This is a genomic window from Janthinobacterium sp. UMAB-60 (assembly GCF_900095235.1).
In the GTDB taxonomy this organism is placed as follows: Bacteria; Pseudomonadota; Gammaproteobacteria; order Burkholderiales; family Burkholderiaceae_D; genus Janthinobacterium.
In genome coordinates, this window is sequence record NZ_LT607489.1 from 171554 (window position 1) to 218414 (window position 46861).

The window sequence follows — 46861 nt, forward strand, 5'->3', positions numbered from 1 at the left end:
CCTCAGCGCGCCGCCACCGTTGATGCCGCCGCCCCTGTGAACGCTGGAATGACGTTGGAATGAAGGATTAGTTTTGGATATCTGCATCAAATGCAAGGGCGGCCTGTTCAGTGCTGTCAGCCATTGCCCGTACTGCGGTCACGCCGTGACTGGCGCTGCCCGGCCAGCTGCGGCCGTGCCGCCAACGCTGCCGCCCATGCCCGCGCCTATGCCAGTAGCGCCGCCCGTGGCGCCCAAGCCGCCGCCCCAGCCGGTAGCTCCGGCGCCTGCGCCGAAACCACCGCCGAAACCGGCCCAGCCGCAGCCGCAAGCCGCGCCGAAGCCTGTACCGGCGCCAGCCCCGGCCGCACCGCTGCCGCCGTCACCGCCGCGCAAGTGGCTGCGCTGGCTGGGCGGCGCCGTCGTGCTGGCGGCGGTCATCGTCTACATGAATGGCAAGCCTGGCGGCAAGAGTGAATCGGCCTGCAACGACGCCATCGACAGCGGCCTCAAACTGGTAGCGAATGGCAGCCTGGACGGCGCCCGCCAGAAGCTGGCGACGGCGAAAAATGTGTGCACGGGCAAGTCCAGCGCCAAGGCCGACGATTTGCAGGCGGCGATCGGCAAGGCGGGCGCCGCATCGGGCAGTTGCCAGCGCGGCGTGCGCGCCATCGAGCGCAGTATTGATGGCCATCAATTGCAAAGCGCGGCCAGCGGCATCGCCGCGCTCGACGCCGATTGCGCGGGCGCATCCAGCGTGGATTCCTTGCGCAAGCAGCTGGCGCGCCAGCAGGCGGCAGCCGCGTCCGTGCTGGTGGGAGTGCGCCAGGCGCTCGATGGCAAGGATGCGGCGGCGGCACGCAATGGTATCGCCCGGCTGGAAGCGATCGACCGCGAAGCCCTGGAATTGCCGCAGTTGCAGGTCGATGTGCAAGCGTTGTCGGCGCCTGCGCCCGTTTCAGCACCGGCACCGCTGGAAACGGCACCGGCCCGCAGCGTGTCGACGGAACCGGCGCCCGCGCGCGCGGTCGAACGTCCAGCGGTGACGGAACGCCGTCCGCTGGAAACGTCGCCCGTCGATAGCGGCGCGGCCATGCGCAGCGAGATGGCGCAATCGTTCCTGCGCGACGCCGAGCGTTCTTTGTTGGAAGGCAAGTTCGATGCGGCCAAGACGTATCTGGAAAGCGCGCGCCGCGTCGATCCGGGCAATGCGCGCATCGACAATCTGTCGCGCCGCATCCGCGAACGCGAGCGGCAAGTGCTGCAGACGGAAACAACGATCAATTAGTCCTCGGGAGCACCATGCTGTATCACGCCACCTCGCGCGCCACCGCCGCACTGACCATCGCCGCCATGCTGGCCGGCTGCGCCACGGCGCCGATGAATCCGAACGGCGTGCGCCAGGATAATTCCTATCCGCAAGGCGCCACCCAGGCGGCCACGGATGAAGATCCGTGCAGCGTGGGCACGTCGGCGGCGGCCGGCGCGGCCGTGGGGGCGCTGCTGGGCGCGCTGGCGGGTGGCAAGAATGGCGCGCTGAAGGGCGCGGCCATCGGCGGCGGCCTGGCGGCGGCCGGTTGCCTGGCGATCAATGTCAATTCGCGCCAGACCAAGACGGCGGCGCAGGCGGACCGCGACTACATCCGCGCACGCGGCGCGCTGCCGCGCGAACCGCAAGTGGTGGCGTACACGCCGCAGCTGAGCGCGTCGACCGTCAAGCGCGGCCAGCCGTTCAAGGTGCATTCGGTGGTGGAACTGGTCAATGGCAGCGCGCAAAGCGTCAACGACGTGCGCGAAGAACTGGTGGTGCTCGATCCGCAAGGCCAGCCATTCAAGTCCGGCTCGAAGGCCTTGGCCAGCAGCAATAAATCGGGCGGGCGCTTCGAGAACTCGTTCGAGCTGACCTTGCCGGCCGGCGTGTCGCAGGGCATCTATGGCGTCAAGACGAATTTATATGTCAACGGCAAGCTGGCCGCCACGCGCGACCTGCACACGCAGCTGGTGATGCTGGATGTGGATACGGGCGTTGACGCGCAGCTGGCGCTGCGCTGATTGCCGTATGCAAACGCGTGGGTCGGATTAACGGGGTAAAGCCCCGCGTAGTCCGACAACACCACTAACGCCAACAATGTTGTCGGATTACGGCCCCTTGGGCCTAATCCGACCTACGCGCCGCCTTGGTACCCGTGCTGGCGCCAGGCCTCGTAGACGACGACGGCCACCGTGTTCGATAAATTCAAACTGCGGTTGTCCGGGCGCATCGGCAGGCGGATGCGTTGCTCGGCAGGAAAGCCGTCGCGCAGGGCGGGATCCAGGCCTTTTGTCTCCGAGCCGAACACGAACACGTCGCCCGGCAGGAAGGCCACGTCGCCAAACGGGCGCGAGCCGCGCGTGGTCATGGCGAACATGCGGGATGGGTCCGGCTGGGTGTCGGCCAGGAACGCTGCCCAATTCTTGTGCACCTTCATCTTGGCGTAATCGTGGTAATCGAGGCCGGCGCGCTTCATCTTGGCATCGTCGAGCGGAAAGCCCAGCGGTTCGACCAGGTGCAGCTGCGCGCCCGTGTTGGCGCACAGGCGGATGACGTTGCCCGTGTTGGGCGGGATTTCAGGTTCTACCAAAACAACGTGAAACAAAATGCTCTCCTCATATATGTAGCGAATTCAATGCGGCGGCGTGCGCGCCGCCACCAATATGCTGACCCTGGCCGCGCCTGCGTGCTTGCAGGCGGCGGCCAGCGCGTTGACGGTATGCCCGCTGCTCATCACGTCGTCGACGATGCCCACATGGCATCCTTGCAACAACGCCGCATGTTCGGGCGCGATGGCGAACGCCTGCGCCAGGTTGGCTCGCCGTTCCTGCGGCGCCACGCCGCTTTGCGCCCGCGTTTCGCGCACGCGCAGCGCCAGGCGGGACTGCAAAGGGACGTCCAGCAGGCGCGCCAGCGGACGCGCAATTTCCAGCGCCTGGTTAAAGCCCCGCTGGGCCAGCCGGGCCGGGCCCAGCGGCACGGGGCACAGCAGTTGCGGCGCGTCCCAGTCAGATTGTTGCTGAATGGCAACGTGCATCAGTTCTGCCAACAGGGGCGCCAGTGCCAGGCGCGCGCCGAATTTCAGCTGCAGCAGCAACTGGTCGACGGGCGCCGCATAGTCGAACGCCGTGACGGTGGCGTCATACGCGGGCCGCTGGCGCAAACAGCGTCCGCACAGCAGCGCCACCTCGATGTCCGCGAGCGGATTGGCGCACTGGCGGCAGCGGGGACGACTGTGTCCAAGATACTGCGCGCGGCAGGGCGAACACAGCATCTCCGGGCAGCCGATGCCGCACAGCGCGCATTGCGCCGGCAGCACCGTGGCGCCCAGCCACTGGCGCAGCGCCTGCCAGGTGGCATCAAGGCGGGGCTGGGTGGCGGTCCGCATCGCGATGGTGTCGTTCCATGTACACTGCCGACATTATCTCACCTCACCGGTTTCAACATGCCAGTTCCCGCCAATCCACCCAAAATGAGTGCGCCCATCGATGCGGTGCAAGTACGCGATTTCTTTTCCCGTCCCGCGCGCGTCGCGGCGTCGGATTTCCTGCGCCGCGAAGTGTCGGCACGCATGCACGAGCGCCTGGAGCTGGTGAAAATCACCCCCCTGCGCGTGCTCGACGCCGGCTGCGGCCCGGGCGCGGACCTGGCGCAGTTGCACAAGGATTATCCCGCCGCGCAGATTATCGGTCTCGATGCAGCGCAAGCGATGATGCAGGCGGCGCGCGCGCCCGCCTCGAAACTGGCCAGCCTGAACCAGTTCCTCAGCAAATTGCTGCCGGCCAAGGCGGGCGTGGATTTGCTGTGCGGCGACCTCGGCGACCTGCCGCTGGCCGCCGGTAGCGTCGACCTGGTCTGGTCCAACCTGGCGCTGCACTGGCATGCCCAGCCCGACCGCGTGTTTGCCGAATGGCGGCGCGCGTTGCGCCTCGCTGGCTTGCTGATGTTTTCCTGTTTCGGTCCCGACACCTTCCGCGAAGTGCGCGACGCGTTTGCCGAGGCGGATTTATATCCGCACGCCTTGCCTTTTGTCGACATGCACGACTTTGGCGACATGCTGGTCGAGACGGGTTTTTCCACGCCCGTGCTGGACATGGAAATCATTACGGTGACCTACGACACGGCGGAAAAGCTGCTGGCGGACGTGCGCGCCTTTGGCGGCAACCCGCTCACCACGCGCCGGCGCGGCCTGATGGGCAAGGCGGCCTGGCAGCGCATGCTGGACGCGCTGGAAAAGATGCGCCGTCCCGACGGCAAGCTGGGCCTGAGTTTCGAGGTCATCTATGGCCACGCCTTCCGTCCCGCGCCGCGCGTGACGCGCAATGGCGAAGCCATCATCCGCTTTGATTTGCCGAGAAAACCCAAATAAAAGGGCAAAGAAACCGATACTTGGTCGCATTTGCGCGCGATGTGGCAGCTTGGCGTTGCAAAGCGCGCGGCGACCGGGAGAAGGGCGCGCACAAAGCCGATTATTGCTTGATGGATTCAAGTTTACTTGACTATAATCGTTGACTGTTTGTCAGCTTGTTAAGTACAAAAAACAAGGGCTGCATACAAAATAAAAAAAACAAAGCAAGACTAATTCGAAGTTACTGCATTAGTATAGTAACCATCTTCCACACGAGGCCATTTCAAGGTGGGGAAGAAAAACAGGGTTCCAGCATGGTTGTGCGCCGCCGTTTTTGCTGCCGCAGCCAGCATGGAATTCGCTGGTGCTTGACGCACATGGCCGTATTCCGGCCGTGTTGCTTTCATGGAGGAGCGGCAGCGGTCCAGTACGGAGAAATCCGCAGCCGTTTAAAATATCATTATTTTTGGGTGGTTGGGGAAAACATGACACATGCAAAGCGACTTCAATCGTTGCTGCTCGGGCTGTCTTTGACAGCGTTTGGCATCGGGCGATGGGCCACGGCAGCACCGGCTGCCGGCACCTATCCCGGCACCGGCGGTCCCGTGCCGTTCGAAATGAATCTGCAACCGCCGGCGACGCAGATCGCCCATGAAATCTACGATTTGCACACCCTGATGATGATCATCTGCCTGGTGATCTTCGTGGCCGTGTTCGGCGTCATGTTCTATTCCATCTTCAAGCACCGCAAGTCCCTGGGCCACAAGCCGGCCACTTTCCACGAAAGCACCACCGTCGAGATCGCCTGGACCGTCGTGCCTTTCCTGATCGTCATTGGCATGGCCCTGCCTGCCACGCGCACGGTGGTGGGCATGAAGGACACCTCGAACGCCGACATCACCATCAAGGCCACCGGCATGCAGTGGAAATGGGGCTATGACTACCTGAAAGGCGAGGGCGAAGGTATTTCCTTCCTTTCCAACCTGGCCACGCCGCGCTCGCAAGTGGGCGCGCCTGGCGTGCCGCCGACGGAAAAACGGGGCGAAAACTACCTGATCGAAGTCGACAACGAAGTCGTCGTGCCGGTCAACAAGAAGATCCGCGTGGTGCTGACGGCCAACGACGTCATCCACGCCTGGTCCGTGCCCGCCTTTGGCGTGAAGCAAGATGCGATTCCCGGTTTCGTGCGCGACACCTGGTTCAAGGCCGACCATATCGGCACCTTCCGCGGCAATTGCGCCGAGCTGTGCGGCAAGGAGCACGCCTTCATGCCCATCGTCGTCAAGGTCGTCTCAGCCGATGACTACAAGGCCTGGGTTGATGTAAAACAAAAGGAAATGGCGGCATTGGCTGATGATCCAAGCAAGGTGTGGACCATCGATGAATTGAAGGTCAAGGGCGAGAAAGTGTATACGGCCAACTGCGTGGTCTGCCACCAGGCGACCGGCAAGGGCGTGCCAGGGGCATTTGCGCCGCTGGACGGCTCGGCCGTGGTGAACGGCCCGAAAGCCGATCAGATCCACGTCTTGCTGAACGGGCAAAAGAGCGGCAAGTATCCCGCTGAAATGCCAGCATGGAAACAGCTGTCCGACACGGAAATCGCCGCAGTGATCACTTACACGCGCAATTCCTGGTCGAACAAGGCCGCAGAGAACATCGTTCAACCAGCCGAAGTCGTGGCTGCACGCAAGTAATTAGGAGCCGCATATGAGTACGAGCACGAGCACCTTGGACCACGCCGGTCACGACCACGACCATGCCCACGACCACCCGACCGGCTACCGCCGCTGGCTGTTTGCCACCAACCACAAGGATATCGGTACCCTGTACCTGTGGTTCTCGTTCATCATGCTGCTGTCGGGCGGCGTGCTGGCCCTGATGATCCGTACGGAACTGTTTCATCCAGGCTTGCAATTCTTCCACCCTGAATTCTTCAATCAACTGACCACCATGCACGGCCTGGTGATGGTGTTTGGCGCCATCATGCCGGCCTTCGTCGGCTACGCCAACTGGATGATCCCGCTACAAGTGGGCGCTTCCGACATGGCGTTCGCCCGCATGAACAACTTCTCGTTCTGGCTGCTGCCGCCGGCCGCGCTGCTGCTGGCCACGTCCTTCCTCGTGCCGGGCGGCGCCACGGCTGCCGGCTGGACCCTGTATGCGCCGCTGTCGACGCAGATGGGCCCCGGCATGGACATGGCGATTTTTGCCATGCACCTGATGGGCGCTTCGTCCATCATGGGTTCGATCAACATCATCGTCACCATCCTGAACATGCGCGCACCGGGCATGACCCTGATGAAAATGCCGATGTTCTGCTGGACCTGGCTCATTACCGCGTATCTGCTGATCGCCGTCATGCCCGTGCTGGCCGGCGCCATCACCATGACCCTGACGGACCGCCATTTCGGCACGTCCTTCTTTAACGCGGCAGGCGGCGGCGACCCCGTCATGTACCAGCACATCTTCTGGTTCTTCGGCCACCCCGAGGTCTACATCATGATCTTGCCGGCCTTCGGCATCGTCTCGCAGATCCTGCCCGCGTTTGCCCGCAAGCCCCTGTTCGGCTACGCCTCGATGGTCTACGCTACCGCTTCTATCGCGATCCTGTCCTTCATCGTCTGGGCGCACCACATGTTTACCACCGGCATGCCGGTGACCAGCCAGCTGTTCTTCATGTACGCGACCATGCTGATCGCCGTGCCGACGGGCGTGAAAGTGTTCAACTGGATCGCCACCATGTGGAAGGGCTCGATGACGTTCGAAACGCCGATGCTGTTCTCGGTGGGCTTCATCTTCGTCTTCACCATGGGCGGTTTCACGGGTCTGATCCTGGCCGTGACGCCGATCGACATCCAGCTGCAGGATACCTATTATGTGGTGGCGCACTTCCACTACGTGCTGGTGGCCGGTTCGCTGTTCGCCCTGTTCGCCGGCTTCTACTACTGGTCGCCGAAATGGACGGGCCATATGTACAACGAGACGCGCGGCAAGATCCACTTCTGGCTGTCGCTGATCACGTTCAACGTGACCTTCTTCCCGATGCACTTCCTGGGCCTGGCCGGCATGCCGCGCCGCTACGCCGACTATCCGGCGCAGTTCACGGACTTCAATATGATCGCCTCGATCGGCGGCTTCGGTTTTGGCCTGATGCAGGTGTACTTCCTGTTCTTCGTGGTCTTGCCGACCATCCGCGGCGGCAAGGCTGCGCCAGCGAAACCATGGGAAGGCGCGGAAGGCCTGGAATGGACCGTGCCGAGCCCGGCGCCATTCCACACGTTTGAAACGCCGCCGACCGTCAAATAATGTCAGTGTCACGGGCCGGCGTGTTGCGCGGCCCGTCTTGAATAAAGTGCCTGCCATGACCGAAGTGAAAACTGAGCGTAAAAAACCGAACAACCTGCGTACCGGGCTGATCTTGGCCGCCCTGGCGGCCTTCTTCTTCCTGTCCGTATTCGTCAAGCGCATGTGGCTCTGACGTGATGACGCCCCACCAACAGGAAACACGCGGCCTGAACCGCAAGATGCTGGGCAAGCTGCTGGTCATTGCCGTGCTGATGTTCGGCTTTGGCTATGCCCTGATTCCCGTCTACAAGCAGATTTGCGAAGTGATGGGCATCAACGTGCTGACGCAAAAAGATGGCACGGTGGCCTACGACAACAATACGCAGGTCGACACCACGCGCAGCATCACCGTCGAGTTCGACGGCAATGCGCAGGGACCATGGCGCTTCCGCCCGACCGTCTCGAGCATGCAGGTGCATCCGGGCGAGCTGGTGACCGTCTTGTATGAAGTGGTCAATACGCAAAACCGCGTCGTCAACGCGCAAGCGATTCCCAGCTACGCGCCGCAGAGCGCCACGCCGCATTTCAAGAAGGTCGAGTGCTTCTGCTTCAAGCAGCAGACCTTGAAACCGCACGAAGCGCGGCAGATGCCGGTGGTGTTCTTCCTCGATCCGGCCCTGCCGAAAGAGGTGAAGACCATCACCCTGTCGTACACGTTTTTCGAGATTGCCGGTCTGAGCAAGGCTCAGACGCCGGCCGTCCAATAGGAGAGTGCCATGGGCGAATCCAAGCAGCCGGAAAAAGCGTCGTTCCTGTATTCCTTGCGCGCCGTCGTGTGGTCGTTCACGGGACTGCGCCGCAAGAGCGATTTCGACACGGATTCGGCCAAGATCAATCCCGTGCACATCGTCATCGCCGGCTTCCTGGTGGTGGCTTGCCTGATCGGCATCCTGATTTCAATTGTTAAATTCGTCGTTTTATAAATTATAAAAAAACCACCCTACAAGTTTTTGAGGAGATGATGATGAGTTCCAACCACGCCGCCGTACCTTATTATTTCGTGCCCGGCCCGTCGCGCTGGCCCATGCTGGGCGGCGCCAGCCTGCTGCTGACCATGATCGGCGCCTCGGCCTGGGTCAACGACGTCTCCTGGGGGCCGTATGTGAATTACCTGGGCATCGCCGGCATCCTGCTGGTGCTGTATTTCTGGTTCGGCGACGCCATCAGCGAATCGGAGCAGGGCCTGTACAGCGAGCGCATCGACCACTCCTTCCGCTGGAGCATGAGCTGGTTCATCTTTTCGGAAGTCATGTTCTTCGCCGCCTTCTTCGGCGCCCTGTTCTATGCGCGCAGCATCTCGATGCCGTGGCTGGCCGACCTCGACCACAAGGTGATCTGGCCCGATTTCGCCGCCCACTGGGGCAATACGGGCCCGGCCGGCACGGTGCAGGAATTTACCACCATGACGCCGTTCTGGATTCCGACCATCAATACGGCCTTGCTGCTGCTGTCGGGCGTCACGTTGACCATCTCGCACCACGCGCTGCGCGCCGGCCACCGCGGCATGACGGCATTGTTCCTGTTTGCCACGATTTTGCTGGGCGCCATCTTCATGGGCTTCCAGGTGTATGAATACGTGCACGCCTACAGCGAACTGAACTTGAAACTGACGTCCGGCATCTACGGCGCCACCTTCTTCATGCTGACGGGTTTCCACGGCTTCCACGTGACCCTGGGCGCCATCATGCTGTCCGTCATCCTGTACCGCGTGCTGAAAGGCCACTTTACGCCCGACCACCACTTCGGCTTCGAAGGCGCCGCCTGGTACTGGCACTTTGTCGACGTCGTCTGGCTGGGCCTGTACGTGGTCGTGTATTGGTTATAATGGCGGGGCAGGGCACGCGCCGTTGTTAGGCGGCCTGCACCATAAAAAAAGCCGTACCGGGAGATCCTGGGTACGGCTTTTTTCTTAGTGTGAAGAATTTGCCAATCAGGCAAGAACGGGCTTAATGAATTCCCGTCGGCTGGATGTAGCCCAGATGATGCGCCAGCAGGATCAGCAGGAACAGGGTGATCGACAGCCCCACGCGCAGGGCCAGCGCCTGCACGGTGCGGTTGCTCTTGCCCTTGTCGCGCATGAGGAAGAACAGGGCCGAGCCCAGGCTGCCCAGGATCAGGATGAAGGCGATGGCAACGAGGATTTTCATGGATGGTAGCGCCAGGCTTGAGGAGGTTTCATTGTAATGCGTATCCACTTCCATTTTAGATGGATTCCATTTATTGTAATGCTGCTACTGGTGGCGTTGGGCGTGTCGCTGGCGCAATGGCAGCAGCGCCGTGGCGATGAAAAAGTCGCCCGCGCCGCCCGGCTGGAAGCGGGCAACCAGGCCGCGCCGCTGGCATTGACGGCCGCGCCCCTGCTGCCGGCCGACGCGCAAGCGATCGAGTACCGCCGCGTTACCGTCACGGGCCATTTTGTGCCCGCCTGGACGGTCTACCTGGACAACCGCCCTTACAAAGGCCAGGCCGGTTTCCACGTGCTCACGCCATTTCAAATAGACGGTTCCCCCATGCACGTGCTGGTGGCGCAAGGCTGGCTGCCGCGCAACAATGCCGAGCGCACGCGCATTCCCGATTACGCCACGCCGGCCGGCACGGTGACGATTACCGGCATCGCGCGCCTGAACGCGGGCCATGTGATGGAACTGGGCACGGCGCCCGCCCTGGCGCCGCACGCCATCGTGCAAAATGCCGATATCGGCCAGCTGGCCAGGGCCAGCGGCCTGGCCTTGCAGCCATTTATTCTCGAACAAACGGTCGACCCAGTTGATCCGCCAGCATCTGGCCAGCTTCCCGTGCGCGACTGGCCGGCGCCCGACCTGGGCGTGGACAAGCACCGCGGCTATGCCTTCCAGTGGTATGCCCTGGCACTGATGGCTTTTTTATTTTTTGTCTTTACAGGATTTCGACGTGCAAACAAACAGCCCTGAAGCAACGCAAGACAGCCCCGAGAAACAGACGCAGAACAACGGACGCTGGAAACTGCTGGCCGTGGTGGCCGTGTGCGCCTTTCCCATCATCGCTTCGTATTTCACGTATTACATCATCAAGCCCACGGGCCGCAACAACTACGGCGCCCTGATCGATCCCCGTTTGCACCCGATTCCCGAAGAACAATTGCACGTGACGCAACTCGATGGCAAGGCGTCGCCGCTGGCGCAATTCAAGGGCAAGTGGGTGCTGCTGCAAACGGGGCCATCCGACTGCCAGGAAGCATGCAAGAAGCAATTGTTTGACATGCAACAACTGCGCCTCATGCAAGGCAAGGAACGCGAACGCCTGGAACGGGTGTGGCTGGTGACGGATGCCCAGCCGCTCGACACGCTGGTGATGCGCGAATTCGACGGTACCAGCATGCTGCGTGTGAATAACGACGCCCTGAAAGCGTGGCTGCCCGTGGAGCCGGGCGGCAAGACCAGCGACCATTTGTATTTGATCGATCCGCTGGGCAATCTGATGATGCGCTTCCCGAAAGACGCGGACCCGAACAAGATCAAGAAAGACATCGCCAAGCTGCTCAAAGCTTCGGCGATCGGTTGAGGAGTCTGCATGCCGACGATGCATCTCTCCGCGCTGGCCCAGCTGGGCTTGACGGGTCTGCTGGTGGCGCTGCTGCCGCTGACCATGGTCTGGGTGTCCGCGGACGCCAATAAATACCGCAAGCTGGTGTGGATCGCCGTCTTTTTGACGGTCGACCTGATCATGTTTGGCGGCTTTACGCGGCTGTCCGATTCCGGCCTCGGTTGTCCTGACTGGCCAGGCTGTTATGGCTCGGCCAATCCATTCCTCGCGCACGAGCATATCGTGGCGGCGGAAACCCTGATGCCGACGGGACCCGTCACGGTGGTGAAAGCGTGGATCGAAATGACGCACCGCTACCTGGCCATGGCCATTGGCGTCTTGATCGTGGCGATGATGGTGCAGGCGTGGCGCCAGTGGCGCAAAAGCCGCCGGGCGGAATTCGCCCCGGCGCTGCCGACGGCGCTGTTTTTGTTCGTCTGCCTGCAGGGCGCGTTCGGCGCCTGGACCGTCACCTTGAAACTGCAGCCGGTGATCGTCACCATCCACTTGTTGCTGGGCATGGGGCTGCTGGCCATGCTGACGTGGCTGGGCGGGCGCCAGGATCATGCGGTGAAACCCTTGCTGCGCGCCGATGCGGATGCGTCCGTGCTGCGCCCCGTGCGCGCGCTGGCCGTCATGTCGCTCGTGCTGCTGACGGTGCAGATCGCGCTGGGCGGCTGGGTGAGCACCAACTACGCCACCCTGGCCTGCACGGATTTCCCCCTGTGCGGCGGCAAGGTCATTCCGGAGATGGATTTTGAACATGGTTTTCATTTGTGGCGCGAGCTGGGCAAGACGGCCGCCGGCCACTATTTGCCGTTTGCCGCGCTGACGGCCATCCACTGGGTGCACCGCAATTTCGCCTTCATCGTGCTGGCCGGTGTCGGCTATACGGTGTTGCGCGCGTGGAAACTGCCGTCCCTGCGCGGCACGGCACGCTGGGTGGCGTTGGTGCTGGCCCTGCAGGCGGCCACGGGCCTGGCGACGATTTACCTGAGCTGGCCCTTGTCGATCGCCGTGCTGCATAACGGCGGGGCGGCGCTGCTCGTGTTGTTGCTGACCATGTTAAACTACAAGGCTAAATTCCAACTCGATGTTGCGCGCACTGTTCAGCGCGCTTGCGCCTCCGCGCCAGTGCCCACGGCACCAGCCAGTCCTTCCCGTACCGCATAAATGACTACTCAGACCATCAGCCGTAAACCATCCCCCCGCATCGCCCAGTACTGGGCGCTGACCAAGCCCCGCGTGACGCAACTGGCCGTGTTTTGCGCCGTCATCGGCATGTTCCTGGCCAGCGAGGAGTTGCCTGACTGGCGCGCGGTGGTGTTCGGCACCATCGGCATCTGGCTGCTGGCCGGCGCCGCGTTTGCCGTCAATTGCCTGGCCGAGCGCGAAATCGATGCGCGCATGGCCCGCACGGCGCGCCGCCCCATGGCCATGGGCGACATCACGGTGAAACAGACGGTGGTGTTCGCGCTGGTGATCGGCGGCCTGGGCATGGCGATTTTGTACAACCTCGTCAATCCGCTGACCATGTGGCTGACGTTCGTCACCTTTGTCGGCTATGCCTTGATCTACACCATGGTGCTCAAACCGGCCACGCCGCAAAACATCGTCATCGGCGGCCTGTCCGGCGCCATGCCGCCCGCACTGGGCTGGGCCGCCGTGGCCAACGACGTGCCGATGCAGGCGTGGCTGCTGGTCCTGATCATCTTTGTCTGGACGCCGCCGCACTTCTGGGCGCTGGCCATGTATCGCCGCGACGACTACGCGCGCTCGGGCTTGCCCATGCTGCCCGTCACGCACGGCATGCAATTCACGCAATTTCACGTCTGGCTGTACTCGATCGCGCTGGCCGCCACCACCTTGCTGCCCTTTGCCGTGCGCATGAGCGGCCTGATCTACCTGGCCTCCGCCGTGCTGCTCAATGCCGGCTTCCTGTATTACTCATGGAAAATGTACCGCCACTACACGGACTTGATCGCGCGCAAAGCGTTTACTTTTTCCATCATTTACCTGGCATTGCTGTTCGCGGCCTTGCTGGTCGACCACTATATTCCCCTCGGAACATGAAAAAAACCCTGACCCTGTTGTTGGCGGCCACCCTGGTCGCCGTCCTCGCCGGCTGCGGCAAGCCTGCCGCACCGAAGCTGGAATTCAAGAATACGGACGTGACTGGCCTCGGCTACGCGCGCGAGTTCGCGCTGACGGACCACACGGGCCACCCGCGCACCCTGGCCGACTACAAGGGCAAGCTGGTGCTGATGTTCTTCGGCTACACGCAATGCCCGGATGTGTGCCCCACCACCATGGCAGACATGGCGCAAGTGATGCGGGAAATGGGTCCGCAGGCGGACCAGGTACAAGTGCTGTTCGTCACCGTCGACCCCGAGCGCGACACGCAAGCCTTGCTGGCGCAGTACGTGCCCGCCTTCGACAAGCGCTTCGTCGGCCTGTATGGCGATGCGGCCGCGACGGCCAAGGTAGCCAAGGAATTCAAGGTGTATTACGCCAAGGTCGAAGGCGAAACGGATAGCAGCTACACGGTCGACCACACGGCCGGCACCTATGTGTTCGACCGCGAAGGCAAGATCCGCCTGTTCGTGCGCCACGGCGAAAAACCTGCCGCCATCGCGCACGATCTTAAACTTCTGCTATCCTGACCCGGTCGCGCCACCAGGCGCCATCTTCAGGATTTGCAGTACATGGACAAACGTTTCGAGCCGCACGCCCGCCTGGCAGCCATCATCTTCTTGCTGATCGGCTGCTTTTTCGTCTTGCGGCCCTTCCTGGCCGCCATGCTGTTTGCCGCCTGCGTGGGCATTTCCAGCTGGCCCCTGTATATCCTGCTGCTGGAACGCCTGAAAGGCCGCCGCAACTGGGCCGCCGCCATCATGACGGTGTCGCTGATCCTCGTCATCGTGCTGCCGCTGGCTCTCGTCACCTACAACCTGGCCGACAATGTCTCGCGCATCTATGACCAGATCCGCGCCGCGCTGGAATCGGGCGGCCTGCATCCACCTGCCTGGCTGGCCAGCATTCCCGTGGTGGGCGAAACCATCGCCGGCTACGTGGAGCGCCTGCTGGCCGACCGCGAGGAATTACTGAATTTGGGCAAGACCATGCTGGAGCCGGCGCGCCATTTCCTCGCTTCCGGCGGCATTTTGCTGGGCACGGGCCTGGCGCAGACCAGCCTGGCCGTGTTCGTCAGCTTCTTCCTCTACCGCGACGGCCAGCAACTGAGCCGTGCCCTGATGACGGGTGCGGGCCGCATCATCGGCGACAGCGCGCCCGGCGTGGGCCTGACCATCAGCCGCACCGTGCGCGGCGTCATGTACGGCTTGCTGGGCACGGCGCTGGCGCAAGCGCTGGTGGCCGTGATCGGCTTTCTGATCGCCGGCGTGCCCGCCGTGGCGCTCTTGGGCGTGGCCACCTTCATCTTTTCGCTGATCCCCGTCGGCCCGCCCCTGATCTGGGGCGGCGCCGCCATCTGGCTGTTTTCCGACGGCCAGACGGGCTGGGGCATCTTCATGCTGGTGTGGGGCGCGCTGCTGATCAGCGGCGTGGATAACGTGGTCAAACCCATGCTGATCAGCCGCGGCAGCAGCCTGCCGTTCCTGCTGGTGCTGCTTGGCGTGCTGGGCGGCGTGCTGGCCTTCGGCTTCGTCGGCATCTTTATCGGGCCGACCCTGCTGGCGGTGCTGTACAGCTTGCTCCAGACGTGGACGGTGGGCGAGACCACCGTGCCGCAGGGCAAAGATTCGCTGACGTTGAAGAAGTAATCAGTCGCGCAAGTCTGCGTCGAGGTCGCGTTCCTGCTTCGGAATCACTTTGATCAGCACGATGCGGGGTCCGTTCATCTTCTTGACGACGATGTCGAAGTCGACAAAGGTGATGCGCTGGCCCTGCTTCGGAATATCCCCCAGCTTGACCATGATTAAGCCGCCCACCGATTCCACATCGTCCAGCCCCAGTTCCTCGTTTTCGATATCGATGCCGAGGATGCGTTCGAGCGAGAAGATCGGCAGGCTGGCCTTGCCGATCAGGGTGCCGTCGCTTTGCTTGAGCCAGTCGTTTTCATTGCGGCGGAATTCGTCGCGGATTTCGCCCACCATGGCGCCGAGCAAGTTATCCAGGGTGATGAAACCCAGCGGGCGTTTGCCCTTCTCTCCGATCAGGGCGAAGTGCGGCGCGCCGTCGCGGAAGCGGCGGAAAAGTTCGAGTGCCGGCGTGCGCGCGGAAATGATGTCCACGGGACGCAAAAACGGCGTGAGCGAGGTGATTGGTTTACCCGCCTGCTGGGCAAAGAACAGATCCTTCAAGTGCACCACGCCCAGTACGTCGTCTTCATTCGTGTCGAAATACGGGTAGCGGCTGAAGCGGTTGCGCAGCACCGTGTCGAGGTTTTCTTCCAGCGTATTCGAGGCGTACAGGGCGATCACTTCATTGATCGGGCGCATCAGGTCAGACACCGTCATTTGTTCGAAGTCGAGCGACTGCGCCAGGATGTTGCGCTCGTCGCGCGTAAATTTCTCGCCCGGCTGGCTGGTGCGCAGGATCAGTTTCAATTCTTCGGACGAGTAATGCGCATCGTGGCCGCCCTTGCCGGACAGGCCCGCCATGCGCAGCACCCAGTTGGCGCTGGCGTTGAGCAGGTAGATGGCCGGATACATGGCCCAGTAGAAACCATACAGGGGAATCGCGCTCCACAGGCCGACGGCTTCCGGATTGCGGATGGCCATCGATTTGGGGGCCAGTTCACCCACCACAATGTGCAGGAAGGAAATGACGCTGAAGGCGAGGACGAAGGAAATGCCGTGGATCAGCTCTTGCGAGGTGACGCCGATGGCGCCGAACACGGGTTCGAGCAAGCCGGCGAACGCCGGTTCGCCGACCCAGCCCAGGCCCAGCGACGCCAGCGTGATGCCCAGCTGGCAGGCGGACAGGTAGGCGTCCAGCTGGCCATGCACCTTGGCCAGGATGCGGCCCCGCAGTCCCTGTGTCCTGGCGATGGCGCGGATGCGCGTGCGCCGCAAGGTGACGATGCCAAATTCGGCGGCAACAAAAAAACCGTTCAGCGCGACCAGGAAGAGGGCGAGCAGGACTAGCAAGACATTGTGCATGGGGGCGCAAAAAGATGGGCTGTAAAAACGTCATCTTAAACGACGAAGGCCGGCATAGCCTAATTTAGCCGCGCACGCCGCCCGTGCAGGCGGGCGCGCGCGGCGTTTTTTTCACGCTTTATCAGCTGTTTTCAGCCCTTGGCCGCCGTTTGCGGCCCACCGCGCATGGCAAACACCATGACGGCCGAGACGATGGCGGGGATGGCGACGACGAGGAAAATCGTGCTGTTGGGCCAGTTCAGGCGGATCAGCTCGCCACCGAGCACGGGGCCGATGATGGAGCCGATGCGCCCGATGCCCAGGCTCCAGCCGATGCCCGTCGAGCGCAAGGTGGTCGGGTAGTAGCTGGCCGCCAGGGCGTTGACGGCCGGCTGGCCGCCCACCACGCAAAAGCCGGCGATGAAGATCGTGATGAACAGGAAGGCCAGCGACACGTCGGGACGGCCGATCAGGGCAATGGCGACGGCGGCGACCAAAAAGCATGGCAGCAGGATGCGGCGGAAGCTGGAACGGTCGATCAGCTGGCCCATGACGAGGGTGCCGATGGTGCCGCCCACTTGCAGGGCCGTGCCGGCAAGCACGGCGTTGGCCGTGGACAGGCCCGCTTCCTTGGCGATCGTCGGCAGCCAGTTCGACAGGAAATACAAGTTCAGCAAGTTCATGAAGTTGATGACCCACAACAAAATCGTCATCTTGGCGCGGCCGCCCGTAAACAATTGCAGCACGGGCGCGCCCTTGTGGGCCTTCTCATGCACGACATACTGGGTCTCGGCCGTGATCGTTACTGTCGGGTCGATGCGTTTGAGCCACTTGGCGACTTTATCCAGCTTGCGTTGCTTGAGCACCAGGAATTGCATCGATTCCGGCAGCAGGAAGAACATCAGCACGCCGATCACCAGCGGCACCACGCCGCCCACGTAAAACACGGATTGCCAGCCGAAGGCGGGAATCAGCGCGGCGGACAATAATCCGCCCAGCACGGCGCCCAGCGTAAAGCCGCACGAGACCAGCATCATCAGCGTGACTTTCTTGCGCAGGGGGCTGTATTCGCCGGCCAGCGCCATGGCGTTCGGCATCACGGCGCCCAGGCCCAGTCCGGTAATAAAACGGATCAGCTGCAATTGCTCGATGGTCGTCGCCAGCGGCGTGACCAGCATGCACAGCGAAAAGAAGATGGTCGAGCCGATCAGCACGGGACGGCGGCCGAACTTGTCGGCCGTGATGCTGAAGACGAGCGAGCCGACCAGCATGCCCAGCAAGCCCGCGCCAAACACGGGGCCCAGGTTAGCCTTGCTCACATGCCAGTCGGCAATGATGGCGGGTGCCACATAACCCATCGCCTGTACATCGAAGCCATCCATGATGACGCACAGCCCGCACAGGATCAGCATGCCGATCTGGAAGGAGCCGATCTTGTTGTTATTGATGAGATCGGGAATATCGATCGTCTTGCCTGCCGTGGACATGGTGCCGCTCCTGTTTTTTTATGGTGGTCGCGCCCTTCCGGCGAGGGACAGGCGCGTGTTTGTCTCAGGCTTCATTACAATCGCTTTTGATTGATTATTCAAACGTTATTTTCGAATGGATTTATCAGGTTTCCTTGTGAATCTTCGGGTGACTCTGGATGGCGGCCAGGATCACGTCCAGCGCCGGGTGCATGATCTTGCGCTCGTTCGAAATCACATAAAACTGTTCGCGCAGGGACGAGGCGTCGCCCACCAGCACGGCGCCGAATTGCTCCTCGATCTCGTCGGCCAGGCTGGCCGAAGCGAAGAACAGGCCCAGGCCCTTGCGGCCAAACGCGTTGAGCATGGCGTTGTCCTCGAATTCGCCGACCACGTCGGGGCGCACGCCCTGCTGCACCATCCATTCGTCGATGCGCCCGCGCAGCGCGTTATTGCGCGCGGGCAGTAAAAATGGCGCGCCGTGCAGGCTGTGCGGGAAATTGTCGCGGTATTGTTCCGCCAGCGCGGGGATGGCGAACAGCTTCATCGCGCTCTCTCCCCACAGGTGGCTGGAGACGCGCAAGCTGGCGCCGGCCGGCACGGCGCGGTCCGTCAGCACCAGGTCCAGCTTGTGCAGGGCCAGGTCGGCCAGCAGGGACTCGAATTCATCTTCCAGGCAGACGAGCTTGACGGGCTTGTTCAGGCTGCGCGTGGCGTCGAGCATGCGATACGCCATCAGTTTCGGCAGGGAATCGGAAATGCCCACCGTCAGGCGCATCTTTTCCGCGTCCGTGTCGGCCAGCGCTTCCTGCATCTGTTCACCCAGCAAAAAAATCTGGTCGGCATAGCCGAGCGCCAGCCGGCCCGCTTCCGTCGGCACCAAACGCCGTCCCTGCGGCTGCAGCAGCGACTTGCCCAGTTCCTTTTCCAGCAGGGCCAGCTGGGTGCTGATGGTTTGCACGGCCAGTCCCAGCCGCTCGGCCGCGCGCGTCACGCCGCCTTCCTTGGCGACCACCCAAAAGAAGTACAAATGGCGGTAATTGAAACCGGTCGTTTTCATCGCATGGTCCTATCTTCTGTTTTTACGAAGTAATGCTTCCATTATCTTCTATTTTTAAATGTGTCACATGTCCTTATACTACGTTCCATTGAATTTGGATAAAGGGGAACTATCGATGAAACATTTCAGAGTGTCATTTCTAGTGACATTTATCTGCCTGGGTATTTCCGCCTGGTGGGGTTACACGCACGGTGGCGTGTCGACCATGCTGTCGGCATTGGGCATAGCGGTGATTCTGAGCGTGATGGAAGTCTCGCTGTCGTTCGATAACGCGGTGGTCAACGCCTCGGTGCTGAAGAACTGGGACAAGTTCTGGCAGAACCTGTTCCTCGGCGTGGGCATCATCATCGCCGTGTTCGGCATGCGTCTGCTGTTCCCGCTGGTCATCGTGGCGCAAGCGGCGGACCTGGGCTTGCTGGAAGTATGGAATCTGGCCCTGAGCAATCCGGAACAGTATTCGATGCACCTGACGAATCACCACGCGGAAGTGGCGGCTTTCGGCGGCATTTTCCTGCTGCTGGTGTTCCTGAACTTCCTGCTGGACTCGGAGAAAGAAACGCACTGGCTGGGCCGTATTGAAGAAAAACTGGGCGCGCTGGGCAAGATCTCGTCGATTTCCGTGATGATCGCGCTGGGTACCCTGATGGCCAGCCTGTCGATGATCGACGAAGGCCAGAAACTGGTGGTCCTGACGGCCGGTCTGTGGGGTATTTTGACCTACGTGGGCGTCGATGTGATCAGCGGCTTGCTGGAAGGCGATAACGGCGACGGCAACATGGGCGACATCATCAAGCGCGGCGGTATCGGCGGCTTCCTGTACCTGGAAGTGCTCGATGCATCGTTCAGCTTTGACGGCGTGATCGGCGCGTTTGCCATCACCAAGGATGTCGTGATCATCATGCTGGGCCTGGCAATCGGCGCGATGTTTGTGCGTTCGATGACGGTGTTCCTGGTGCGCAAGGGCACGCTCGACGAGTTCGTTTATCTGGAGCACGGCGCGCACTATGCGATCGGTATCCTGGCCGTGATCATGTTGGTCAGCATGAAGTTCCACATTCCCGAGATCTTCACGGGTCTGATCGGCGTGGCCTTCATTCTCGCCTCGCTGTGGTCGTCGATCCGCCACAAGCGCAGGATGGCCCTCGAAGAAGGCCAGACGCAAGCGCTGGAGCCGGTCAAGGCAGTGTAAAGAATGCGCGACAAACGACTACACCCGTTTGTCGGCAAGTTGTAGCAAGCGTCGCCGCCGGCCTGGGGAGTCAGGCCGGTGGAGGGCGCCAGGTGTTTGGTCATACACAACCCACATAGGAGAAATACATCATGGCAATCAGTCTGCAAAAAGGCGGCAACGTCAACCTGAGCAAGGAAGCCCCCGGCATTTCGAAGATGATCATCGGCCTGGGCTGGGATGCCCGCGCCACCGACGGCGCCGCATTCGACATCGACGGTTCGATCTTCCTGCTGAAGGCCGACGGCAAGGTTCGCGCCGACGTCGACATGATTTTTTACAACAACCTGAAGTCGAGCGACGGTTCCGTCACCCACTCGGGCGACAACACCACCGGCGCCGGCGATGGCGATGATGAAACCGTCATCGTCGACCTGGCCACGGTGCCAGCCGAGATCGACAAGATCGCCGTCTGCGTCACGATTCACGATGCCGAAGCGCGCAAGCAAAACTTTGGTATGGTGTCGAAGGCCTACGTGCGTTGCGTGAACGCCAACGGCAACACGGAAATCGCCCGCTTCGACCTGTCGGAAGACGGTTCGGCGGAAACGGCGATGGTCTTCGGTGAAATCTACCGCAATGGCGCCGATTGGAAATTCAAGGCCATCGGCCAGGGTTACAAGGGCGGTTTAGGTCCTTTGGCTGCCTCGTTCGGCGTCGGCGTCTAAGTCGTCAATAGCAAAGGCGGTCCGCGGTGCGGGCCGCCGCCATCAGCATCATCGTCAAGGAAGGAACAGTTGAATGCCAGTTTTTACTATTACCGGGGATGTCGACCCGTTCCTGCATGTGTCGCTGGCCAAGGGCGAGAAGATTTATTGCGAATCCAACGCGATGGTGATGATGGAAACCAATCTTGAGCTGAAAGGCAAGATGACTGGCGGCATAGGCGCGGCGCTGATGCGCACCTTTGCCAACGGGGAATCGTTCTTTCAGCAGCATATCGAGGCCATGCGGGGCGACGGCGATTGTCTGCTGTCGCCGACCTTGCCCGGCGCGATGCGGGTGCTGGATGTGGGCAATGAGATTGGCGCCCAGCAATACATGATCAGCGACGGCGCCTTCGTGGCGGCCAGTGCTGGCGTGGAATTGAAGGTGCGCACGCAAAGCCTTGGCAATGCGCTGTTTGCCCAGAGCGGTGGGTTTTTCATCACCGAGACGGCAGGCAGCGGCCAGTTGGCGGTCTCCGGTTTTGGCGCGATGTCGATACTGGAAGTGACGCCTGGCAAGGACGTGGTGATCGATAACTCGCACGTCGTGTGCTGGGATAACCGCCTGCAATACGAAATTTCCATGACGACCGGCGGCAGCAGCGGCTTTCTGGGTAATCTGATTAATAGCCAGACCAGCGGCGAGGGCGTAGTGCTGAAATTTTCAGGCACGGGAAAAATCCTCGTGTGCTCGCGCAACCGCGCAGCCTTCCTCGCCTGGACGCAAAGCAAGCCGGCGTAAGAGCAGTTAATGCAACCAACCAAACAGGAGCAATGCGTATGTCTGTCAATTTGAGCAAAGGCCAGAAGATTTCTCTGGACAAAGAAGCTGGTACCACCCTGACCCGTATCACCATGGGCCTGGGCTGGGATGCGGCCAAGACCAAGGGTTTCCTCGGTTTCGGTTCGAAGACGGAAGCCGTCGACCTGGACGCCTCGTGCGTCATGTTCGATGAAAACAAGAGCACGTCCGACATCGTCTGGTTCCGCCAGCTGAAAAGCAAGGACGGCAGCATCGTTCACACGGGCGACAACCGTACGGGCGCGGGCGATGGCGACGACGAACAGATCAATGTCGATCTGTCGAAAGTGCCGGCGAACGTGAAAAGCCTGGTCTTCACCGTCAACAGCTTTACAGGCCAGAACTTCTCGCAGGTGGAAAACGCCTATTGCCGCATCTTGAATGCCAGCAATAACCAGGAAGTCGCGCGTTTCAACCTGTCTGTGCAAGGTACCCACACGGCACAGATCATGGCCAAGCTGTACCGCCATAACGGCGAATGGAAGATGCACGCCATCGGAGAAAACGGCAACGGTCGCACGTTTGACGACTTGATGCCGCAGATTGCCGTGCATCTATAAATTGTAGTTGTAAGGAGCAGTACGCAGCGGGCGGGGGACGGACCGGATACCGGCCCTTGTCCGCTGCTCTATTTTGAAGGAGAGTATGTCGTGATGCGATTGCTGATAGCCTTGCTACTTCCGTGTCTCACGTTTTTCATGCTGGGGCGCCCGCTGGCCGGTGCCGCCGCCTTGATCTTGCAGTGCACTGTGATCGGCTGGGCGCCGGCGGCCCTGTGGGCCCTGTACACGGTGAACCAGCATAAAACGGAGCAGGAACTGGAAGGTGCGTTAAGCCGCAGCTACATGCGCAGGCGTAGTCGGTTGATTTAAATCAACCGGGCGCCAGGAATCCTTGCGCTAAAGCCCGCACGAGCGATCATGCGGGCTTTTTTGTGCGCGTGCGAGGCGCTACTCATCGCTTTCGACGGGGCATATTGCCGCTTGTGCGGCCTCTTGCGAGGACGTTTCCGCTGCCGCCAGGAGGGTGTCGACGGTGCTGGCGTCAACGCGCTTCATGTCTTTCGACCACGATACGAGTAAGGCGAAAGACAGCAACAGGCTGATCACGCCGATGACAAGCGAAAGACCGATGCCCCATTGCGACCACTTTCGTTGTACCAGGTTGAAGTGTTCAACACTTTGCCATTTTCCATTTTTCCAGGCCATCTCACGGCCTTTGATGCCCAGCCAGATGGCAACCCCGATGCCAACGTAGGGGATCAGTGCGAGTAAGCCTATCCACGTGCGGTTGCCGATCGCCCATATCCCCAGTTCAGCAGGAAGGCGCCCCAACTCCAGCCAGCCACACCGGCAGGCAGTGCCTCGGCGGCGTCACTGCGCGCGCCACAGTTGGCGCAAAAGTGCGTCTTGCCTTCCGCTTGCTGCGTCCCGCATGCCGTGCAAAACATGGGCTATCCTTCACGATGAATGGAATGGTGGCCAGGCGGCTGCGGTGCATGGGTTTATTCACCGCAACAGCCGTACAGTGCATTCTTCTTCTTCGACGTCATGGCTGTCTTGATTACAATCAAGAGTTACCCTTGTCGTGACAGGCAGCTCACTTCTTGCAACGTATCGGCACGTTCACGGAATTGCCGTCCGAACTCAGGTTGCGGTACTGCAAGTCTTCGCTTTCGATGGCGAAGCGGGGCACGGCGTGCACGTAGCGCTGCTTGCAGACAGTGTCGTCATTGATCAGCTGGCCCGCCAGCATGTAGTCGCACAGGGCGAAGCGCGATTCCTCGTCGTCAAGGATCAGCACGCGCGCGGCGCTGTACAGCGCCGATTGCAGGACGTCCGGGCTGCAATTTTCCGGGCCCGTCAGCTTCAGATGGGTTTTCGTCTGCGTGGCCAGGCGCTGCAGCTTGACGAGGGCGGCGCGCTCTTCCTTGCGCGCGCCATCGATTTGCGCATCGCCGCTGGACAGGCGCAGCGCCAGCGAGGCGATCTGGTCGATGGAAATATGCCAGGCAAAGCCTTCCAGCCGCGTGCGGATCTGGCCCGGCAGGGGATCGGCCGCATCGACTTCGCAGCGGTACTGGCCCAGATGGGGCCGGCACAGCACGGGAATGGCAAAGGCCGACGTGCGCTTGCCCTTGACGAATTTCTGGCTCAGGTCGCCAAAGTTTTCATGCGTGATGGTATCGAAGCGGGCTTGCCCAAAGCCCATCTTGACGAGGTTTTCCTTGCGCTGGCGCGAAAACAGGGCGTCGACGGCATCGTAGATATTCTTGTTGAAGATGCGGTCCAGCGGCTGGCGCTCGTCCGACATCTTTTCGAACACGGCGCTGGAATTGGGCGCGTTGGCATCGATGGCAATGAGGATGAAGGGCTTGCTGTTCAGGCGCGGCGGCACGACGGCCATGTCGTTGCCGTACAGCTGAGTCAAGGCCACGTCCCACAGGGTTTCCACGCCCAGGTTGTCGGCCGCGCCGCCGTCGAACAGGTGCACGTAGGACGGCGATTCGCGCGATTCGGAACCGAGTTCCGGCACAAAACTGTTTTTCGGGCGGAAACGCTCGAAGGTGACGGAATCGAACACGCCGGGAAAGGCGGCCGAGGTGGCCACGGCCGTGGCCAGGCGGATATCCTGGATCGGCGAATGCAGGGTGTTATAAAAATACTCATAGGAAAACACCACGCGCTTGCCGCCATCGGTGGCGTCCGTCGCGTTGGCCAGGAAAATGGGGCCGTCGTGCGGCAAGTCCTGGTAGGTTTTTTTGTCGTACAGCACATCGTCCAGCACGTCGGACAGGAACGAGGTGCGCGTCTTATTCGTCAGCAACATCGTCGTCAGGTTGGCGGGTTTCAGAATGGTCTGGCCGAAGAAATCCGTTTTGAGTTTGCTGCGCAGCAAGGGCCAGTCCGTCTGCTTGCCATGCAGCGCATAGTAGCCGCCCGCGATGGCGCCGCCCGAGACGCCGGAGATGGCAGAGGCGCCGCTGACGAGACCGAACTCTTCCAGCTGCTCCAGCGAGGCGGCCGAGAAATTGGCGGCGCGGCTGCCACCGCCGGACAGGGCGATGCCGATGAAGTGGTCGCTGGGCATGGGATTCTGGATGCGCGCCTTGGGCGCGTCGATGCGCAGGCGCGGGGTTTCCTGCACGGCAAACGTACGGTTTTCGACGCCGCTGTTGGGGCGCAGGGCGAGTACCGTGCAGCCGCTCAGCAGTGCAACGAGGACAAAGGGTGCGAACAAGCGTGGATGCATGCGGGATCTGTGCGTAGTCAGGGGTTGGGATACGGACGGAAACGTGTGCGATTCTAACAAACTTGCCCATGCTCATGCATAGAGTTGCACCGCGAGGATGGCCGCGTTGTAGAGCGCGTGCGTGAGCATGGGCGCCAGCAGCGAACGGCTGCGTTCATAGGCGGCGCCCGCACACAGGCCCAGCACGAAGACGGGCAGCATGGAGACAGGCGGATGCACGATGGCAAAGATGGCCGCGCCGATGCCGATCGCCTGCCAGGCGGGCAGCGAGCGGCGCAGGCCGCCCTGGATCAGGCCACGGAAAATGAATTCCTCGCACAGAGGCGCGGCCAGCAGCATCAGTCCTGCCAGCCAGACTCCGTCCCAGCCCGCCCCGGCCGCCAGCGGCGCGCGCGCGGGTGACCAGCCGCAGGCTTGCACGATGGCCAGGTAGCCGATGCCGAAGAGGGCCGCCAGCAGCGCGGCTGCCGCGCCCCGACGCCACGCTTGCCGGCCCGGCCCGATGCGCGGCACGCCTGCCGTCTTGCTGCGCCAGTAGACGAGGCGCACCAGCACATACGTAAGCGCGCCGGCCGCGCCGAAGGCGATGGCCACATGCGCCAGCGTTGCACCGGCCGTATCCTTGAGCAGGATCAAGGCCAGTGTCTGCAGGATGAAAAACAACATGGCGGCGATCAAGCCGTCCGCCGCCGAGACCCTGGCCGGCGGCGAGGCGGCCGGATCGAGCAGGTACGGCAGCTCGTCGCGCGCCTTTTGCCACAGGGCCAGGGCCAGCGCACCCGTGAGCACGACAAACACCAGTTGCTGCGCCACGCCGCCGGCCGCCAGCGCGGCGAGGTACAAGCCGGTCAGCAGCAAATACAGGTACATATAGGTGGGGCGTATCTTCGCCGTCGCTTCGGTGGCCAGCGGATCGCTGGCAAACACGCCCAGCGCCACGGCGATCATCGAATACAGGGGAATGCCGGCCAGGGCCAGCAGCATCAGTCCCGCCATGTCCCAGCGCCATGCGGGCAGCCAGGCCAGCGCCGCACCAAACAGGATGAGCGGATACAGCAGGGCCAGCACGGCCCACAATTGCGCCTTTTGCCGCAGCGCCTGCTCAACGGAAACGGGAAACGTGTAGAGCAGCCACAGCGCGCCGCCTTCCTTGTTCAGGGTCTGGAAGGCCGACATCATCAGCACATAGCTGCCGAGGAAAAAGCCGGTCGATGCCAGCAGGGCGGGGCTGGCCAGCAGCGCGTGCAGGTCGCGCGCCTGGCCCGAAAAGAGCGCCTGGCCGCCGAGGATCAGCAGCGGCATCAGCAGCGTTTGCACCATGAAATTACGGTCGCGCATCAGCAGGGTCAATTCGCGGCGCTGGATCACCGTGCCGATGCGGGCGCGCCACCGGCCAGCGGGCAGCGCCGCCGGGGAACGCTTGCGGCTCGCTTCGCGCTGGCCCGCGCCCACCACGCCGTGGCGCAACTGGCGGCGCAGCATCGCCATGCCCAGCCACATCAACAGCAGCACTTGCGCCAGCAGCAGGCCGGCCGGCAGCAGCGCGGCCGCCGGGCTGGCGGCATTGAGCACGCGCACCAGCAGGCCGGGCGGCGTCCAGCTGCTCCAGGCGGGCATGGCCGCGGCCCAGCCATGGGCAAAGCCGCCCGCGCCCATGCCGAAGGACATGCCCATATACATGGGAAACACCCCGGCCACCGACAGCAGCGCCTGCAGGTTGCCCAGTCGGGCCGGACTGAGCGACAGGCGCAAGCCCGTATCGACCAGGGTGCGCAGCATGGCGGCCAGGGCCAGCAGGAGCAGGCTGGCCGCCAGCCCGGACAGCGGAGAAAGCCAGCCCTGGCCCGAATACCAGGCGATCATGGTGGTGCTGGGCCACAAGGCCAGCAGGCCGGCCGGATTGACGACCGTGCGTTCGAGCACGCGCGCCCACAGCAGCGTGGCTTTGTCGACCGGCAAGGTGACCAGCCATTCCAGGTCCCAGTCCGGTTTCGACAGCTCGCCCATGCCTAGTGGCAACAACACGCTGACCAGCCACAGCAGCATCAATTGCAGGGCCAGGCCGCCTGCCAGCGCCGTACTGAACGGGTGCCCGATCAATTCGGCGATGACGGGCGCCAGCAGGCGTTCTCCCGCCTGCATGCTGCCTTGCGCCTGGCAGGCCGCCACCTGGTCGAGCAGGCAGTGCATGTTGAGTACGCCATGGCGCGCGATAGTGCCGAAGGAAAACAACATGGGCAGGAACAGCAGCAAGCCCAGCAGCCAGCGGCCCCGTTTCTTGCCCGGCGTGGCGGGGCGGCCCTGCCGGGTCTTCTTGAAGGCCAGTCCGCGGCCGCTGACGTTGAGCAGGCGTTGCAGACGCAAGCGGGTCAGCAGCCAGATGGCGCGCCAGGCGGTGAGCGGCGCCGGCGTCATGCGGCGGCCGTTTCATCGGTAAGCTGCAGGAAGAGTTCTTCCAGGCTGCCGTCGCTGGACAGCTGCCGGCGAATCTCGTCCAGGCTGCCCGTGGCCGCCAGCGCGCCGCGGTGGATGATGGCCACGCGGCTGCACAGCTTTTGCGCCATGTCGAGCAAATGCGTGGAAACGAAGATGGTGGTGCCGGCGGCGGCGATGCGCAGCAGCCGTTCCTGTACTTCGCGCGAGGCGCGCGGGTCCAGGCCGTTGATCGGTTCATCGAGGACCAGCACGGCCGGATCGTGGATCAGCGCGCAGGCCAGGCCCAGTTTTTTCTTCATGCCCAGCGAGTAATTGACGGCGAAATCCTCGCCCGCTTCGTCCAGGCCGAATTCCGTCAACAGACGCGCGGCGCGGTCGGCCGCTTCCGCGCGCGAATAGCCATGCATTTCGGCGACGAATTGCAGGATTTCGCGGCCCCGCAAATAATCGTAAAAGATCGGGGTGTCGGGCAGGTAGCCCACTTTGCGCTTGACGGCGGCGCCATCACGGTGGCAATCGAGGCCATCGACCAGCACGCGGCCGCTGCTGGGAACCAGGATGCCCATCAGCATGCGGATGGTGGTGGTCTTGCCAGCGCCATTCGGCCCCAGGAAGCCGAAGACTTCCCCCTTCCCCACCTGCAAGGTGAGCGGGTGGACGGCGTCGAAGGTGCCGTAGCGTTTGGACAAACCCTGGAATGCGATCATCGTGTGCCCTGCAAGAATGTAAACAATGGCAAGATGATAGCGTGCTGCCCGGGTCTCGTCGATTTATTGGCGTTCCAGCGGGCCCTGCGTAATCTTGACCTTGACCCGGTAGGCGGGCGCGGCCGCGTTGAGGGCGGGTGGCGTGGCCGGGTCGACGTCGAGCAGGGTGAATGTCAGGTGGTTGACGCTGACGGAACTGGCGGCGCCGGGCATGGACTCGGACAGGACGATGTCGGTGGCGCCTGCGCTGTTGAGCAAACTGAAACTGTAGCTGACGTAGCCTTTCCACACGCACACGGCGCCCTTGCGGCAGCGGCTGTCGTTGACACGCTCCAGTTTCAGGGTATCGGTGGCCGTGATGGCGACCTGTTCGCCCGGCGACAGCACGTGGGTGACGCTGCGCGGCGTGTTTTCCGCGTCGCCGGCGCTGCCGGCCGCGCCGCAGCCAGCCAGCACGGCCAGGCAGGCGATGAGCAGGGGCAACAGCAGGGTACGATAAGAGTGGTTCAGAGTAGACATGTTTTTCCTTTCAGGTAGAACGTCCCGGGCGTGCTTGTTCGTGCGTGGGATAAAATGATGGTAACAAAATGATATTTTCTCGGCGCACTATTGGCGCGCTGCCGATGAATTGATGCGCCGGTCACGCGGCGCGCCGATTACTGCGTAGAATGGCTGTTTTGAAAATCAGGAAACAACCATGAAAAAAACTGCCCTGGCGAAAAGCGATGCCAAGAAACTGATGGGAAAGATGAATGTTCCCGGCGCCGGTGCATTCGGTAAGGAAGCGGTGGTCGTCGACCGCCGCGAGCAGCGCAAGCGCGATCAGGCGCTGGGCCTGGTGCCATTCGCCGTCAAGCTGAACAGCGATCTGGTGTTGCAATTGCAGACCCTGGCCAAGGAGCGCGATGCGGATCTGAATGAATTGGTCGCCGAGCTGATCACCAAGGGTTTGGCTGCAGCATAAGGGCTGACAATGTTTATCTGTTGATAAATATCACTGTAAAACTAAAAGGCGCCTTGCGGCGCCTTTTGCATTGCGGCATTGTTTTCGATTACACCCAGGCGGCCAGCGCGCCCTTCATTTTTTTCAGCGCCGCCACTTCGATCTGGCGGATGCGTTCGGCCGATACGCCGAACTCTTCTGCCAAAGCGTGCAGGGTGGCGCCGGAACCGTCGTCGTTGGCCAGCCAGCGCGCTTCGATGATGCGGCGCGAACGGGCGTCCAGCTTGCTCAAGGCCGTTTCCAGGCCTTCCGATTGCAGGCGCGTCACTTGTTCCGCTTCCAGCACCTTGGTCGGTTCGCTTTGCTCGGACGACAGGTAGGCGATCGGCGAAAACTTGTCGTCTTCATCATCGGTCGGCGATTCCAGTGCAATGTCGCGGCCGCTCAAACGCGTTTCCATTTCGATCACTTCTTCGCGTTTCACGTCGAGCAGCTTGGCCAGCGCATCGATCTGCTTCGGCGTCATTGCATCGAGGCCCGTCTTGTGGCTGCGCAGGTTGAAGAACAGCTTGCGCTGTGCCTTCGTCGTCGCGACTTTGACCAGGCGCCAGTTTTTCAGGATGTACTCATGCATCTCGGCTTTCACCCAGTGCATGGCGTACGACACCAGGCGCACGCCCTGGTCCGGATCGAAGCGTTTCACGGCTTTCATCAAGCCGATATTGCCTTCCTGAATCAGATCGGCATGCGGCAAGCCATAGCCCAGGTAGCCGCGGGCAATCGAGACCACCAGGCGCAGGTGCGACAGCACCAGTTCTTGCGCGGCGGCCAGGTCATTTTTTTCACGCAGGCGTTTCGCCAGCGAAATTTCTTCATCGTGGGTCAACATGGGCAGGCGGTTCACGGCCGAGATATAGGCGTCGATATTGCCCAGATTGCCAGTGAATCCGAGGCCCAGCGCATTACTTTTGGTCGGAACCAATGCGGATGTAGCGGACATCATAGTCATGTTTTCTCCCTCGTAGTCTTGCTTTGTTCCAGTTGGCCATGTCACGCGACGTGGCCCGATTGTCTGTTCGTTTTGCGTATGCGGTCTTGCACTTGCAGATCGCGGCACCATCTTCATCTGGCGTCCATGGCGGTTCTGCTGTTGGTATGTCCCTATATTAGCACTCTCTGCTTGAGAGTGCCAATCAGCACATTTAATCGTCCTGATAGCCTAAATACTATGATGATTTAATGCTTGATATATATCGATATAGCGCTTCACGACAACGTAGCCAGTCTACGGCCTCTGGCTGAAGCGAGCCTTAAGAATACTTGCTAAATATCAAGATAACAGCATTGTGGGGACGCATGGCGGCGCCTGGGGCGCCGCCATGGGAGGCAGGCAAGGTCAGTTCAGGCGCGCCAGGTGGCGCTGTACGCAGAGGAAGGCGCCGATCAGGCCCAGGCCGGCGCTGACGGCCAGCAAGCCGGCCATCGGCAGCGGCGCCAGCGGCACCAGCTGGAATTCGGACGCATACAGGCGGGCAAACTCGGCAATCGCGGTATTGAGCGGCTGCAAGGCCAGCGCCACGGCACCCAGGGCCAGCGCACCCGCGCACAGGCCCAGCAGGGCGCCCGTGTAATAGAAGGGGCGGTGGATGAAGGTGTCGGTGGCGCCGATCAGTTTCGAGATGCTGATTTCATCGCGCTGCTGCATCACCTGCAGGCGGATGGTATTGAAGACCACGGCGATGACGGCCACGCCCAGGGTGATGGCCAGCAGCAGCAGCACCAGGCGCAGCACGCCCAGCAGGGCCGCCAGGCGCTTGACCCAGGCCGAATCGACTTGCGCCGATTCCACGCCTGGCAGGTGGCGCAGCTGCTCCGCCACCGCATCGACATCCTGCGCTTCGCTGGCGCTGCTGAAGGCGTCGAGTTTCAGCACATAGCTGTCGGGCAGGGGATTGTCGCCCAGGGTACTGAGCACGTCGGCCAGGCCGTTCTTGTTTTTCAGGGTGTCGAGCGCCTGTTCGCGCGGAATGAAGACGATCTTCGCCTTTTGCGCGCCGACGATGTTGCGCATGGCGCTCGCCAGGGCCACGGCTTGCTCGCGCGGCGTGTCGATCTTCAGGAAGACGCTGATTTCCGGGTCGACCGACATCTGTTCCGACATGGGGCGCACATTGTCGAGCATGGTCAAGCCGGCGAACGGCAGCGACAGGGCGATGGCGACGACGAGCACGTTCAGTAAAAAGCCGCCGGGCGACTTGCGTAAATGAATCAGCGCCGAGCCCAGCGCGAAGCGGTGTTGACGGAACCAGCCTCTCATGCCTGTTCTCCCTGCGCGTCGTCCGGGTCGGGGGCGGGCGCAAAATCGGGGTCGGGCGGCGCGAAGACGGGCGCCTGCGTGGCCTTGTCGATGGCGACCAGCTGGCCGTTCTTCAGGTGGATCACGCGGGCGGCGGCGTCGAGCATCTGTTCGTCATGGCTGGAAATGAGGCAGGTCACGCCCACCGAATGGAATGCTTTGAGGGCATCGAGCACCTTGTTGGCGCTGGCGCGGTCCAGGTTGGCCGTCGGTTCGTCGGCCAGGATGATCTGCGGCCGGTTGACGATGGCGCGCGCGATCGACACGCGCTGCTGTTCGCCGCCCGACAGCGACAGCGGACGCGCCATGGCGCGGTCCAGCAGACCGACTTTGTCGAGGGCGGCGCGCGCGCGCTGCTCCGCCGCAACTTTATGCGCGCCGACGACGAGCAGCGGCAGCATGACGTTGGCCAGGATGGAGCGGTCGTTCAGTAATTTTTGCTGCTGGAAGATCAGGCCCATGTTACGGCGCAAAAACGGCACGCCGGCCGGCTTGATCTTTGCCATGTCCTGCCCATTGACGATCAGCTTGCCCGAGCTGGGGCGTTCCATGGCGGCGATCATTTTCAGCAGGGTGGACTTGCCGGCGCCGGACGGGCCGGCCAGAAAGACCAGCTCGCCTTTGGCAATGCTCAGCGAAATGTCGCTGAGGGCCACGGCATCGGAGGAGTATTGCTTGGAGACGTGCTGAAATTCAATCATGTATAGGCTTATCCGAGCAGCGCTTCGACAAATTCGGCAGCCACGAAAGGCTGCAAGTCTTCAATTTTCTCACCGATGCCGATGAAATACACGGGCACGGGGCGTACGCGGGCAATCGCCGCCAGCACGCCGCCCTTGGCGGTACCATCGAGCTTGGTGATCACCAGGCCGCTCAGCTGCAGGGCATCGTCAAACGCTTTCACTTGCGTGAGGGCATTCTGGCCCGTGTTGCCGTCGATGACGAGCAGGGTTTCATGCGGCGCGCCCTCCATGCCCTTGCCGATCACGCGCTTGATTTTCTTCAATTCTTCCATCAGGTGCAACTGCGTCGGCAAGCGGCCCGCCGTGTCGACCATCACCACGTCGATGCCGCGCGCTTTTGCCGATTGCACCGAGTCGTAGGCCACGGCGGCCGGGTCGCCCGATTCCTGTGAAATCACGCTGACGTTGTTGCGCTCGCCCCAGACCATCAGTTGCTCGCGCGCGGCGGCGCGGAAGGTGTCGCCCGCGGCCAGCAGCACGGACTGGTTGTTCGACTGCATGTGCTTGGCCAGCTTGCCGATGGTGGTGGTCTTGCCGGCGCCATTCACGCCGGAAATCATCATCACCAGCGGCTTGTGGCGGCCCAGCTCGAAGCGCTTTTCCAGCGGCGAGAGCAGGTCGATCAGCAGTACCTTCAGCGCGGCCTTGACGGCGGCGGCGTCGAGCAGCTTGTCTTCCTTGACCTTTTTCTTCAATTCCGTGAGCAGGAATTCCGTGGCGTCGATGCCCGCGTCGGACATCAGCAGCGCCGCCTCCAGCTCTTCGTACAGGGCGTCGTCGATCTTCGCGCCGACGAACAGCACGGACAAGGTATTCGAGGTTTTCGACAGGCCCGCCTTCAGGCGCGTCATCCACGATTTTTTCTCGGGTTCGGCGGCCACGATGACGGGCACGAGCTCGGCCGGCGCGCCGCTCAGGGGCGTAGCGGCAGGCTGCGGTGCGGGCGGCGTGGCGGCGGGAAGGACGAGGGGCTCGGCTGGCGCAGCCTCGGGAGCGATGGGTTTTTTCTTGAAGAAACTAAACATGGATGTGTGGTGGCGGGTGCTGACCTAAGGCCCGGCGGCGCCGGACACTGTGTTACGGGCTATTCTACCAGAGCGCGCCCGGCCCTTCATGCTTTACTGTTCGATTGGCAACATTGCGCGGCTATCCACGGAGATCGCCGCAGTTGCCGCGCTTTCCAGCCGGTTCAGTGGGTTTGCAGGGCCAGCGCCTGATGGCGGCGGCGCCAGTCGGCGATGCTTTCCTCGACTTGCCGCAAGTCCAGCACATGCACGAACGCCGGCGGCTGCTTGTACAGCACGGGACTGCGTCCGCCAGCCCACAATTCCATGTCTGGCGGCAAGCTTGCATGCAACTGCTGCAGGCTGTCGCGCGTCTGCCGTTGCTTGCTGGCGCTGGAAAACGACAGCGCCACGATATCGGCCCGCTGCGCGCGGGCGGCCGCGACGATGTCCGCCAGCGGCGTTTCCACCCCCAGCGACATGCAATGGGCGCCGGCCGCCGCGCATAGCGCCTCGGCCATCAGCAGCCCCAGGCCATGCCGCTCCTGCGGCAAGGTACTGAGGACGATACGCGGCGTGCGCGTGGACGGGCTGCTTGCCTGCGGCAGGGAAAAAATGGCATGGCGCATCACCGTTTGCAAGGTTTCGCTATACAGATGCTCTTCATACACGGCCAGGTCGCCGCAGGCCCACGCTTCGCCGACCAGGCCCGTCAGGGGCGCGATGACGTCGATGGTGAACGCTTTCAAGCCCAGCACGGCCAGCGCCTGGCGCAGCGCGTCGCCCAATTCCGCCATCTGGTGGCTGCGGCACAGGGCCAGGTAGTGTTCGAGTTGGGGGGGCGGCGTGGATGGCGCCGCACTGCCGGCGCTGGCCAGCTGCTGCAGTTGCAAGGTGCTGTGTTGCATGATTTTGCCCGGACGAAATCCGAGGTCCAGCAGGCGCTTGACCATGCGCAACTTCTGCACTTGCTCGGCCGGATAGCTGCGCTCGCCAAAGGCGTCGCGCTGGGGCTGGGGAAAGGCGTAGCGGCGCTCCCACACACGCAAGGTTTCCTTGGCCAGCCCCGTATCGCGCTCGACGTCGCTGATGCTGAAAGCGGAAGGGGGTTGCAGGTCAGTATCCATACACGGGCTTGCTCGCATGCCAAAAGAACGTGGGATGCATTTTACGCCTTCCGCCGCTCCGGACCAAATAGCTGAATCCGATTGGAAATTGCCTGCGTATAAGTTTCTGAGCGGCTCGCGTCCTCATTGACATAAATCAATATTTAATCGATTATTTGATTTGTCCTGGACAAACTTGATACGGATACTGTTATGAAAATTGCTGTCGTCGGAGCGGGAATTGCCGGTTTGTCGTGTGCCTATGGCCTGGCGCAAGCGGGCCAGGACGTCACCTTGTACGAGGCGGGCGACTATTTTGGCGGCCACAGCCATACGGTGGATGTCACGCTCGATGGCGTCACGCATGGCGTCGACACGGGTTTTCTCGTGTTTAACCATGCCACCTACCCGAACCTGGTGCAACTGTTTGACGAACTCGGTGTCGAGGCAGCCGACAGCGATATGTCGTTTTCCGTGAAGATGCCGCTGGGCACTGCCGCGAATGACCGCGTGCTGGAATGGGCGGGCGCCAATTTCGATACCGTGTTCACCCAGCGCAGCAATCTGCTGCGCCCCGCCTTCCTGCGCATGCTGCGCGATATCGTGCGTTTCAACCGGCAAGCCAGCGCCCTGGCCACGGCCAGCTTGCCGGCGCCGGCCATGTCGCTGGGCGAGTTTCTCGACCTGCACGGCTACGGCGCCGAATTCCGCCACTGGTACCTGCTGCCGATGGCCGCCTGCATCTGGTCGTGTCCGGCGCGCCAGATGCTGGCCTTTCCGCTGGCTACCTTCATCCGTTTCTGCCACAACCATGGTTTGCTGCAAGTGAGCAACCGGCCGCAATGGCGCACGGTGCGCGGCGGTTCCCGCGTGTACGTGGAAAAACTGCTGGCCGGCATCCCGCAGCGGCGCCTGGCTTGCCCCGTGCTGGCCGTGCGTCGCCAGCCGCACGGCGGCGCGCGCATGGTCGAGCTGCACACGGCCGCCGGCGTCGAGCATGTCGATCACGTCGTGCTCGCTTGCCACAGCGACCAGTCGCTGGCCTTGCTGGGAGATATCCGCGACGACGAGCGCTGCGTGCTCGAAGCCGTGCGCTACCAGCCCAATCGCGCTGTGCTGCACACGGATGCGTCCTGCCTGCCGCAGCACCGCCGCGCCTGGTCGGCCTGGAATTACCAGGGCCGGCCGGCAGTGGAGGAAGGCGAGGCGCCGCAGGTATGCGTGCATTACTTGCTGAACCAGTTGCAGCCTTTGCCCTTCAGCACGCCCGTCATCGTCTCGCTCAATCCGCTCGACGAGCCCGATCCGGCCAAGGTCATCGACGAGTTTTCTTACGCGCACCCCGTGTTCGATGGCGCGGCCATTGCCGCCCAGGCGCGCCTGGCCGGCTTCCAGGGCGCGCAGCACACGTGGTTCGCGGGCGCCTGGACGGGCTACGGCTTTCATGAAGACGGCTTGAAGTCGGGCCTGGCGGTGGCGCAAGCGCTGAACGGCATGGCGTCGGAGGAGCTCGGCCATGCCGCGTGATCCATCGCCGCCCGTGCCGTCGCAGCCCCAGCTGTGCCTGGGACGGGTGCGCCATGCGCGGCTGCGTCCGCGTGTGCATGCCTTTGCTTACGGCATGTTTTATCTGCGCCTGCCCTTGCGCAGCATGGGGAGGCAGGATTTTCCCGCTCGCCTGATCTCGCGCAATGGCGCCAACGTGCTGTCCTTCCGCGACAGCGACCATGGCGATGGCGCGACGCCGCTGCTGGAGTGGATCGATGGCTTGCTGCGCCAGCATGGCGTGTTGGACGCGGGCGGTGAAGTCTGGCTGCAAACCATGCCGCGCCTGTTCGGCTATGTCTTCAACCCTGTCAGCTTCTGGTTTTGCCATCGCCCGGATGGCGCGCTGCGCGCCGTGGTCTGCGACGTGCGCAATACCTTTGGCGAGCGCCACCTGTACTTGCTCGAGCAGGGCGGCGCCATCGCGTATGGCAGCGAGTTGCGCGCCAGTAAGATTTTCCATGTGTCGCCGTTTTGCAAGGTGGAAGGCAATTATCGTTTTCGTTTCCTGCGCAACCACGACAAGGATGGCGAACGCCACCTGGCCCGCGTCGATTACGACGACCTCGACGGTCCTATTTTGCAGACGAGCTTGTCCGGCACGGCGCGGCCGCTGCGCGATGGCGCCATCGCCTGGGCGTTGCTGCGCTATCCCCTGATGACGTTTGGCGTGATGGCGCGCATCCATTGGCAAGCCTTGCGCCTGTGGCTGCGCCGCGTGCCGTTTTTCAGCAAACCCCACCCCCCACAAGAAAAGGTGTCCCGATGAGCTCCGAATCCCTGCCGACCGGCCTGCAGGCGCGCAGCAGCGCATGTCCCCCCGCGCATCTGGACATGCCCGCCGCCGCGCGCATGATCGTGCGTCTGCTGGAAAAATTGCAATATGGCGCCCTGCGCCTGCGCACGCCTGACGGCAGTATCTTGCTGTACGGCGATGGCGGCCAGCCCGTCACCCTGGACTTGCACAACTGGCGCCTGTGTGCGGCCGTGTTGCGCTCGGGCGATATCGGCTTTGCGGAAACGTTTATCGCCGGCGACTGGCGCACGGACAATTTGCCGGGCTTGATCGAATTGATGATACGCAACCGCGCACAGGTCGAGTCCTTGATCTACGGCAACTGGTGGGGCAACCTGCTGTACAAGGTGCGGCATTTGCTCAATCGCAATTCGCGCGCCGGCAGCAAGAAAAATATCCACGCCCATTACGACATCGGCAACGCCTTTTATCAGCTGTGGCTGGACCCGTCGATGACGTATTCGAGTGCCCTGTTTACCGAAGGCGCCAGCCTGGAGCAGGCGCAAGGTGCCAAATACCGCCGCATCGCCGATCAGCTGCAACTGCAGCCGGGTCAGCGCGTGCTGGAAATCGGCTGCGGCTGGGGCGGCTTTGCGGAAACGGTGGCGCGCGACCACGGCGCCCATGTGACGGGCCTGACCTTGTCGACCGAACAGCTGGCCTATGCACGCCAGCGCCTGCAGGACGCGGGGCTGGCTCAGCAGGCCGATCTGCAACTGTGCGACTACCGCGACAGCCATGGCCAGTATGACGCCATCGCCTCGATCGAGATGTTCGAAGCCGTAGGACAAAGCTACTGGCCCGGCTATTTCGAATGCGTGGCGCGCAACCTGAAGCGGGGCGGACGCGCCTGCATCCAGACCATCGTCATCGCCGACGCATTGTTCGAGCGCTACAGCAAGAGTACGGATTTCATTCAACAGTACATCTTCCCGGGCGGCATGTTGCCTTCGCCAATGGAATTTCGCCGCGCCGCCGAGGCGCAGGGCTTGCGCGTGGTGGACGCCTTCAGCTTTGGCCTCGATTACGCGGAAACCCTGCGCCAGTGGCGCGCCAGTTTCCTGGCCCGGCGCACGGCGCTGGAAAAGCAGGGTTTCGATGGCCGTTTCCTGCTGACCTGGGAGTTTTACCTCGCGTATTGCGAGGCCGCCTTCCAGGCGCACAACACGGATGTGATGCAATTTACCCTGATCAAGGAGTGACCATGCGCCGCCTGCTTGCCACTGTCGTGCTGTCCTTGACCATGTTGGGCGCCGCGGCCGCGCCGCCTGCCTTTATTGCTGCCGACGTGCCTGAAGCCCGCCTGGCGGGGGAGGGCGACTATACGTGGTTCGGCATGCGTATTTATCGGGCACAACTGTGGGTGGGCGCGAACGGTTACCAGGGCGCGGCGTCGGCTACGGCGCCTTTCGTGCTGGAATTGCGCTACGCGCGTGCGCTCGACGGCAAGAAGATCGCCGAGGCCAGTTATGAACAGATGCAGAAAATTGGCGCCGGCACGCCGGAGCAGCGCCTGGCGTGGCTGGCCACCATGCAGCGCATCTTTCCTGATGTCAAGGAAGACCAGCGCATCGCGGGTGCCTACCGGGCCGGCATCGCGCCCGGCGTGCGCTTTTATCTCGATGGCAAGGTGCTGGCCGACGTGAGCGATGGCGACTTCGCACGCGCCTTTTTCGCCATCTGGCTGTCGCCCGGGTCGACGGCGCCGACGCTGCGCGCGGCCCTGCTGCAGAGCGCGGCGCCACTGCCATGAGTAGCGGGGCCAGCGCTTTGACCTTGCCGGCCCTGTTCAGTTATGGCTTGTTCGGCTTGCCGCTGGCCATGCTGGGGCTGCCCATCTATATCTATGTGGCGCCGTTTTATGCGCTGCGCAGCAGCCTTGATCTGGCGCAAATCGGCGCCGTGCTGTTGGCGGCCCGCATCGCCGCCGCCTTCATCGATCCTGCCCTCGGTGCCTGGATGGCGCGCGGCGGGCGCAGCTATGCCGCGTATGTCGGCGCCGCGCTGCCGTTGTTGCTGCTGGGCTTTGGCGCCCTGTTCCATCCGCCGTCCCTGTCGCATGGGGCCACCTTGGCCTGGTTCCTGGCCGCCTTGCTGCTCGTCTACACCGCCTATGGCCTGGCCGGCATCGCGCACCAGAGCTGGGGCGCGGCCTTGAGCCATGCGCCCACGCAGCGCGCGCGCGTGGCGGCCGTGCGCGAAGGCTGCGGCTTGCTCGGCGTGATCCTGGCGGCGGGACTGACCTCCGTGCTCGGCTATGACGGCTTGTCGCTGGCCTTCGCCGTCTGCCTGCTGGCGACGGGCGCGCTGCTGCTGGCGCGCGCGCCGCGTCCCGCCTTGCGCAGCGCCGGGGACGCGGTCGCCGACCGCGGTTGGAAAGTCCCGTTGCGCCAGCGCGCGTTTCGCTGGCTGTTTGCCGTCTTGCTCGTCAATGGCGTGGCCGCCGCCATCCCCGCCACCCTGTTCCTGTTCTTTGCCGGCGATTATTTGGGTCTGGGCCATTACGCGGGGCCGTTCCTGATTGTGTATTTTTGCGCGGCGGCCGCCTCGATGCCCGTGTGGGTGGTGCTGGCGCGCCGCTTTGGCGAAGCGCGTGCCTGGGGCGGCGCCATGCTGCTGGCCGCGACCGTGTTTGTCTGGGCGTATGGCCTGGGCGCGGGCGCCGCCGGGGGCTTTGCCACCATCTGCCTGCTGTCGGGCCTGGCGCTGGGCGCCGACCTGGCCTTGCCACCGGCCTTGCTGGCAGGGCTGATCGGCGCGGCCGGCCATGCCGGGCGGCATGAAGCGGCATATTTCGGCTGGTGGAACTGGGGCGTGCAAATGAGCCTGGCGCTGGCGGCCGGCATCGCCTTGCCCCTGCTGGCCTGGCTCGGCTATGTGCCGGGCAGCAGCAAAGGCTTGCCGGCCCTGTCCGCCGCTTACGCTTTGCTGCCCTGCGCCTTGAAACTGCTGGCGGCGCTGCTGCTGTGGCGTGCGCCTCTACAACATATATATAGCGACCACCTGGAGAATCGACCATGCACCTCATGAAACACTGCCGGCGCGGCATGACGGCCGCCGCCTTGCTGCTGGCGCTGGCCGCCTGTTCCACGCCGCCCACGCCGGCCACGTACGCGCAGGAATTGCCCGTACTGGATCTGCAACAGTACTTCAACGGCACGCTCGACGCCCATGGCATCTTCCAGGACCGCTCGGGCAAGGTCGTGAAACGCTTCACGGTGGTGATGCGGGCCAGCTGGGCGGGCGAGACGGGCATCCTGGACGAGGATTTCACATATTCGGACGGCAGCAAACAACGCCGTGTGTGGACCCTGCGCAAGACGGCGCCCGGGCGCTTCATCGGCACGGCGCCCGACGTGGTCGGCGAGGCCATCGGCGAAGTGGCCGGCAATGCGCTGCGCTGGCAATACGTGCTGGCACTGCCCGTCGATGGCACGGTTTACCACGTCGATTTCGAGGACTGGATGTTCCTGATGGATGACAAGGTCATGCTCAACCGCGCCGCCATGAGCAAATTCGGCTTCAGCCTGGGCGCCGTCACTTTATCGTTCAGCAAGCGTCCATCACAGGCGGCCCCATGAATCGCAAGATCAGCAGCTGGGCTGGCAAGCGCGTGTGGGTCATCGGCGCTTCCAGCGGCATCGGCGCCGCATGCGCCACCTTGCTGCTGGAGCAGGGCGCGTGCGTGGCCTTGTCGGCCCGCCATCGCGCCAGCCTGGAGCTGTTGTGCCAGGGGCGGCCGCTGGCGCAGGCCTTGCCGCTCGATATCACCGAGCCTGCGCAGCTGCGGGCCGTCTGCGCGCAATTGCAGCAGCAGTGGACGCATATCGACCTGATACTGGTGGTCGCCGGCGGCTATCAGGCCATGCGCGCCGATAGCTTTGACCTTGAGGCGGCCCAGGGCTTGCTGGCCCTGAATGTGGGCGGCGTCTTCAATTGCCTGGAGCAGGCCTTGCCGTGGCTGTTACGCCAGGGCAGCGGCGGCATCGGCATCGTCGCCTCGGTGGCCGGTTATGGTGGCTTGCCCAAGGCGCTCGCGTATGGTGCCAGCAAGGCGGCGCTGATCAACCTGACCGAGTCGCTGTACCTGGATTTGCATGGGCGTGGCATTGATGTGTATCAAATCAATCCCGGCTTCGTCGCCACGCCGCTGACGGCGGACAATGATTTCACCATGCCTGCCCTGATGACGGCGCACGACGCTGCCGCCGCCATGCTCGACGGCATCGAGCGGGGCCAGTTCCACATCCACTTTCCCAAGCGCTTCACGAATACCCTGCGCCTGGCGCGGCTGTTGCCGTACCGTGCCTATTTCTGGCTGATCCGTAAGGTGACGGGACTATGAACGCAAGCATGGACGACCCGCTGGCGCGCCTGGTGGCGTTTTACGAGCACCTGCGCATCGAAAGCCTGGCGCAGCTGGGCGCCGTGTACGCGCCGGACGCCTATTTCAAGGACCCGTTCAACGAAGTGCAGGGGCATGCCGCCATCCTGGCCATCTTCGAGCACATGTTCGTGCAAGTCGATGCGCCGCGGTTTGTCGTGCTGGAAAGCCTGGGGCAGGGGACGCAAGCCTTCCTGACGTGGGAGTTTCATTTCCGCATGAAACGTCTGGTATCTGGCGAACAATGTATTCGTGGCGCCACCCATGTGCGCTTCGATGCGCAGGGACGGGTGGTCTTGCACCGCGATTATTGGGACGCCGCGGAAGAATTGTATGAAAAGTTGCCTTTGCTGGGCGGTTTCATGCGCATGCTCCGACGCGCAAGCCAGCGTTAAGCTTGTTTCTTGATGCTCTTAAGCAAAAAATCAAAAAAAGAAAAAGTAAATTGTGTGAAATCGGGCTGAGAAAAACTTGATCGCGATCAATGTGTCGTTTTTTTGACACAAATTTGTCAAAATATTGAGAAGGCAACATTGTAAGAAATTGTTTCAATTGATGCGAAATTTGCAAGCAAGAGTCGTCCTCATGCGTTCCTGGCGGGTAGCTGGCGCAGGCGCTGGTAAACATGGAAAACATTTATATGTGAGCAATTTAAATTACCGGAAAGTCAGTAATTTTATTATCACTCTGGCCATTTTTTGGACGCGTACGCCGACGCGCGAATTGGCGTCTACGCCCCTGAATAATGCGGCAACGCACCAAAACAGGGCGCATTATTTCCCGTTTTTGGGCATCCGGCAGCAAACATCGGCGATGCCGTGTATGCTTCGTTCCGTTTATCCATTATCGCCTGACAAATTGCGTGCTTTGTCGCGTAAGTCTTGGAGGGCAAATGATGGGTAAAGCATGTTGACGTTTTAATCACTCGCCTGATACTGTTGCACTAATACAACGGGTACCGGCAAGCCATGCGCTATGATGGAATGGTCAATCAGGCCCATGCATTGGTTGGCAAGGGGCACTGGCTCTGTCGCGTAGTACGGTTGGCGATGGTCGGGATGCCTGAAAAAGCCCCCGGCCTGGTACCGGAAGTAACATGTTGGAACTTGATGGAATGTGAAACGGTCGTTATAGTGCCGCTTCCGGTGCCGTTTGAGCACCGAACCGGCGCACGAATGACGGTCGTTATGCAGCCTTCAAGCTTATCGGTGCAATAGCGTGCCGATACCGATATGAATGTTCCTCTGACCGGAACAGCAATGTGGCAGGTGGAGACCTTGCCCTCACTCATAAAAAGCGCTCTGCTAGAGCGCAGCTCGAGATGCATAGGCTGTATTACTTTTTGCTTCAAAAATTAAAGGAAATCGCAATGAAAAAAACTCTGATCACCCTGGCAGTCCTGGCAGCAGCCACCGGCGTAGCCCAAGCTCAATCGAGCGTTGTTATCTACGGTACCGTTGACGCTGGTTTCGTCAGCGAGCGCGGCGGCGCAGCCGGCACCACCAACAAAGTAGACAGCGGCATTGCTTCGGCATCGCGTCTGGGCTTCAAAGGTACCGAAGATCTGGGCAGCGGCCTGTCGGCACTGTTCGTTCTGGAAGCTGGTTTCGGCGTTGACAACGGTGCGCAAGCTAAACAAGGTTCCTTGTTCAACCGTCAATCGTACATTGGCCTGAGCAGCAAAACGGCTGGTACGCTGACCCTGGGTCAACAATACACGCCTTGGTACAACACCCTGTCGAAAGTTGCTGATCCATTCGCAGTAGGCTACGCTGGTTCCGCCAAGAACTTGTTCCCAGCGAACACCCGCACCAGCAACACCGTGCTGTACACCTCGCCAAACTTCAACGGCTTTGACGCTGATGTTGCTTACACCTTCGGCGAACAAGCTGATTCGAACAAATACGGCCGTCAAATCGGCGCGTCGGCTGGCTACTCGAACGGTCCTCTGAACGCACGTCTGGCTTACAACACCACCAGCAACGAATCCGCTATCAGCAACAAAGGTAGCGCACGTAACTGGTTGGCTGCAGCTAACTACGACTTCGCAGTTGTTAAAGCTTATGCCGCATACGGCGTCAACAAAGGCGACAACAGCGCGACCTACAACTCGGGTCTGAACAACAACAACGCCGCTGTTGCTGGTCAAGCTTTCGGCGCCGCTGGCAGCCTGAACTCCTACGGCTACCGCGCTGCTGCTCCTAGCACCGACAGCGCCAACCTGCTGATCGGCGCGACCGTACCAGTTGGTCCAGCTGGCACCGTGATGGCTTCGTACATCAAGACCAACGACAAAACCAGCTTGAATGCTGACGCTGATCAATGGGCACTGGGTTACTCCTACGCTCTGTCGAAGCGCACCAGCACCTACGCTTCGTACGCTAAAATCAAGAACAAAAACGGTGCAGCTTACACCGTTGGCAACAACAGCACCGTTGGTTCGGGCGACAAAGCCTTCAACGTTGGTGTTCGTCACTCGTTCTAATATTCGCGCAAGCGAAGCTTAGTACCGCTGAGGCATCCCTTCGGGGATGCTGCAAGCAAAGAAACGCGCTGTCTGGCTTCGGCCTGGCGGCGCGTTTTTGCATGGGCGGCGCCAGTTATAATGGCGTCGTTACTCAAGGAAAGGAATGCCATGTATTCATTCACCTCGCCGCGCCTGGCTGTCATGCTGGCCGCGCTGCTGCTTGCCGGCGCCACGGTCACCGCTGTCGCCGCCGCCAAGGGCAAGAAGCCGGCCGGACTGGAGCGCTATGGCGTGGCCGTCTACTCGGACCTGTGCCTGCAAAAGGATAGCGGCGAAATCGGCGGCCAGCGCGTGACCCTGCACCGCTTTGCCGAGGCCGACTCCGTCATCTACGAATTCACGGCGGGCGCCCTGAGCTGGCCTATCGTCGCCAATGACGTCAACCTGGACGCCGCCACGGGCGCCTTCGATTTCACCATCGCCGGCGCCGACAGCGAAGAGCGCACCATCGTCGGCAAGTTTTCCAAAGACGGGCAAACCCTGACCCTGGAAGGCGATTACTGCGGCGGCAACGTGCGCATGCCGATGAAACTGAGCCGCGTGCGCGATTTCGGCCGTCCCTTGAAAAATTGCACGCCATGCCCGCCGGTGCCGGAAACGCCTGCCGAGGAAAGCGCACCAGTACCCGCTGCCTGAGCGATTGCCGCTGTCAAAAAGAAAAAGGCCCGGTATCGACCGGGCCTTTGTTGTTTTTAGCGCTGAAACGGGCTTATTTGGCCGCCTGCGCCTTTTCCGCCGTGGCGCGGATGGTGGCGAGCGTCGCGTTCGGCGTGATCAGGTTGCCGTCATAGCGCAGCTCGATCAAGGCTGGCAAGTTGTGCGCCCTGGCGTGCGCCAGCGCCCGCTGCAGGGCGGGAGCGAACTCTTCTGTCGTAGTCACCACTTCGCCATGCGCGCCATACGCCTGCGCCAGCGCCGCAAAATCCGGGTTGTGCAGGGTCGTGCCCGACACGCGGCCCGGGTAATCGCGTTCCTGGTGCATGCGGATGGTGCCGAACATCTGGTTATTGAAGACGATGATGACCACGCCCGCCTGGTATTGCACGGCGGTGGCCAGTTCCTGGCCATTCATCATGTATTCGCCATCGCCGGCAAAGGTGATCACGGTACGCTCCGGATGCACGATCTTCGCCGCCACGCCGGACGGCACGCCGTAGCCCATGGCGCCGTTGGTCGGCGCCAGCTGGGTGCGCATGCCGCCGTAGCGATAAAAACGGTGCGCCCACGAGGCGTAATTGCCGGCGCCGTTCGTCAGGATGGTATCAAGGGGGGCCTGCGCCATGATCTCCTGCGTCACTTGCCACAGGTCCAGCGGTGCCTGGCCATCCTGGAAGATGGGCGGGCGCTGCTGGTAAGCGGCCAGCTCGGCCTTGGCTTCGCCCGGCGTATGTTTCCATGCGGAAGCGTCGACGGGGGGCATGGCGGCCAGCATGGCGCAGACCTGCGGCATGCCGCTGTTGATCATCAGTTCGGCCTGGTAAACGCTGCCCAGTTCCTCGGCGTCCGTGTGGATGTGCACCAGGCGCTGGCGCGGCACGGGCGCGTCGAACAGGGTGTAGCCGCCCGTCGTCATTTCACCGAGGCGCGGGCCGATGGCGATGACCAGGTCGGCATTTTTCACGCGCGCGGCCAGTTTCGGGTTGATGCCGATGCCCACGTCGCCGATGTAGTTGGGGTGGGCATTGTCGAGCAAGTCCTGGAAGCGGAAGGCGCAGGCGACGGGCAGGTGGTTGCTTTCCGCGAACTGCTGCAGGTCGGCGCAGGCCTGCGGTGTCCAGGTGGTGCCGCCCAGCAAGACCAGCGGACGCTGCGCCTCGGCCAGCATGGCGCGCAATTGCAGCAGTTGCTGTGCTGATGGTGATGCCTGCACGCTCTGGTAGGCGCGCGTGTCGGCGACAGTCGCCATGGAAATGAGCATGTCTTCCGGCAGGGCCAGCACGACAGGGCCGGGGCGCCCGCTGGTGGCGACCTGGAAGGCGCGCGCCAGGTATTCGGGGATGCGCTCGGCGCGGTCGATCTGCGCCACCCACTTGGCCATCTGGCCGTACATGCGGCGGTAGTCGATTTCCTGGAACGCTTCGCGGTCGACGAAATCATTGCCCACCTGGCCGATGAACAGGATCATCGGCGTGGAATCCTGGTAGGCCGTGTGCACGCCGATCGAGGCGTTGGTGGCACCCGGTCCGCGCGTGACGAAGCAGATGCCCGGCTTGCCCGTCAGCTTGCCGTAGGCTTCGGCCATGAAGGCGGCGCCGCCTTCCTGGCGGTTGATGATGAAGCGGATGCCTGAATCGTGCAGGGCGTCGAGCACGTCCAGGTAGCTTTCGCCAGGCACGCCAAAAGCGGTGTCGACACCATGGATCTGCAGGGCATCGACCAGGATCTGGCCGCCGGTACGGGATTGTTGCGTCATGTTCGGCTCTTTATATTCTAGTGGGGTGGCAAAGAAAATCGGGCAAGCGGTGCGCATGCGCTCGCATGCAAGCAGCTTGCCTCATTCTATGTGAGCCGATTTGGCCCGGCTTTTGAAATGGCGACACCGAATTACACAATCCCCCGGGCCGGGGCCCGGCGAGCGGTGTCGTTCCTGCACAGGCCTTTTTGCAGAAACATGCTGCGGCGCGGTACAATGGCGGGTGAAGCAGGCCAGACAGTCGCTGGCCGGCGCAGCAATGCGCTGGCGGGAGGAAGGTCCGGACTCCATAGAGCGGGGTGACGGTTAACGGCCGTCCGCTGAAAGCCGACCCGGCGTACTTGTATGCCGGGGGAGTATAAGGCGAGGAATAGGGCCACAGAGACGAGCGTATTAAGTTACGGTGAAACGCGGTAACCTCCACCTGGTGCAATTTCAAATAGGCACGCGATGATGCTGCTCGCGGAGCGTGCGGGTAGAAAGCTTGAGCGCCCGAGTAATCTGGCGCCTAGAGGAATGACTGTCATAGCGCCAACCTGCAAGGGAAGGCGCCGTAACAAAATCCGGCCTACCGGTCTGCTTCACTTGAATTCGTGCTCCCTGGTCTGCCGGGGAGTGTATCGGCCGCAGCGGTTTGCTTGCTGCGCGCCGCCAAAAAGCCCCCGCGAAGGGGCTTTTTTTGTTTCTAAAAATAGTGCACTCAAGATAAAGTTGTATATACAACTAAAGTGGACAATTGGTTAAAGTTTCTTCGATCTAATTAATTGCTGCATTGCAAAAATAGTTGATCCGCATCAGGCCAACCCCGGAAAACAGGGCCGGTACGCGGCAAGGGCGCAATTTTTTTGCCTTAAACCAAGTCTTTTGCTGTGGCTGCTTGCTGTTGTGCCTGGATAGCGAAAGTATTGTCATGTGTCAACTAACTGTAAAAAATTCAATTTTTACATTTCGTCTTTTTCGATGTTTACGGTAGGAAAACACATGTGTGCAGATGAGGTAGCACATTCACTATCTTTCATA

General features: G+C 62.0%; 48 protein-coding genes and 1 other RNA gene. 32 read left to right on the plus strand and 17 right to left on the minus strand.

The window, feature by feature from the left end; genetic code table 11:
• Positions 1-196 precede the first annotated feature (196 nt).
• Complete coding sequence (locus tag K0F86_RS14685; protein ID WP_219135045.1) at positions 197-1267, plus strand: hypothetical protein; 1071 nt, start codon at positions 197-199, stop codon at positions 1265-1267.
• A gap of 14 nt (positions 1268-1281) precedes the next feature.
• The gene (locus K0F86_RS14690; protein WP_219135046.1) at positions 1282-2031 is read left to right on the plus strand and encodes a hypothetical protein; all 750 of its coding nucleotides are present in this window, start codon (positions 1282-1284) and stop codon (positions 2029-2031) included.
• A 113-nt stretch (positions 2032-2144) separates the two neighbouring features.
• Here K0F86_RS14690 and trmL read toward each other — a convergent pair whose 3' ends face one another.
• On the minus strand, positions 2145-2615 hold the full coding sequence (trmL, locus tag K0F86_RS14695) for a tRNA (uridine(34)/cytosine(34)/5-carboxymethylaminomethyluridine(34)-2'-O)-methyltransferase TrmL (RefSeq protein WP_071079428.1): 471 nt from the start codon (positions 2613-2615) through the stop codon (positions 2145-2147).
• A 27-nt stretch (positions 2616-2642) separates the two neighbouring features.
• A complete protein-coding gene (locus K0F86_RS14700; protein WP_219135047.1) occupies positions 2643-3398 on the minus strand; it encodes a ComF family protein in 756 nt (251 codons plus the stop codon).
• Positions 3399-3482: 84 nt separating this feature from the next.
• Between K0F86_RS14700 and K0F86_RS14705 the strand changes: the two genes are divergently transcribed.
• From K0F86_RS14705 to K0F86_RS14735, 7 genes are all read left to right on the plus strand, one after another.
• Positions 3483-4379, plus strand: coding sequence for a methyltransferase domain-containing protein (locus K0F86_RS14705; RefSeq protein ID WP_219135048.1), 897 nt, complete (start codon positions 3483-3485; stop codon positions 4377-4379).
• 464 nt (positions 4380-4843) lie between these two features.
• Complete coding sequence (coxB, locus tag K0F86_RS14710; protein ID WP_219135052.1) at positions 4844-6052, plus strand: cytochrome c oxidase subunit II; 1209 nt, start codon at positions 4844-4846, stop codon at positions 6050-6052.
• 13 nt (positions 6053-6065) lie between these two features.
• On the plus strand, positions 6066-7664 hold the full coding sequence (gene ctaD, locus K0F86_RS14715; protein ID WP_034749009.1) for a cytochrome c oxidase subunit I: 1599 nt from the start codon (positions 6066-6068) through the stop codon (positions 7662-7664).
• 55 nt (positions 7665-7719) lie between these two features.
• A complete protein-coding gene (locus tag K0F86_RS14720) occupies positions 7720-7836 on the plus strand; it encodes a cytochrome oxidase small assembly protein (protein ID WP_217494223.1) in 117 nt (38 codons plus the stop codon).
• Positions 7837-7840: 4 nt separating this feature from the next.
• Positions 7841-8410: a cytochrome c oxidase assembly protein gene (locus K0F86_RS14725; RefSeq protein ID WP_219135053.1), complete on the plus strand. Its 570-nt coding sequence runs from the start codon at positions 7841-7843 to the stop codon at positions 8408-8410.
• Between the two features lie 9 nt (positions 8411-8419).
• The gene (locus tag K0F86_RS14730) at positions 8420-8626 is read left to right on the plus strand and encodes a DUF2970 domain-containing protein (RefSeq protein WP_219135054.1); all 207 of its coding nucleotides are present in this window, start codon (positions 8420-8422) and stop codon (positions 8624-8626) included.
• A gap of 41 nt (positions 8627-8667) precedes the next feature.
• Positions 8668-9528: a cytochrome c oxidase subunit 3 gene (locus tag K0F86_RS14735; RefSeq protein WP_099379804.1), complete on the plus strand. Its 861-nt coding sequence runs from the start codon at positions 8668-8670 to the stop codon at positions 9526-9528.
• 121 nt (positions 9529-9649) lie between these two features.
• Here K0F86_RS14735 and K0F86_RS14740 read toward each other — a convergent pair whose 3' ends face one another.
• Entirely contained in the window at positions 9650-9850 is a 201-nt protein-coding gene (locus tag K0F86_RS14740) for a twin transmembrane helix small protein (protein WP_046683386.1), read from the minus strand.
• Positions 9851-9886: 36 nt separating this feature from the next.
• Here K0F86_RS14740 and K0F86_RS14745 point away from each other — a divergent pair, with 36 nt between their 5' ends.
• From K0F86_RS14745 to K0F86_RS14770, 6 genes are read left to right on the plus strand one after another with little or no spacing between them, the layout of a single operon-like run.
• Positions 9887-10633 (plus strand): SURF1 family protein, encoded by a 747-nt coding sequence (locus tag K0F86_RS14745; protein ID WP_219135055.1) that lies wholly within the window; start codon positions 9887-9889, stop codon positions 10631-10633.
• Positions 10614-11243 (plus strand): cytochrome C oxidase subunit I, encoded by a 630-nt coding sequence (locus tag K0F86_RS14750; RefSeq protein WP_219135056.1) that lies wholly within the window; start codon positions 10614-10616, stop codon positions 11241-11243. The genes K0F86_RS14745 and K0F86_RS14750 overlap by 20 nt, the downstream gene beginning before the upstream one ends.
• Positions 11244-11261: 18 nt before the next feature.
• Positions 11262-12437, plus strand: coding sequence for a heme A synthase (locus tag K0F86_RS14755; protein WP_219135153.1), 1176 nt, complete (start codon positions 11262-11264; stop codon positions 12435-12437).
• Positions 12438-13337 (plus strand): heme o synthase, encoded by a 900-nt coding sequence (gene cyoE / locus K0F86_RS14760; protein ID WP_219135057.1) that lies wholly within the window; start codon positions 12438-12440, stop codon positions 13335-13337.
• The gene (locus K0F86_RS14765) at positions 13334-13927 is read left to right on the plus strand and encodes an SCO family protein (RefSeq protein ID WP_219135058.1); all 594 of its coding nucleotides are present in this window, start codon (positions 13334-13336) and stop codon (positions 13925-13927) included. The genes cyoE and K0F86_RS14765 overlap by 4 nt, the downstream gene beginning before the upstream one ends.
• A gap of 42 nt (positions 13928-13969) precedes the next feature.
• Complete coding sequence (locus K0F86_RS14770; RefSeq protein WP_219135060.1) at positions 13970-15046, plus strand: AI-2E family transporter; 1077 nt, start codon at positions 13970-13972, stop codon at positions 15044-15046.
• Here the strand turns inward: K0F86_RS14770 and K0F86_RS14775 are convergent, their stop codons facing one another.
• The 3 genes from K0F86_RS14775 to nhaR all read right to left on the minus strand — a co-directional run bounded on the left by K0F86_RS14775 (position 15047) and on the right by nhaR (position 18892).
• On the minus strand, positions 15047-16387 hold the full coding sequence (locus K0F86_RS14775) for a hemolysin family protein (protein WP_219135061.1): 1341 nt from the start codon (positions 16385-16387) through the stop codon (positions 15047-15049).
• A 131-nt stretch (positions 16388-16518) separates the two neighbouring features.
• On the minus strand, positions 16519-17853 hold the full coding sequence (locus tag K0F86_RS14780; protein WP_219135062.1) for an MFS transporter: 1335 nt from the start codon (positions 17851-17853) through the stop codon (positions 16519-16521).
• Positions 17854-17977: 124 nt separating this feature from the next.
• Positions 17978-18892: a transcriptional activator NhaR gene (nhaR, locus tag K0F86_RS14785; RefSeq protein ID WP_219135063.1), complete on the minus strand. Its 915-nt coding sequence runs from the start codon at positions 18890-18892 to the stop codon at positions 17978-17980.
• A 115-nt stretch (positions 18893-19007) separates the two neighbouring features.
• Between nhaR and K0F86_RS14790 the strand changes: the two genes are divergently transcribed.
• The 5 genes from K0F86_RS14790 (at position 19008) to K0F86_RS14810 (ending at position 22501) form a co-directional block, all read left to right on the plus strand.
• Complete coding sequence (locus K0F86_RS14790; protein WP_219135064.1) at positions 19008-20081, plus strand: DUF475 domain-containing protein; 1074 nt, start codon at positions 19008-19010, stop codon at positions 20079-20081.
• Between the two features lie 131 nt (positions 20082-20212).
• Positions 20213-20788, plus strand: coding sequence for a TerD family protein (locus tag K0F86_RS14795; protein WP_071079413.1), 576 nt, complete (start codon positions 20213-20215; stop codon positions 20786-20788).
• Positions 20789-20861: 73 nt separating this feature from the next.
• A complete protein-coding gene (locus K0F86_RS14800; protein ID WP_219135066.1) occupies positions 20862-21569 on the plus strand; it encodes a TIGR00266 family protein in 708 nt (235 codons plus the stop codon).
• Between the two features lie 38 nt (positions 21570-21607).
• The gene (locus K0F86_RS14805) at positions 21608-22189 is read left to right on the plus strand and encodes a TerD family protein (RefSeq protein ID WP_219135067.1); all 582 of its coding nucleotides are present in this window, start codon (positions 21608-21610) and stop codon (positions 22187-22189) included.
• Positions 22190-22282: 93 nt separating this feature from the next.
• Complete coding sequence (locus tag K0F86_RS14810) at positions 22283-22501, plus strand: hypothetical protein (protein ID WP_034784905.1); 219 nt, start codon at positions 22283-22285, stop codon at positions 22499-22501.
• 78 nt (positions 22502-22579) lie between these two features.
• Here the strand turns inward: K0F86_RS14810 and K0F86_RS14815 are convergent, their stop codons facing one another.
• The 5 genes from K0F86_RS14815 to K0F86_RS14835 all read right to left on the minus strand — a co-directional run bounded on the left by K0F86_RS14815 (position 22580) and on the right by K0F86_RS14835 (position 28543).
• Positions 22580-22963 carry a hypothetical protein gene (locus K0F86_RS14815; RefSeq protein ID WP_219135068.1) on the minus strand — a complete coding sequence of 128 codons (384 nt, stop codon included), beginning with the start codon at positions 22961-22963 and terminating at the stop codon, positions 22580-22582.
• A gap of 265 nt (positions 22964-23228) precedes the next feature.
• Complete coding sequence (locus tag K0F86_RS14820) at positions 23229-24881, minus strand: patatin-like phospholipase family protein (RefSeq protein ID WP_219135069.1); 1653 nt, start codon at positions 24879-24881, stop codon at positions 23229-23231.
• A gap of 72 nt (positions 24882-24953) precedes the next feature.
• Complete coding sequence (locus K0F86_RS14825) at positions 24954-27296, minus strand: CPBP family intramembrane glutamic endopeptidase (RefSeq protein ID WP_219135070.1); 2343 nt, start codon at positions 27294-27296, stop codon at positions 24954-24956.
• Positions 27293-28024: an ABC transporter ATP-binding protein gene (locus K0F86_RS14830; RefSeq protein WP_219135072.1), complete on the minus strand. Its 732-nt coding sequence runs from the start codon at positions 28022-28024 to the stop codon at positions 27293-27295. Before K0F86_RS14830 ends, K0F86_RS14825 begins: the two co-directional genes overlap by 4 nt.
• Positions 28025-28087: 63 nt before the next feature.
• Entirely contained in the window at positions 28088-28543 is a 456-nt protein-coding gene (locus K0F86_RS14835; protein WP_219135073.1) for a hypothetical protein, read from the minus strand.
• Positions 28544-28721: 178 nt separating this feature from the next.
• Between K0F86_RS14835 and K0F86_RS14840 the strand changes: the two genes are divergently transcribed.
• Positions 28722-28988 (plus strand): hypothetical protein, encoded by a 267-nt coding sequence (locus K0F86_RS14840; RefSeq protein ID WP_071079406.1) that lies wholly within the window; start codon positions 28722-28724, stop codon positions 28986-28988.
• A gap of 88 nt (positions 28989-29076) precedes the next feature.
• On the opposite strand, the gene rpoH is transcribed toward K0F86_RS14840, so the two are convergent.
• The 5 genes from rpoH to K0F86_RS14865 all read right to left on the minus strand — a co-directional run bounded on the left by rpoH (position 29077) and on the right by K0F86_RS14865 (position 34197).
• The gene (gene rpoH, locus K0F86_RS14845) at positions 29077-29970 is read right to left on the minus strand and encodes an RNA polymerase sigma factor RpoH (RefSeq protein ID WP_034748938.1); all 894 of its coding nucleotides are present in this window, start codon (positions 29968-29970) and stop codon (positions 29077-29079) included.
• Between the two features lie 393 nt (positions 29971-30363).
• Positions 30364-31284: a permease-like cell division protein FtsX gene (gene ftsX, locus K0F86_RS14850; RefSeq protein WP_219135076.1), complete on the minus strand. Its 921-nt coding sequence runs from the start codon at positions 31282-31284 to the stop codon at positions 30364-30366.
• Complete coding sequence (locus K0F86_RS14855) at positions 31281-32024, minus strand: cell division ATP-binding protein FtsE (protein WP_219135077.1); 744 nt, start codon at positions 32022-32024, stop codon at positions 31281-31283. Before K0F86_RS14855 ends, ftsX begins: the two co-directional genes overlap by 4 nt.
• 8 nt (positions 32025-32032) lie before the next feature.
• Positions 32033-33091 carry a signal recognition particle-docking protein FtsY gene (gene ftsY, locus K0F86_RS14860; protein ID WP_219135078.1) on the minus strand — a complete coding sequence of 353 codons (1059 nt, stop codon included), beginning with the start codon at positions 33089-33091 and terminating at the stop codon, positions 32033-32035.
• A 164-nt stretch (positions 33092-33255) separates the two neighbouring features.
• Complete coding sequence (locus K0F86_RS14865) at positions 33256-34197, minus strand: MerR family transcriptional regulator (protein ID WP_219135079.1); 942 nt, start codon at positions 34195-34197, stop codon at positions 33256-33258.
• A 192-nt stretch (positions 34198-34389) separates the two neighbouring features.
• Between K0F86_RS14865 and K0F86_RS14870 the strand changes: the two genes are divergently transcribed.
• From K0F86_RS14870 to K0F86_RS14915, 10 genes are all read left to right on the plus strand, one after another.
• Positions 34390-35703, plus strand: a complete 1314-nt coding sequence (locus K0F86_RS14870; protein WP_219135080.1) for an NAD(P)/FAD-dependent oxidoreductase — start codon at positions 34390-34392, stop codon at positions 35701-35703.
• Positions 35693-36490: a DUF1365 domain-containing protein gene (locus K0F86_RS14875; RefSeq protein WP_219135081.1), complete on the plus strand. Its 798-nt coding sequence runs from the start codon at positions 35693-35695 to the stop codon at positions 36488-36490. Before K0F86_RS14870 ends, K0F86_RS14875 begins: the two co-directional genes overlap by 11 nt.
• Positions 36487-37719, plus strand: coding sequence for a class I SAM-dependent methyltransferase (locus K0F86_RS14880; RefSeq protein WP_374197292.1), 1233 nt, complete (start codon positions 36487-36489; stop codon positions 37717-37719). Before K0F86_RS14875 ends, K0F86_RS14880 begins: the two co-directional genes overlap by 4 nt.
• A gap of 2 nt (positions 37720-37721) precedes the next feature.
• Complete coding sequence (locus K0F86_RS14885) at positions 37722-38270, plus strand: chalcone isomerase family protein (RefSeq protein ID WP_219135082.1); 549 nt, start codon at positions 37722-37724, stop codon at positions 38268-38270.
• Positions 38267-39547: an MFS transporter gene (locus K0F86_RS14890; RefSeq protein WP_219135083.1), complete on the plus strand. Its 1281-nt coding sequence runs from the start codon at positions 38267-38269 to the stop codon at positions 39545-39547. Before K0F86_RS14885 ends, K0F86_RS14890 begins: the two co-directional genes overlap by 4 nt.
• Positions 39535-40098: a DUF3833 domain-containing protein gene (locus tag K0F86_RS14895; RefSeq protein ID WP_219135084.1), complete on the plus strand. Its 564-nt coding sequence runs from the start codon at positions 39535-39537 to the stop codon at positions 40096-40098. The genes K0F86_RS14890 and K0F86_RS14895 overlap by 13 nt, the downstream gene beginning before the upstream one ends.
• Positions 40095-40862, plus strand: a complete 768-nt coding sequence (locus K0F86_RS14900) for an SDR family oxidoreductase (protein WP_219135085.1) — start codon at positions 40095-40097, stop codon at positions 40860-40862. The genes K0F86_RS14895 and K0F86_RS14900 overlap by 4 nt, the downstream gene beginning before the upstream one ends.
• The gene (locus K0F86_RS14905) at positions 40859-41296 is read left to right on the plus strand and encodes a nuclear transport factor 2 family protein (protein ID WP_219135086.1); all 438 of its coding nucleotides are present in this window, start codon (positions 40859-40861) and stop codon (positions 41294-41296) included. The genes K0F86_RS14900 and K0F86_RS14905 overlap by 4 nt, the downstream gene beginning before the upstream one ends.
• A gap of 974 nt (positions 41297-42270) precedes the next feature.
• Complete coding sequence (locus tag K0F86_RS14910; RefSeq protein ID WP_219135087.1) at positions 42271-43386, plus strand: porin; 1116 nt, start codon at positions 42271-42273, stop codon at positions 43384-43386.
• Between the two features lie 150 nt (positions 43387-43536).
• A complete protein-coding gene (locus K0F86_RS14915; RefSeq protein WP_219135088.1) occupies positions 43537-44064 on the plus strand; it encodes a hypothetical protein in 528 nt (175 codons plus the stop codon).
• A gap of 73 nt (positions 44065-44137) precedes the next feature.
• On the opposite strand, the gene K0F86_RS14920 is transcribed toward K0F86_RS14915, so the two are convergent.
• On the minus strand, positions 44138-45841 hold the full coding sequence (locus K0F86_RS14920) for a thiamine pyrophosphate-binding protein (RefSeq protein WP_219135089.1): 1704 nt from the start codon (positions 45839-45841) through the stop codon (positions 44138-44140).
• A gap of 225 nt (positions 45842-46066) precedes the next feature.
• Between K0F86_RS14920 and rnpB the strand changes: the two genes are divergently transcribed.
• An RNA gene (rnpB, locus tag K0F86_RS14925) (RNase P RNA component class A) lies at positions 46067-46428 on the plus strand.
• Positions 46429-46861 lie beyond the last annotated feature (433 nt).

Excerpts from the sequence above, each read along its gene's own strand:
- K0F86_RS14730 (WP_219135054.1), top strand. The coding sequence starts at position 8,420 with ATGGGCGAATCCAAGCAGCCGGAAAAAGCGTCGTTCCTGTATTCCTTG.
- K0F86_RS14830 (WP_219135072.1), bottom strand. The coding sequence starts at position 28,024 with ATGATCGCATTCCAGGGTTTGTCCAAACGCTACGGCACCTTCGACGCC.
- K0F86_RS14835 (WP_219135073.1), bottom strand. The coding sequence starts at position 28,543 with ATGTCTACTCTGAACCACTCTTATCGTACCCTGCTGTTGCCCCTGCTC.
- ftsX (WP_219135076.1), bottom strand. The coding sequence starts at position 31,284 with ATGAGAGGCTGGTTCCGTCAACACCGCTTCGCGCTGGGCTCGGCGCTG.
- K0F86_RS14755 (WP_219135153.1), top strand. The coding sequence starts at position 11,262 with ATGCATCTCTCCGCGCTGGCCCAGCTGGGCTTGACGGGTCTGCTGGTG.
- K0F86_RS14740 (WP_046683386.1), bottom strand. The coding sequence starts at position 9,850 with ATGAAAATCCTCGTTGCCATCGCCTTCATCCTGATCCTGGGCAGCCTG.
- K0F86_RS14700 (WP_219135047.1), bottom strand. The coding sequence starts at position 3,398 with ATGCGGACCGCCACCCAGCCCCGCCTTGATGCCACCTGGCAGGCGCTG.
- K0F86_RS14875 (WP_219135081.1), top strand. The coding sequence starts at position 35,693 with ATGCCGCGTGATCCATCGCCGCCCGTGCCGTCGCAGCCCCAGCTGTGC.
- K0F86_RS14705 (WP_219135048.1), top strand. The coding sequence starts at position 3,483 with ATGAGTGCGCCCATCGATGCGGTGCAAGTACGCGATTTCTTTTCCCGT.
- K0F86_RS14800 (WP_219135066.1), top strand. The coding sequence starts at position 20,862 with ATGCCAGTTTTTACTATTACCGGGGATGTCGACCCGTTCCTGCATGTG.
- rpoH (WP_034748938.1), bottom strand. The coding sequence starts at position 29,970 with ATGATGTCCGCTACATCCGCATTGGTTCCGACCAAAAGTAATGCGCTG.
- K0F86_RS14690 (WP_219135046.1), top strand. The coding sequence starts at position 1,282 with ATGCTGTATCACGCCACCTCGCGCGCCACCGCCGCACTGACCATCGCC.
- K0F86_RS14920 (WP_219135089.1), bottom strand. The coding sequence starts at position 45,841 with ATGACGCAACAATCCCGTACCGGCGGCCAGATCCTGGTCGATGCCCTG.
- K0F86_RS14795 (WP_071079413.1), top strand. The coding sequence starts at position 20,213 with ATGGCAATCAGTCTGCAAAAAGGCGGCAACGTCAACCTGAGCAAGGAA.
- K0F86_RS14765 (WP_219135058.1), top strand. The coding sequence starts at position 13,334 with ATGAAAAAAACCCTGACCCTGTTGTTGGCGGCCACCCTGGTCGCCGTC.
- K0F86_RS14900 (WP_219135085.1), top strand. The coding sequence starts at position 40,095 with ATGAATCGCAAGATCAGCAGCTGGGCTGGCAAGCGCGTGTGGGTCATC.
- K0F86_RS14780 (WP_219135062.1), bottom strand. The coding sequence starts at position 17,853 with ATGTCCACGGCAGGCAAGACGATCGATATTCCCGATCTCATCAATAAC.
- K0F86_RS14745 (WP_219135055.1), top strand. The coding sequence starts at position 9,887 with ATGCGTATCCACTTCCATTTTAGATGGATTCCATTTATTGTAATGCTG.
- K0F86_RS14910 (WP_219135087.1), top strand. The coding sequence starts at position 42,271 with ATGAAAAAAACTCTGATCACCCTGGCAGTCCTGGCAGCAGCCACCGGC.
- K0F86_RS14725 (WP_219135053.1), top strand. The coding sequence starts at position 7,841 with ATGACGCCCCACCAACAGGAAACACGCGGCCTGAACCGCAAGATGCTG.
- K0F86_RS14685 (WP_219135045.1), top strand. The coding sequence starts at position 197 with ATGCCCGCGCCTATGCCAGTAGCGCCGCCCGTGGCGCCCAAGCCGCCG.
- K0F86_RS14915 (WP_219135088.1), top strand. The coding sequence starts at position 43,537 with ATGTATTCATTCACCTCGCCGCGCCTGGCTGTCATGCTGGCCGCGCTG.
- ctaD (WP_034749009.1), top strand. The coding sequence starts at position 6,066 with ATGAGTACGAGCACGAGCACCTTGGACCACGCCGGTCACGACCACGAC.
- K0F86_RS14840 (WP_071079406.1), top strand. The coding sequence starts at position 28,722 with ATGAAAAAAACTGCCCTGGCGAAAAGCGATGCCAAGAAACTGATGGGA.
- K0F86_RS14885 (WP_219135082.1), top strand. The coding sequence starts at position 37,722 with ATGCGCCGCCTGCTTGCCACTGTCGTGCTGTCCTTGACCATGTTGGGC.
- K0F86_RS14855 (WP_219135077.1), bottom strand. The coding sequence starts at position 32,024 with ATGATTGAATTTCAGCACGTCTCCAAGCAATACTCCTCCGATGCCGTG.
- K0F86_RS14735 (WP_099379804.1), top strand. The coding sequence starts at position 8,668 with ATGAGTTCCAACCACGCCGCCGTACCTTATTATTTCGTGCCCGGCCCG.
- nhaR (WP_219135063.1), bottom strand. The coding sequence starts at position 18,892 with ATGAAAACGACCGGTTTCAATTACCGCCATTTGTACTTCTTTTGGGTG.
- K0F86_RS14805 (WP_219135067.1), top strand. The coding sequence starts at position 21,608 with ATGTCTGTCAATTTGAGCAAAGGCCAGAAGATTTCTCTGGACAAAGAA.
- K0F86_RS14770 (WP_219135060.1), top strand. The coding sequence starts at position 13,970 with ATGGACAAACGTTTCGAGCCGCACGCCCGCCTGGCAGCCATCATCTTC.
- K0F86_RS14825 (WP_219135070.1), bottom strand. The coding sequence starts at position 27,296 with ATGACGCCGGCGCCGCTCACCGCCTGGCGCGCCATCTGGCTGCTGACC.
- coxB (WP_219135052.1), top strand. The coding sequence starts at position 4,844 with ATGACACATGCAAAGCGACTTCAATCGTTGCTGCTCGGGCTGTCTTTG.
- K0F86_RS14820 (WP_219135069.1), bottom strand. The coding sequence starts at position 24,881 with ATGCATCCACGCTTGTTCGCACCCTTTGTCCTCGTTGCACTGCTGAGC.
- K0F86_RS14865 (WP_219135079.1), bottom strand. The coding sequence starts at position 34,197 with ATGGATACTGACCTGCAACCCCCTTCCGCTTTCAGCATCAGCGACGTC.
- K0F86_RS14810 (WP_034784905.1), top strand. The coding sequence starts at position 22,283 with ATGCGATTGCTGATAGCCTTGCTACTTCCGTGTCTCACGTTTTTCATG.
- K0F86_RS14880 (WP_374197292.1), top strand. The coding sequence starts at position 36,487 with ATGAGCTCCGAATCCCTGCCGACCGGCCTGCAGGCGCGCAGCAGCGCA.
- K0F86_RS14720 (WP_217494223.1), top strand. The coding sequence starts at position 7,720 with ATGACCGAAGTGAAAACTGAGCGTAAAAAACCGAACAACCTGCGTACC.
- ftsY (WP_219135078.1), bottom strand. The coding sequence starts at position 33,091 with ATGTTTAGTTTCTTCAAGAAAAAACCCATCGCTCCCGAGGCTGCGCCA.
- K0F86_RS14890 (WP_219135083.1), top strand. The coding sequence starts at position 38,267 with ATGAGTAGCGGGGCCAGCGCTTTGACCTTGCCGGCCCTGTTCAGTTAT.
- K0F86_RS14775 (WP_219135061.1), bottom strand. The coding sequence starts at position 16,387 with ATGCACAATGTCTTGCTAGTCCTGCTCGCCCTCTTCCTGGTCGCGCTG.
- K0F86_RS14895 (WP_219135084.1), top strand. The coding sequence starts at position 39,535 with ATGCACCTCATGAAACACTGCCGGCGCGGCATGACGGCCGCCGCCTTG.
- K0F86_RS14790 (WP_219135064.1), top strand. The coding sequence starts at position 19,008 with ATGAAACATTTCAGAGTGTCATTTCTAGTGACATTTATCTGCCTGGGT.
- cyoE (WP_219135057.1), top strand. The coding sequence starts at position 12,438 with ATGACTACTCAGACCATCAGCCGTAAACCATCCCCCCGCATCGCCCAG.
- K0F86_RS14905 (WP_219135086.1), top strand. The coding sequence starts at position 40,859 with ATGAACGCAAGCATGGACGACCCGCTGGCGCGCCTGGTGGCGTTTTAC.
- K0F86_RS14870 (WP_219135080.1), top strand. The coding sequence starts at position 34,390 with ATGAAAATTGCTGTCGTCGGAGCGGGAATTGCCGGTTTGTCGTGTGCC.